The organism is Variovorax sp. TLI9-5A (genome assembly GCF_056867935.1).
On record NZ_CP200310.1, the window covers coordinates 891,399 to 946,198 of the forward strand.

Below are 54,800 nucleotides of genomic sequence, written 5' to 3' on the forward strand. Positions count from 1 at the left end.
GGCTGCTGGCGTCCGGGCTCGAGTCGGGCTGGGGATTGCGCACGCTGTCATCCAAGGCCATCCGCTACAACCCCATGTCGTACCACAACGGCTCAGTCTGGCCGCATGACGTGGCCTTGTGTGCTGCCGGCATGGCGCGCTATGGTGAGCGAGAGAGTACGGCGCGGCTGACGAGCGAAATGTTCGAATGCGCCAGCCAGGTCGGCATGCGCCTGCCCGAGTTGTTCTGTGGTTTCGAAAGGGCGCGCGGCGAAGCGCCCGTATCCTATCCGGTGGCTTGCCTGCCGCAGGCCTGGGCCGCCGGCTCGGTGTTCATGCTGCTGCAAGGTTGTCTGGGCATCGACATCGATGCCTTGCACGGTCGCATCGTGGTGGCTCAACCGGTGTTTCCCAGCGAGATCGATGAGTTCGTGCTGCGTGACTTGTGGCTGCCCCAGGGGACGGCGGACCTGCGCCTGCATCGCAGAGGCGGCACGGTGCAGGCGGTGGCCTCACGGCGATTGGGGGCGGATAGCCTGCAGATCGATCTTCGCCTGTGATGCGCGCCGGCTGCCACCGCGAACGTGCCTTCGCGAGCTCCAGGAGCTCAGCGGTTTTTGAGGTGTGACACGGCGAGCTCCAGGCCCAGATCAAAGGCGTCTTGCAGCCCATGGGCCCGATGGGTGGTCGGGCAATCCGTCAAGCGATCAGCACGCCCCTGGTTGTCGTGAATACGCACATGAAACAGCCACTCGTCCGTATCGATGCTGTAGCCAGCGACAACTTCTATGCGGATCCCTTGGTATGTGCCCTGAATGACATGGCGCGGTCCGGTTTCGACCTGTATGAGATTTTGTATTTGTTCCATCGCCGATCCATTCGCGAAAGCTTGACTTCATGCATGATGGACCTGCGAGGACACCAACGCAACGGCACTGGCACCATGGGTGCTGATGGAAAGAGCCGAACGGATTTCTGCACCTTGTCCAACCTGCAGCGCCCAACCGCAGCAGACCGGATGGCACCGCATCCCACATCAACGCGATCCAATTTCTCTGACGTCATCAAGGTTGGGAGCGCAGAATGATTCGCACGCAAGCACCGAAGATCGAAATCACCCACTTCTGGTCGAGGAAGATCCTTTCAGGGGATGAATCACCGCGCAAGCAGGCCGCACAGCCGGGACGACCGCGTCCTCGGCAACCTCGGAACGGAACCCCACTGTGAATCGAAAAATGGAAGCCGACGCGCATCAGGAAGCGTCGTTGAAAAGCACGCTCGATGCCGATACCTGGGTGCCCACGTGAAGCAGATGATCTGCTCGGAGTGCGGCAATCGCGTGTTCTTCGAAAACCTCCGCTGCGAAGTTTGCAGCTCGTTCCTTGGCTACGCTCCGGATGCGCAGCGCATGCTTGCTTTCGAGATTTCGGATGAGGATTCATGGCACCGCCTGGGCTCGGAAGGTCCCGCATACAGGCCTTGCGCCAATCGCAAGGCGAATGGATGCAACTGGATGGCGCTCTCTCTCACCGACCATGGCCTTTGTTTGTCGTGCCGAACAACCCAGACGATTCCTGCGCTGACCAAGTCGGAAAACCATGGCTACTGGGCGGCACTCGAACAGGCCAAGCGCCGGCTCTTCTACACGCTCATCGAACTCGGGCTGCCGACACCCAACAAGCACGAAGACCCCGTCAATGGCTTGTCGTTCGAGTTTCTCGAGCAGATGAACCCGCAGCAGCAGGTGCTCACCGGACATGACGAAGGCGTCATCACGCTCAACATTGCCGAGGCGGACGATGCCTGCCGCGAGCACATCCGCCTTTCGATGCACGAGCCCAGCCGCACGCTGCTGGGTCACTTTCGCCACGAGATTGGCCACTACTACTGGGATCGGCTGGTGCGCGACACGCCATGGGTCACGGAGTACCGATCGCTCTTCGGAGACGAGCGCGCGGACTATGACTCGGCATTGAACACCCACTATGCATGGCCGGCCCTCGATTGGCCTCAAAACTTCATCAGCGCATACGCGAGTTCGCATCCGTGGGAAGACTGGGCGGAGACCTGGGCCCATTACCTGCACCTGGTGGATGGCCTGGAAACAGCCGCCTCATGGGGCACACACCTTGAATTGCCCTCGCCGTCCGGCCCGGCCTTGAAGGTGCGTCCACTTGACCTGAATGCCGAATCGATCCGCGAGCTCATCGTCCTGCAATGGCTGCCGGTCTCACAATTCATCAACGCGATGGACCGAAGCCTCGGCGCGCACGACAGCTACCCATTCATCATTGTCCCGCCGGTGATCGAGAAGCTTGACTTCATCCATCGCGTGGTGCGCGCCGGAAGCGCGGGCCGTGTACCGACGAATTTCCTGCCGCCAGATTGAGTAGCTGCAGATATCACTTTGCTGATCTCCTGCGATATGCGTGAAGTCAAGGCCGATAGCAGGTGATCGATGAAGGCCCGGACGGCAAGCGGAAGCCGCGAAGCGCACGAAATGGCAGTCTTCAGGATGATCCGCGCGGGGGCCGACCCCATGACTTGGCTGGCGATGGTTTCCGAGTTGCAACGGGATTGGGCTAGGACCCAGTACCTCGCAACCTTGTCGCCCATGCTGGCCGAGCATTCGGGGGAACGGGGCGTCGCGCTGGACTGGGAGTTTCAGCTGCTCTCCGCGCCCTGCGAGGGCGCCGCCTGAGAATCGGCACAGCGTCGCACGACCATGGCAACCACCCCGCGCATGTGCTGACCGACGGCAGAACTGAGAACGGCGCCTGCTTGGGTCTCTCAAAGAGGAGCGCCCAAGGGACTAGCCAGTTCGCCCTGCATGCCGTGCACGCGGCCTCGCGTAGGAAGATGCTGTCTTCGTGGGAGACTTGCCTTCATTGAGTCGCCCAGGGAAGACCTCGACCACCCAATCGATGAAAACCCGCAGTCGATGGGTGACATGCCGGGTCTGCGGATAGACGACGTGGAAGGGATAGGGCGCCGGTCGCCAGGGCTTCAGGATCTCCACCAACGAGCCGTCGCGCATCGACGCGTCGGCTGCATAGGCGAATGTCTGCACGATCCCCAGGCCTGCCACACACGCGGCCAGATGTGCGTTGCTTTCGTTGACCCCCATGCGATGCTCCACCTTGATCTCGATCTTCTCGCCGTCGCGCTCAAATCGAAACGGCATGGCCCGGCCCGTCTGGCTGGACACGTAGCTCACCAGCCGGTGGCCGTTTTTCAGCTCGTCGGGGTAGGCCGGCGTGCCGAACTGCTTGAGATAGGTCCGCGTGGCGCAGGTCATGAGCGACGCGTTGCCCAGGTGCCGGGCTACGAGCGATGAACTGTCCAGCGGACCGCCGCGAATCACGCAGTCGACGTTGTCGCCGATCAGGTCCACCGGACGGTCGGACACGCCCAGGTCGATGCGGATGTCGGGGTAGCGCGCCACGAAATCCGGCAGCAGCGGAATGAGCACGTCGCGCGCGGTGGAGCCGCCGACATCGATGCGCAAATCGCCTCGAAGTTTGCCTCGCGCAAGGTTGAACGAGGCATCGATGTCCTCGAGGTCGCGCAGGATGCGCGTGCACTTGGCGTGGTAGTCCTGGCCTTCCGGCGTCACCGTCACGCGCCGGGTCGTGCGCTGCAGCAGCAACACCCCGAGATGGGCCTCCAGTTCACGCACCAGCTTGCTCACTGTGGCAATGGGCATGTCGAGCGAATCGGCCGCGCGGGTGAATCCGCCGGCTTCCACCACGCGGGCGAAGGCGCGCATCGCCAGCAGTTGGTCCATGGGCATTCCTTGCTGCAAAACAAGCCATCGATTATCCATACACATGGATAGTCATTCCATTGAGTTCGCTTTTTCATTCAATAAGCGAAGCCTACATTTCCTCCATGCCCCCAAACGAGGCGCCGCTGCAGAAGTGCAGCAGACCGTTGCAAGGCATCGATCCATCCTCATCCATTCACGAAACGGAGCACACCATGAACAAGCAACTCGAAGGCAAGATCGCCCTGGTCACCGGCGGCAGCAGCGGCATCGGCCTCGGTGCCGCGAAGGAACTCGCGGCGCAGGGCGCGCGCGTCTTCATCACCGGCCGTCGCCAGCACGAGCTGGATGCGGCGGTCGCACAGATCGGCTCTTCCGCCACGGCGCTGCGCGCCGACGCATCGGTGCTGTCGGACCTCGATGCCGTCTACGCTCAAATCGCGAAGACGGCCGGCCGGCTGGACATCCTGTTCGCCAACGCCGGCGGCGGCGACATGATGCCGCTGGGCGCCATCACCGAAGAGCACTTCGACCGCATCTTCGGCACCAACGTGCGCGGCGTGCTCTTCACGGTGCAGAAGGCGCTGCCCCTGCTGAGCAACGGCGCCTCGGTGATCCTCACCTCTTCCACCACCTCCATCCAGGGCACGGCCAGCTTCAGCGTCTACAGCGCGAGCAAGGCGGCGGTGCGCAACTTCGCGCGCTCCTGGGCCCTGGACCTCAAGGACCGCGGCATCCGCGTGAACGCCGTGAGCCCTGGCCCGATCCGCACGCCCGGCCTGGGCGACCTCGTGCCCGAGGAGGCGCGCCAGGGGCTCTTCGACCACCTGGCATCGCAGGTACCGCTGGGCCGGCTGGGCGAGCCCGGCGAGATCGGCAAGGCCGTGGCCTTCCTCGCGTCCGACGCCGCCAGCTTCGTCAACGGCATCGAGCTCTTCGTCGACGGCGGCATGGCCCAAGTCTGAGCTGCCCACGCACCCAAGGAAATTGCAAATGACCAAACTGACCACCGCAACCGATCTGCTCAACGCCTATCTGAACGGCGTCTCGAATCCCAAGGCAGCCGGTGCACTCTTTGCGGAAGATGGCATCCTGGAACTTCCAACCATCAATGCACGAGCCCAGGGGCCGGCCGCTATTGCCAATTTGCTGACAGGGTTACTGAAGAAAGTTCCAGACTTCGCTTTTCAAGAGCCTGCGTTCTGGATCCAGACGCCCGATCGAGTGTTTGCGGAGTACAGGGTCGAGGCACTGGTTCCGGATACCGGCAAGATCTACCGGCAAGTCTACGCGGGAGTTCTGATCGCAGAGGACGGTCGAATCAAGCTGTTGCGGGAGGCCCTTGATACCGCTGAGGCGGCTCGCGCGTTCAAAAAGGATTGAGTTTTCAAAAGCAAAGAGCGCCCCTGAGAGGGCATCTTCATTCTGAACTCGGAATTCCGTTCCGCTATTGAACGGGAGACGCAAGGCGTCGATGGTCGGCATTGACGGGAATTGGCGGGCGGCCGGGACGGTCCGCTGTTGGCCGTCAGGCGCCGGAGGAGTTTGGAAGGTATACCTTCGAGCCGATGGGAAGACTGGGCTTCGCTACTACAGGGGGCAAGGAAAACGGCGCATGAGCCATAGGCCGCCCTCAGTTAATCATCTCGAAGCCGGCGATGTTCGTCCGAACGCGCTCGCCATGCGGAGTCACGATGAGAAGGTGCTCCCCAGCCTTCACATGCCGGCCGAATACATGCGGGATGCCCGGCACGAGGACGCAGCCTCGTGCCACCAATTTCAAACACGTCTTCGATTTCGAACAAGAACTGCATCTTGATGGTCGCTAGTACAGAACTGGAGGGCGCAGGTGAATTTCCGCTTCTGGCCGTTAAGCGCGAACGCGGAATTCGATTTGAAAAATGACCTCACCCGTTGCCTTTAGAGGCGCCGGCTTCGAGAGCGAATCGTATATAGCCTGAAGGGTAGACTTTCCGCTCTTCCTTGGCTCGAAGTCGGTACCGCACAATCGCAGCGAAGCTGCGTCAGTATTCATCACGCCTTTGAGTTCGTGAGTGGCGCTTCGTGCCATTGGCTTGATCGGGGGCGAAGGCGCATCACTGGTGGCGTGCCTTCGCTATTCAGTATTTGTCGGAAATCCGCAAAGTCCTTCGCGGTTTACTTCGCTGGCTGGGTCTCCGGAGCTGGTGTGATGATCACAGTAGTGCTGTCGCTGCGCTTGCCAGTGTCTTTTTTTCCATCGACGCCTTGAGCACCCGCTACACCGGGGGAGGGCCTGCGGGTCCGGGCGCAGCCACGGGTGCCGCTGGAACGGCGACCACGGCTGCGGGTCTATCGCACGCGGCCAAGCTCAATGCGCCGAGCATCGCCAAAGTCAGGAGTGAACGGTTCATGGAGAATCCTTTGAAGGCGCCCTCAGGCCAGGCGCATTCCTGATATGAGACGGTGCGCCAGCGAACATAGGCGCATTGCGCTTCATCAGCCGTTGTGGATGATCACTGTCGTTTGTCGAGTCCGCTGGGTGACCGACGGATCATTCGCATTTACTTGCAGTAGATCCGGGGGGCATTCGCATTTATCGACGTCGTTTACAGCCGCTTCGACAAGACCGACTTCGCCTACATCGCGAAGTACGACGGTACCCATGCCCAGGCGGGTGAACGAGCGATCTACAGGTTCAGCACGCTGGAGCACACCGCGAACACGAAATCTTCCGTGCAGATGTTTCCCGGCTTCGGCGCGGCTCGTCGTCCGAGCTTGTGTCGGACTGTGCCAACCGATTGACGCCGGCATGCGCCCGTCGCTACATTCTTTCCGCAGAAGCTTGGGAGAGAACCATGTTGTCCGAACACTTGTACTTTTTGCTTGCTTGCATCGCCACTGCGGTGCTCGCTGGCAACCTGATCGCAACGGTGATTGTGTTGCGCAGCGATTTTTATTCATCACTGCAACGAGGGCTCCAGCTGGTTCTGGTGTGGCTGATTCCTGTGGTCGGGGCGGCATGCTGCATGAGCTTCGCGGCCATTCACAAGCGTGCGATTCCCAGGCCCGGAAAGAAATTCCCGCAGCCTGACACCTTCGGCCTGTCCGGCGGTGAAGCCAACGGTCTCTGAGCTCGATTGCATCCGTCGGCACCGCCCACTTCGCACGCCATCCTGCAGCATTGCTCGGGTTCTACACTTTCGGCCAACTCAGCCGTATCCAGTCGTGCCGATGCCTTGGGCGCGAGGCTGTCCAGTAGCGAGGGGGCGAATGCAGATGGCTGGCTTTTCGATCGAGCATGGACTCGTCCTTCTGATCGCAACAGCGATATTCGGAGTACCGATTTGGCGGATCGTCGCGCGAACCGCGCACGGCGGCAACTCACAACGGGGACCATGTCTTCGCCCAGCGGGATGTCGTGGCAAGGCCGAGGAGTCGTGCCCGACATCCTGATGAGTGCCGATCCGCACGAGAGGGGAGAGCTCGGGGAGATCACGACGGACAAGCAACTCATGGCAGCGATTGCCCGGCTGAAGCGCCCCTGAATGCAATCGATGGATTACCTGGCAGTGGTGGTGGCATCGAGACCCTTCATGTCGCTTGGCGGTTCCGGCTTTCTGCCGCGAACGCGCCTTCGAGGCTTTTGACAAGGCACTTCGAGCCGCCGGGTTCCTTGGTGCGTCGGAAGCTCGGCGTCGTTACGCCTCGTCATAAAGCGCATCGTCAGACGCGCCTCCATTCGCGACGACATGGATTACCACTCTGTCAACGGCATCGTTCTTGACCTTGGCGACGCGACGCGACGCCACCGGCAGGTGTATTTCGCGTCGGAAGAAAAGCGCGGGCGCCTGCGCCTGATCATTTCACCGGAAGGCAAGGACGGTTCGCTCGCGGTGCACCGACGGTGCTGAGCGGGCCACGCTCGCGCTCGGTGCCGATCGCTATGCCTATGTGCATGGGGCCCGCGCCAGCGTAGAGCTCAACGGCCAGTGCGTGCACGAATGCGACGGTGCGCGGGTGCGCGACGAGCGCCAGCTCGCACTGGCCCCCGGCGAAGGCGCCGAGGTCCCGAACGAGCTGCCCGCGCTCTGAGCACCGCGACGGCAAATGTCCAAACGACCTCATTAATCAACAAGACACGCGCCCTCGCTGCAACGAGGATGCGGCCCAAGCGTCGACCCCTGCTTTCTTCCCCTCTCTCTCCCATCTGCTTCTTCACGGAGTCATTTCATGTCCATCAAAGCCACCCCCACCGCCGGTTCCAAGCTGCTGACCCCCACCGATCACACGCTGGTGATGATCGACTTCCAGTCGCAGATGGCCTTCGCCACGCATTCGATCGACGCCGTGAACCTGCGCAACAACGCCGCGCTGGTGGCGCAGGCGGCGGCCGGCTTCGGCGTGTCGACCATCCTCACGACTGTGGCCGAGAAGAGTTTTTCGGGCCCGATGTTCAGCGAGATCACCGACGCCTTCCCGGGCCAGAAGATGCTGGACCGCACCTCGATGAACACCTGGGAAGACGCCGCCGTGATCGAGCGCGTGAACCAGATCGGCAAGCCGCGCATCGTGCTGTCGGGCCTGTGGACCAGCGTGTGCATCGTTGGCCCGGCGCTCTCGGCACTCGACCAGGGCTTCGAGGTGTACGTGATCGCCGACGCCTGCGGCGACGTGTCGACCGAGGCGCACAACCGCGCGATGGAGCGCATGGTGCAGGCCGGCGCGCAGCCGATGACCTCGCTGCAATACCTGCTGGAGCTGCAGCGCGACTGGGCCCGTGGCGAGACCTACGAGCTGACGACCGGCATCGCGAAGAAGGTGGGCGGCGCCTACGGCCTGGGCGTGACCTACGCCAAGACCATGTTCGGCGCCCACGAAGGCTGATCGAGGCACGAATAAACCTACTGCGCGCCCCGATCTCGCACCTGCGGTCCTCGCCGTACCTGGGTACGGCTGCGGTCCTCGGCGCGACCTCGGAGCGCTCGCTACGGTTTCTTCGCGCCTCGCGTCGCGCTTTCGATAACTTCGTCAAGGACAAGCTGACCATGAAGACCTACGTTGTTTCCCTCGCGCTCGGCCTGCTGGTCGGCGTGATCTACGCACTCTTCCAGGTGCGCTCGCCGGCGCCGCCGGTCATCGCCCTGGTGGGGCTTCTCGGGATCCTGCTCGGCGAGCAGATCCCGCCGCTCATCAAGAGCGTGATCAAGCCCGATGCGGTGGCCACCTCGTGGCTGCACCACCAGGTCAAGCCGCACGTGTTCGGCGAACTGCCGAAGTGCGCGCAGCCGACGGCGGTGAACACCGCCGAAGCCCGGTCTTCCGGCAGGCGCGACGCATGAAGCCGTCCGCAGACCCCAGCCGCCGGCGCCTCCTTGGCTCTCTCGGAGCGCTCGGCGCCACCCTCGCAGCTCCCGGCCTTGCGGTCGCTTCCTTCTCCGACACCATGTCCACCCACACCGAAACCCCAGACCTGATCCTGCACAACGGCCGCTTCACCACGCTGGACCGCGCCAACCCGGTGGCCGATGCAGTGGCCATCAAGGATGGCCGCTTCACCCGCGTGGGCCGCGCCGAAGACGTGCTGCCGCTGGCCGGCGGCGCCACCCGCGTGATCGACCTGCAGGGCAAGCGCGTGCTGCCGGGGCTGATAGACAACCACCTGCACATCATCCGCGGCGGCCTGAACTACAACATGGAGCTGCGCTGGGACGGCGTGCGCAGCCTGGCCGATGCCATGGGCATGCTCAGGCGCCAGGTGGCGGTCACGCCCGCGCCGCAGTGGGTGCGCGTGGTGGGCGGCTTCACCGAGCACCAGTTCGCCGAGAAGCGCCTGCCGACCATCGAGGAACTGAACGCGGTGGCGCCGGACACGCCGGTCTTCATCCTGCACCTGTACGACCGTGCGCTGCTCAACGGCGCCGCGCTGCGCGCCGTGGGCTACACCAAGGACACGCCCGCGCCGCCCGGCGGCGAGATCGTGCGCGACAGCGCCGGCAACCCCACCGGCCTGCTGCTGGCCAAGCCGAACGCGGCCATCCTCTACGCCACGCTGGCCAAGGGCCCGAAGCTGCCCTTCGACTACCAGCTCAATTCCACGCGCCACTTCATGCGCGAGCTCAACCGCCTGGGCGTGACCGGCGCCATCGACGCGGGCGGCGGCAACCAGAACTACCCCGACGACTACGAAGTCATCCGCAAGCTCGCCGACGACGGCCAGCTCACCATCCGCCTGGCCTACAACCTGTTCACGCAGAAGCCCAAGCAGGAGAAGGAAGACTTCCTGAACTGGACCGCCAACTCCAGGTACAAGCAGGGCGACGACTACTTCCGCCACAACGGCGCGGGCGAGATGCTGGTGTTCTCGGCCGCCGACTTCGAGGACTTCCGCCAGCCGCGCCCCGAGATGGCGCCCGAGATGGAAGGCGAGCTCGAAGGCGTGGTGCGCATCCTGGCGCAGAACCGCTGGCCGTGGCGCATGCACGCCACTTACGACGAGACCATCAGCCGCTCGCTCGACGTGTTCGAGAAGGTCGACAAGGACACGCCGCTGGCCGGCCTGAACTGGTTCTTCGACCATGCCGAGACCATCTCGGAGAAGTCGATGGACCGCATTGCCGCGCTGGGCGGCGGCGTGGCGGTGCAGCACCGCATGGCCTACCAGGGCGAGTATTTCGTGGAGCGCTACGGCGCCGCCGCGGCCGAGGCCACGCCGCCGGTCAAGCGCATGCTGGAGCGCGGCCTGAAGGTTTCGGCCGGCACCGATGCGACCCGCGTGGCCTCGTACAACCCGTGGGTGTCGCTGTCGTGGCTGGTCACTGGCAAGACGGTGGGCGGCCTGCAGATCACGCCGCAGCGCAACCTGCTCGACCGCGAGCAGGCGCTGCGCATGTGGACCGAGAACGTCACCTGGTTCTCGAACGAGGAGGGCAAGAAGGGCCGCATCCAGGCCGGCCAGCTCGCCGACCTGGTGGTGCCCGACCGCGACTTCTTCGCCTGCCCCGAATCGGACATTGCAGACACGACCGCGCTGCTGACCATGGTGGGCGGCAAGGTGGTCTGGGGCGCCGGCGCCTTCGCCGCGCACGACGAGGGCTCGGTGCCCCCGGCCATGCCCGACTGGTCGCCCGCGCGCACCTTCGGCGGCTACGCCGGCTGGGCCGACAAGAAGGAGGGGGCGCCGCTGCAGAAGGTCATGCGCAATGCAGCCATGTCCTGCGCCTGCGCCAACAACTGCAACGTGCACGGCCACAGCCACGCCACGGCCTGGAGCAGCAAGCTGCCCGTTGGCGACCTGAAGAGCTTCTGGGGCGCTCTCGGCTGCGCCTGCTGGGCGGTGTGAGGAGGATGACGATGCGCTGGACAACCGCACCCCTGCTGCGCTGGATCGCCTTGCTGCTGCTGTGCGCCGCCTACCTGCAGGGCGGCCTGAACAAGGCGATGGACTTCGACGCGGCCCTGGCCGAGATGAACCACTTCGGCCTTTCGCCCGCCGGCCCGCTGGCCGTGGCTGTCATCGTGCTGGAGCTGGGCGCCTCGGCGCTCATCCTCACCGGCCGCCTGCGCTGGCTCGGCGCGCTGGCGCTCGGCGGCTTCACGCTGATGGCGACTTTCGTGGCGCTGCGCTTCTGGCAGATGCCAGTGGGGCAGGAGCGCTTCATGGCGGCAAACTCCTTCTTCGAGCATCTGGGCCTGGTCGGCGGCTTCCTGCTCGTCGCCTGGCACGACCTGAAGGAGCGTGCACATGTCTGAAACCTCGCAAGGCACGACCGTGCCGGCGGCGCAGCCCGGCGCCTTCGCGCCGCTGCGCTTCCACATCGGGCTGGGCAAGCCCGAGGTGCATCACTTTCTTTCCCTCTGACAACAGACGGCATTTTGTCAATCCCCGCACTTTCCAAGGAAGATACATGGCCACATCCAAGTCCACCAAGCCTGCAAAGACCGCAAACACCACCAAAGCCGTCAAGGCCCTGGCCGACAGCACCAAGGCGCGCCGCGTGGCGTCGCTGCACACGCCGAGCGACCTGGGCGCCGATGCCACGCGCGACATTTCCTCCGCGCTGAACGTGCTGCTGGCCGACGTGTTCGCGCTTTACTTCAAGACGAAGAACTTCCACTGGCACATGTCGGGACCGTCGTTCCGCGACTACCACCTGCTGCTGGACGAGCAGGCCGACCAGATCTTCGCCACGGTCGATCCCATTGCCGAGCGCGTGCGCAAGGTGGGCGGCACCACGCTGCGCTCCACCGGCCATGCCGCGCGCCTGCAGCGCCTCTCGGACAACGACGCCGACTTCGTGACCCCGATCGGCATGCTGGCCGAGTTGCGCGAGGACAACCAGCGCCTGGCCGGCTTCATGCGCGCCACGCACGCGGTGTGCGACGAGTACGGCGACGTGGCCACGGCCAGCGTGCTGGAGAACTGGATCGACGAGGCCGAGCGCCGTACGTGGTTCCTGTTCGAGTCGGCGCGCCAAGGCTGAGTGCCCTCCGTTTTTTCCCGGCTGTGACCACTCTTGCTTCGCTTGACGGCATTGAGCGTTCCTGCAAGGAACGGGGTTCGGGCGTGAACGCCGGTCCGCCGGCGTTCATCATCGGCCGATGCTTTCCGTGACGCGCGAGGGCGCCTACGGCGACCTGCTGGGCCGGTACTTCGAGTTACCATCCGCGTCCTCGCTCGTCATGCTGCCGGCGCTCAACGCGCCGGCAACTGGCGAGGAGTCCTTCATGGCGCCCTTCGTCGTCACGCGCATCACCTGCCTGCCCGACCAGTTGGGCTTGAAGCGGGAGATCCCGCCCGAGGACGCCTTCCTTGTCACGCTGCACCTTGTCGGCATGCGCCACCACGAAACCTGGGTGCGCGGGCGGCCATCGGTGGTGCGTGGCTATGCGCCGGGTGCGCTGTGCATCGTCGATCTGCGCGACGAGGTCGCGAACTACCTGGGCAACCCGCTGGACGCGTTGCAGTTCTACGTGCCGCACGCACTGGTGCGCGCGGTGGCGCGAGCGGCGGGCATGGTGCGCGTGAGCGGCCTGGCGTGCGCCCCCGGCCTGGTCGACCCGGTGATGTGCAGCCTGGGTGCGGCCGTGCTGGCCCTGTTCGAGCGGCCGCAACGCGCCGGCTCGCTCGTGCAGCAACACCTGGCACTGGCCATCTGCGCCCACCTGGTGCGCCGGTTCGGGAACAATGACGAAGTCACCGCCGCAGCGTCCCGCCCGGCATTGCGCCTGCGGCACCTGCATTGAATCGAACCGCCCCTGTCGAGAACTTTCCATGACCACTGCTCCTTCGTCATCTCCTTCTCTTCTTGCCTCTGTCCAGGTTCAGGACAACCCGGCGAAGCACCGCTTCGAATACGTGTCGCAAGGCCACCACGCGGTGGCCGTCTATTCGCTAGAAGGCAATGTCATCACGTTCATTCACACGCTGGTGCCTGAAGCCCTGCAGGGACAGGGCATCGCGAAGCAGCTGGTGCTCGCCGGCCTGGCCTCGGCACGCGAGCGCGGACTGCGCGTGGTGCCGCAGTGCCCGGTGTTCAATGGCTACATGCGCGCGCACCCCGAAACGCACGACCTGTTGAGCGAAGAGGGCCGTAAGCTGATCGGCCTCTGAAACCTTCGAACAGCGCACAGCACATGACCACCGACGACCGACAACCCGCCTTGCGCACGGCCACGCTGGACGAGATTGCCGGGCGCGCGTCGCCCGGGGCCGAAACCGTCACTGCCGTGATCCAGCAGACCGTTCGACGCGAGCGGGTGGCCGACTATGAGCGATGGCTCAAGAAGGTGGTGCCGATCGCGTCGCGTTTTCCGGGGCACCGCGGCGTCAATGTGATCCATCCGGCGGCAGGGAGCCTGCAGTACACCATCACCATCCGCTTCGACTCGCTCGCGCATGCGCAGGACTGGTTCGACTCGGACGCGCGCCGCCAGTTGATCGAAGAGGCGCAGCCGCTCCTCGAAGTGGCAGAAAAGGTCGAGACACGCAGCGGCCTGGAGTTCTGGTTCCACCCGCCCGCGGGGCAGCCGCCGGCCAAACGCTACAAGCAGTTCCTGCTGACACTGTCGGTGATCTACCCGTTGACCATGTTGGTGCCCGCAGTGCTGCACTGGTTGCTCGCGCCGGTGCCCGTGCTGTCCTTGTATGCCGTGGAGCACCTGCTGGCATCGGCCGCCGTCGTGGGGCTGATGGTGTACCTGATCATGCCGAGGTATGCGCGCCTGATGGCGCGCTGGCTCTACAAGTGACGCGGTAGCGGAGCCTGGGACTGCGGCCCTGCGGCATCGCCTTCGTGCGTGCCTCCCTGCAGCACCACCGCCAGCGCGGCCAGCACGGGCGGCACGGCGAAGCACCACATGTCCCAGCGTGCGTAGATGAGCGCCGCAGCCGCGCAGCCGGCGGCGAACCACGCCACTGCGGCCGACATGCGCCGCACGCGGGCATGCGCGGCGGCCCTCTCTTCAGGTGCCTGGCCGCCGCGCATCAGGTCGGCCAGGTCAACCATGACCTGCGTGGTCGTGCCGGTCATCAGCGTGGTGGGGGGCGCACTGCCCAGGTGGATGCGGTGCACGGCGTTCTGGATGGCCATGGCCGATACCAACACCAGGCCCGCGAGCATCGCCATCGCGCTGTCACCGTCGGCGAAGGGGCCGAAACGGATGGCCAGCACGCCGCCCGCCAGCAGCAGCACGGCCTTGAGCACCAGCATCGTGCGCATCACCGGCAGGCCCAGGCCGGGAAGGCTGTAGCTCAGCAGGCGGGCAAGCATCACCACCGCGCAGAACACGGGCAGCGCCAGCAGCTTGGTGAGCGCGCCCGAGGTGCCGTGCACCAGTGCCGCGCCGATGGTCACGAAATTGCCCGTCACGTGCGCGGTGAACAGGCCGTGCAGCGCCAGGAAGCCTGCGGTGTCGACGAAGCCGCCGTTGAGGCTCATGAGCTGGGGCAGGGTGGGTTTCATGGCAGTTGCCTAGCGTGGATGAGGCGCCATGGTGCACCCGGCGCGTGGCGCCGTCTTGTCGGGTTGGGCGCGGCCTTGCACATTCGGGTGTTGCTGCGTCGCAGCATGGGGGCCTGCAGCCCGCCATCGTTCAAAACGGGCGACTCCTGTTCAAGACACGCGCGCCCCTGCGGCTCACCATGCGGCGAGACTCGATCCGGGACATCGCCATGACGACCAACCCAAGGCCGCCGACCTTGACCACCGCAGGTGGCGCACCCGTGGCGGACAGCCAGCATTCCATCACCGCCGGGCCGCGCGGACCGATCCTCCTGCAGGACTATCAGATGGCCGAAAAGCTTGCCTACCTGGCGCGCGAGCGCATTCCGGAGCGGGTGCTGCACGCCAAGGGCGCGGCCGCGTTGGGCAAGCTGCGCATCACGGGCGACATTGCGCGCCACACCTGCGCACGCTTTCTGCAGCCGGGCCGGGTCACGCCCGTGCTGGTGCGCTTCTCGGGCCTCACGGGCGAACGCGGCTGCGCGGATGCCGAGCGCGACATGCGCGGCTTCGCCCTGAAGGCCTACACGGAAGAAGGCAACTGGGACCTGGTCGGCAGCCACCTGCCGGTGGCCTGCATCCGCGATCCGCAGAAGTTTCCCGACCTGGTGCGCGCGCTCAAGCGCCACCCGGTGAGCCATCTGCGCTCGCCCACCGCCATCTGGGACTTCTGGTCGCTCTCGCCGGAGAGCATCCACCAGATCGTGATGCTGTTCTCGGACCGCGGCCTGCCCAGCAGCTACCGCCACATGCACGGCTACAGCGTACATGCGTTCGGGCTCATCAACGACGCCAACGAGCGCTGCTGGGTCAAGTTCCATTTAAGGACACGGCAGGGCATTCGCTGCCTCACCGATGCGCAGGCCCGCGCCACCATCGCCGCGGACCGCGAGAGCGCGCAGCGCGACCTGTTCGAGGCCATCGAGCGCGGCGAGCACCCGCGCTGGTCGCTGCATGTGCAGTTGATGAGCCAGCAGCAGGCCGAGGCGCTGCCATTCAATGCCTTCGACCCCACCAAGGTCTGGCCGCAAGCCGAATGTCCGCTCGTCGAACTGGGCGAACTCACGCTGGACGCCAACCCCGACAACTATTTCGCGCAGGTGGAGCAGGCGACATTCAACCCGGCGCACATGGTGCCAGGCCTGTGCATCTCGCCCGACAGGCTGCTGCAAGGACGCCTGCTGGCGTATGCCGACGCACAGCGCTATCGCGTCGGCACGCACCACGCGGCGCTGCCGGTGAACCGCCCGCGCGCGCCGGTGCACACCTACCACGCCGATGGTGCGATGCGACTGGACGTGCCGCCCCGCACCGACGCCTACTACGAGCCCAACTCGTTCGGCGGACCGCGTCCTGATCGACAGCACGCGGAGCCGGCGTTACCGCTGAGCGGCGACGCGGCGCGCTTTCACGATCGCCAGGGTCTCGGCGACTACGTGCAGGCGACGGCGCTGTACCGCCGCATGGGAAGCGCAGAGCGGGAGCGTCTGGCCGCCAATATCGCAGCGGCGATGGCAGGCGTGCCCGAGGTCATCCAGCGACGGCAGATCGAGCACTTCCGGCTGGTTGACGCTGTGTTGGGGCAGGGGATCGCAGCGCAGCTCGGCATCTAGCCGCAGGCAGCGGAGCGCGGTCAGGGGTGCGGGCGGTTCTCGCAACGCACGCTCGATGGCGTCCCGCAGTTGCAGCAGACCGAAGGACACATCCGTGAAGACACAGTTCACATAGAACGTGGGCGTAGCGCGTACCTTCAGCCGTCGCCCGGCTTCGACCTGCTCCTGCACGCGCTGGCGGTAAACACCGTCCTTCAGCACGTTCTCAAAGCGTGGTATGTCTGGGTCGAGTTGCCTGGCATCGGCATCCAGGTGCCGGTTGTCCAGGTGGCTCTGGTGGTTGAAGAGCAGGCGGTCAGGGGGCCGACGCCGGTCCGAGGATGTGATCGGCGGCTGGGTCAGGCGAGAGAAGTGCGAGCAGGGCGAGATCGGGATTCGCGTGCGATGGCGTGCTCATGGGGCCGGTGCGAGGTAGTGAGTACGAAGGATCGCGGAACTCGGCGTTTCGTATCGGTATCCGCGTTCGGACATCTTTATTTCTCAAGCTGCATCTTTTTGCGCCAACCGCCCGGCGGCATGCCGGTGTGCTGGGAAAAGACGCGCGTGAAGTGACTCTGGTCCGCAAAGCCGCAAGCTGCGGCAACGTCCGCCAGAGGTCGTTCGACGTCCTTCAGCAACGCGCGCGCGCGTTCCAGCCGCTGTGCGGTCAGCCATTGGTGCGGCGTCTGGCCGGTGGTCTCGCGAAAGGCGCGGATGAAATAGCTGCGCGACAGGTTGCAGGCGCCGGCAATCTCTGCGATCGAAATGTTGCCGTCCATCTTGCTGCGCAGCATCTCCTTCACGCGCGCCTCGTGCGATCGCGAAAGCAGCCGGTTCGCCGGGGGCTCGGTCGCAGTTGCAGCGCGGCCGTAGTTGTCGACCAGGTAGCTCGTCATCGCGACGCTTAGTTGATCGACGAACAGCAGGCTAACCTCGGCAGGACGTTCGAGCGCAGGGGTCAGCGCGCTTGCGAGATGGGCGAGTACCTCGTCCCTGACGCCTGCAACCTCGACAAGACCACCAACGCGCGGCCCCCGCTTTTCGTCGATGGCGCGCTCCAGGGCTGGATGGGAGATTTCGAGCAGCACGAAGTCGAAGCCGCTTTGCATGTCCGCGCGATAGCGGTCGCAGAAATCGCGGACGTAGATCGAGCCCTTGCTGAAGTCATGGCAAGACGCATGGTGCTCATGAAGGATCCGTCGGCGATGACCGTCTCGCAACGAGATGCCGAGCAGTACGCCGCGCCCGCTGGCGGCTGTCTCCACATAGTGCCGCTCATGGGCGTTCACGGTCTTGCGATAGATCCGAACGCCGTTGGCCGAAAGTTCCTGATCTCTCTGCAGATGACCGACCGTGCACCCGAGCAGGTCTTGTGGCGTGAGCCCTTGCCCTGCTGGGAGCGGTTGCCCTTTCGCCTCGTTGAGACTGCTTTCGGCGCGCATGAACAGGGGGGCGGGAATTGGGGTGACGGGGTATCCGACTGGCGGTGTCGCGACGAATTATGGATAGAAATTTTGCGCGCTTCCTTGAAGATATTTCTCGCGCAGTCGATCGTGCCTATGGGGTTGCACCCCTTGTCGGCTCGACCTAGTTCTTCTTGTTGCACATCGCGTGCCAGCCGTCAATGTAGATGTGGAGTGCCGCGACGGCCGAGCCGCAGGAAGTCTCGAGCGAGGCGAAGCGGTGCTTGATCGGTGCCGAGTATGCGTTCGGCGCAGTTGCTGGAAAACCCCTTCACCAGCAAAAAACTTTTTCCTGAAAGTCAACAGTTGAGCGGGAGTTCGAAGGGGTCGCGGTCGCGAGGCCGTCGCGCAAGCCGATGCGGCGCCGCGGCCGGCGAAGGAAAAACAAGCGTTCAATTTGGGCGCCGAATGTGCAATACGTGCATCGCACTGGACCTCATAGTCAGGTCCCATGGTTCGTCGCCGTCCTGAAAACGGGCGGCTTGCGCAATCCAAGCTCGTTGACTTCTTTCAAGGAACCCATGAATAGTCCTGCCGATCCCATGATCACAGTCTTGCTGGTTCACGGCGCCTGGGCCGATGCGTCCAGTTGGCGAAAGGTCATCCCCCTGCTTCATCGTGCGGGCATACCTGTGGTGGCGGTACAAAACCCGACAAGCTCTTTGGCCGACGACGTAGCCGCGACGCGCGCCGCTCTCGAAAATGTCCAGGGGCCGGTCGTACTGGCAGGTCATAGCTGGGGTGGGACAGTGATCACGGAGGCAGGGAATGATCCGAAGGTGAAGGCGCTCGGCTTCGTTGCGGCATTCACCCCTGACATCAATGAGTCCACGGGTGATCAGGTGGCAGCCCACCCCGCACCACCCGGACTCGCCACCGTCGCACCCGACCGCTCTGGCAATCTGGTGATGAGCGTCGAAGGATTTCTTCGGAATGTCGCCCAGGCGGTGGCCGATGTCATTCTCGAGGCCGTCCGGCCAGTCGCTTCCCTTGAAGCGCAAGCCTGAAACTGCCGAGGTCACACATGAAACAGCTCGATCTTCACACCGTTTTCGACAGCGACAGGCGCAAGCTTCTTCTCGCCAGCGCGGGGACCCTGGCGATCGCCGGTCTCCCGATGGTGGGGAATGCAACCCACTCACCCAAGCACCGCGCAACAGCGCATTCTCAGAAAGGGCATCACCTCATGAACACGATCACCACCAAGGACGGCGTAGAGATCTTCTACAAGGACTGGGGACCCAAGGACGGCCAGCCCATCATGTTTCATCATGGGTGGCCGCTTTCGAGCGATGACTGGGATGCCCAGATGCTCTTCTTTGTGCAGCGGGGCTACAGGGTGATTGCGCACGACCGGCGCGGCCATGGGCGATCGGCGCAGGTCAGCGAGGGCCACGACATGGACCACTACGCTGCCGATGCCTTCGCTGTCGTCGAGGCGCTGAACTTGACCAAGGTCTTCCACGTCGGGCACTCGACCGGCGGCGGTGAGGTTGCGCGCTACGTCGCGAAATTCGGCCAGCCCAGCGGCCGCGCTGCGAAGGCTGTACTCGTGAGTGCGGTTCCCCCCTTGATGCTCAAGACAGCGAGCAATCCGGAAGGATTGCCGATGGAAGTGTTCGATGGCTTTCGCAAGGGTGTCGCGGACAACCGGGCACAACTTTTCCTCGACGTCGCGACAGGCCCGTTCTACGGTTTCAACCGGGACGGCGCGAAGGTCTACCCGGGGGTGATCCAGAACTGGTGGCGGCAGGGAATGATGGGCAGCGCCAAGGCCCACTATGACGGCATCAAGGCCTTTTCAGAGACTGACCAGACAGCGGACCTCCAGGCGATCACCGTGCCGACCCTGGTCATGCATGGCGACGACGATCAGATCGTTCCGATTGCCGACGCTGCGCTGAAGTCAGTCAAGCTGCTGAAGAACGGCACGCTCAAGGTGTACAAGGGCTATTCCCACGGAATGCTCACCGTCAACGCAGACGTCATCAATCCGGATCTGCTGGCATTCTTCAAGAGCTGAGGCGTCAGGCGAACGAGCGCACTCCGTTGTCACTGGGGCGGCGCCGGCCTGTCCGGCGTTGCCCTGTCTCAGATGGGTTCAGGCCAGGGAGCTTGCTCCGAACGGACCGACTCGTAGAACGCCGCCATCTGCAGCACACCCAGGTCGTCGAACCGGCGACCTGCAATCTGCAGGCCGATGGGCAGACCGCTCCTGGAATAGCCGCAATTGATCGATGCCGCAGGCTGCTCCGACTGGTTGAACACCGAGGTGAAGTGCGAGTCCTTCAGCGGGTTCTCCGCTCCGCTGTTGATGGCTTCTGCCGCGAACGGCAGCACCGGCGACACGGGCGACAGCACGTAGTCGTACGGCTGCGTGACGGCCACGGTTGCTGCGCGCAATGCCTGCATGCGCGTGAAGGCACGGAAGGTTTCCTCGGGCGAGAGCGAGCCCGCGAACTCGCCTGCGGCATGGATGTAGTCGGCCGCCAGCCTGGCGCGCTCGATCGGCATGGCGGCCAGGTCGACGCGGCAGCGCATGGTGAAGAAATGCGCCATGCCCATGCGCATTTCCAGCGTGGTCCAGTCGGAGAGCGGCTCCACGATGGCGCCGGCCTGTTCGAAGACGCGTGCCGCGGCCAGAACGGCGTCTTTCACTTCGGGGTCGATCGGCCAGCCGCCCGTGGTGTCGGTCCACAGGCCGATGCGCAGGCCCCGTACCTCGCGGCTCAGGTTTTCCCATGCAATGTCTTGTGCCGGCAGGCTCATGTAGTCGCGCGGGTCGGGGCGCGAAACCACCTTCATCAGCAGCGCGGCATCGGCGACCGTGCGTGTCATCGGGCCGATCACGCGGGCGGCTGCCGGCGGGTCGACCGGAATGCGCCCGTGGCTGGGCTTGAGCCCGAACACGCCGCAGAAGTTGGCGGGGATGCGCACCGAGCCACCGATGTCGGTGCCCAGGTGCAGCGGGCCGTAGCCCGCGGCAGCGGCAGCGCCCGCACCGGAGCTGGAGCCACCCGTGTTCTTGCTCAGGTCCCAGGGGTTGCGCGTGAGTGCATGAAAGCTCGACGGGGCCGCACCCAGGAAGCCGAAGTCCGGCATTGTGGTCTTGGTGACGATCACCGCGCCCGCTTCACGCAGGCGAGCGGCCGCCGGTGCATCCGCCGTGGCGGGCGACAGCACCGTGGCGGCGCTGCCGATCGGCGACGGCGTGCCGCGCGTGGCGATGTTTTCCTTGAGCGTGACCGGCACACCGTCCAGCTCGCCTTGCGGCGCGCCTTGGTTCCATCGCGCTTCGGAGGCCTTGGCCGAGGCCAGGGCGGCGTCGGCGTCGAGCCCGTATGTGGCGTGGATGCTCGGCTCCCAGCGTTCGATGCGCGCCAGCACCGACTTCGTCACATCGACGGGGGAGAGGGTGCGGTCGCGATAGCGCGCCAGCAGTTGGACGGCGCTCAGGGCGTACAAGGGTGTTTCCATGGTTGTCTCTTTGGGGGTCGAAGATGTTGATCGGAGCGGTGGCTGATGCGCGCGCATCAGCCCTGCCCGAATGCGTAGCCCTGACCAGGGGCCGCGGCCAACAGGGAACGGGTGTAGGCCTCGCGCGGCGACAGCAGCACGTCGTGCGCCGTGCCTTGCTCGACGATGCGGCCTTTGTGCATGACGATCAGCCGGTCGCAGATCTGGCTGGCCACGCGCAGGTCGTGCGTGATGAAGAGGATGCCGATCGACAGGCGCTGCTGGATCTCCGCGAGCAGCTTGAGGATCTGGTCCTGCACGGAAACGTCGAGTGCCGAAACGGCCTCGTCGGCAATCAGCACTTGCGGCTCGCAGGCCAGCGCGCGTGCAATGCACAGGCGCTGCCGCTGGCCACCGGAGAACTCGCTCGGGTAGCGATGCAGCACCTCGGGCTTCAGCCGCACGAGGTCCATCAGTTCTTCGGCGCGCTGCCAGGCCTTCTCGGGCGACAGGCCGAAGTTGACCGGCCCTTCGATGATCGACTGGCCGACCGTGCGGCGCGGATTCAGCGAACGGTTCGGGTCCTGGAACACCACCTGCACCATGCGCCGGAAGGCCGAGAGCCGCGCGCGCGGCGCGTGCTGCGCCTCGATGTGAGGCACCCAGACCTCGCCGTCGGTCGGCTCGATCAGCCGCGCGATGCAGCGCGCCACGGTGGACTTGCCCGAGCCCGACTCGCCCACGATGCCCACGGTTTCGCCGGCATGCAGCTTGAGCGACACGTCGGTGGCCGCATGCACCGTGCGGCGCTTGCCCGGCCACGAGCCGGAACGGTAGGTCTTGGTCACGCCGCGCGCATCGAGCAGCGGCGGTGTGTCCGCGGCGAGCGGCCGCAAGATGGGCTCCAGGCGCGGCACGGCGTCGAGCAGCATGCGCGTGTAGGGTGCCTTCGGGCGCCGCAGCACGTCATCTTTGGGGCCGCTTTCGACCTGGCGGCCCAACTGCAGCACCACCACGTGGTCTGCAATGTCCGCGACCACGCCGAAGTCGTGGGTGATGAACAGCACCGCCGTTGCGTTCTCCTGCTGCATCTCGCGGATGAGCGAAAGAATCTCGGCCTGCGTGGTCACGTCCAGCGCGGTGGTCGGCTCGTCGCAGATCAGCAGCGCGGGCCGCAGGATCAGCGCGATGGCAATCACGATGCGTTGCCGCTGTCCGCCCGAGAGCTGGTGCGGGTAGGCGTCGTAGATGCGCTCGGGTTCCGGCAGCTTGACGCGCGCGAAGATGGCCAGCACCTTCTGCCGGCGTTCGGCGGCACCGAGCGCGGTGTGCTCGGCCAGTATTTCGTCGACCTGCGCGCCGCAGCGCATCACCGGGTTCAGTGCCGTCATGGGTTCCTGGAACACCATCGCCATGCGGGCGCCGCGCCATGCGCGCAGGTGCGCGGCATCGGCGGCAAGGATGTTCTCGCCCAGGACCTCGATGCGTCCGCCCGAGGGCACCAGCGAATCGGGCAGCAGCCCCATCACCGCCTGGGCGATCACCGACTTGCCGGAACCCGACTCGCCCAGCAGGCACACGACCTGGCCCGGCATCACGTCGAAAGACACCGCATGAACGGCATGCGGCCGGTCCGCGCCTTTCGGCAGGTCGATGCACAGGTCGCGCACGACGAGGCAGGGCGATACAGCGGGGTGCGTGTTGGAAAGCGTGGCTGCCATGCTCAGCTCCCGCGCTTGTTGAACTTCGGGTCGAGCGCGTCGCGCAGGCCGTCGCCGAGCATGTTCACCGCCAGCACCGTGAGCGCGAGGAAGGCGCCCGGCAGCAGCACGGTCGAAGGATGCGACGTGAAATACGCGCGGCCCTCGGACATGATGTTCCCCCAGGTCGGCACGTCCGATGGCAGGCCGATGCCAAGGAAGGACATGACCGCTTCCGTCAGCATCGCGGCCGCGCAGACGAAGGTGCCCTGAACGATCAACGGAGCCACCGTGTTGGGAAGAATGTGGCGCAGCATCAGCTTCCACGTGGGCGTGTCGAGCGCAATGGCCGCCTCGACATACGGCTCTTCGCGAACCGACAGGACGACAGAGCGCACCAGCCGCGCCACGCGCGGCGTTTCGGGAACGACGATGGCAAGGATCACCGTCAGCAGGCTGGGCCGCCAGACAGCGACCAGCACGATGGCGAACAGGATGCCCGGGATGGCCATCATCCCGTCCATCACACGCATGATCACGCCGTCGAGGCGGCGAAAGTAACCCGCCGTCATGCCGACCAGCATGCCGAGTGCGATCGAACCCAGCGCAACGGCCACGCCGACCGACAGCGAGATGCGTGCACCGTAGGCCGTGCGGCTCCAGATGTCGCGGCCCATGCTGTCCGTGCCCATCGGGAAGAAGCGCTCGAAGCTGTCGCCGGCCAGCGTCATGAACTCGGCGTGCGCGCCCGGCGACAGGTGCGAACTGGCCGGGTCCATGGCGTTGGGGTCGATGGTGTAGAGCCACGGGGCCGCGACGGCCAGCACCACCATGAGGCATAGGATCGCGCTGCCCGTGCGCACGGCGCCGTTCGAGAAGGCGCGGCGCAACAGGGATGGCTTGCGATGGCGGGGCGCTGCCGTCGCCGTCGTTTCCGCCGGGATGGAAATCGAAGTCATGGAAAGGGTCTCCGAAAAATGAGGGCCGCGCGTGTCAGTAGCGGATGCGCGGATCGAGCAGCAGGTAGCTCAGGTCCACCAGCAAGTTGACGACGACGTAGACGAGCGAAAAGAACAGGGTGATGCCCTGGATGAGCGGGTAGTCGCGCGAGAGCACCGCATCCACCGTCAGTTGGCCCAGGCCCGGTATGGCGTAGATGGTTTCCGTGACCACCACGCCGCCGATGAGGCCGGCCACGCTCAGGCCGATGATGGTGGCGATCGGCACGGCCGCGTTGGCGAGCGCATGGCGAATCAGCATGCGCCGCTCCGAGATGCCCTTGGCGCGCGCGGTGCGCACGTAGTCTTCGGTCAGCGCTTCGGAAACCGCCGCACGCGTGACCCGTGCAATCAGCGCCGCATACATCACGGCCAGTGTGACGCAGGGCAGCACCAGATTGCGCAGCCATGGGCCGACGCCCGCGGCGATGCGGTTGTAGCCCTGCGAAGGCAGCCAGCCCAGCTGCATCGAGAACAGCCAGATCATCAGGTAGCCCGCGACGAACACAGGCACGGAGAAGCCGAGAACCGACGCGCCCATGATGAAGCGGTCGAGCCGTCCGCCGCGCCGCGAGGCCGCCAGCACGCCCAGCGGCACGGCGATCAGTACGGTGAGCACCACGGTCACGGCGGCCACCGACAGCGTGGGCTCCAGCCGTTGGCCGATCAGCTCGGTCACGCTCATCTTGTAGAAGTAGGAATAGCCCAGGTCGCCGCGCAGCACGTGGCCCAGCCATCCGAAGAACTGGCTGACGATCGGCGCGTTCAGGCCGAGCTGTGCGCGAATGCGTTCGACGTCCTGCACGCTGGCCGCGTCGCCCGCGATGGCGGCCGCCGGATCGCCGGGCGTCATGCGCAGCAGCAGAAAGACGATGACGGCCACGATCAGGAGCACGGGCGCCGTGGCCAGGCCGCGCCGCAACAGAAAGTTGAGCATGTGAGAAGGTCTCGTTCAAGCGGTTGAACAGCCGGCGCGGGCAAAGGGAGCCCCAGACCGGTTGCCACGGGTGCAACCGGCCAAGCGCCTCGGTGAAAGAGGTGAGGGGGCTTGCCTACTTCTTGCGCACGTTCCAGTACAGAACGGCGGGCGACGGCAGCAGTCCGCTGACCACGCCACGGCGCACCGCCGTGGGCGCCTTGCCTTCGCCCAGCGGGGCGATCACGCCGCCTTCGAGCACGCGCAACTGGATCTGCGTCGCGATGTCCTTGCGCTGTGCGATGTCGGTGGTTTCGATGAAGCGCGTCTTCAGCGCTTCCAGCTCCGGATCGGTCGGCCAGCCGAAGAAACCCTTGTCGCCGTTGCCGGTCAGCGGGCCATAGCTGATCGGGCTGCTGGCATCCACGCCCCCCCAGAACGTGATGAAGACGTTCCAGCCACCGTTTTCCGGCAGGTCCTTCTTGGTGCGACGCGTCACGAGCGTGGCCCAGTCGGTGGTCTGCACGTCCACGTTGAAGCCCACCTGCTTGAGCAGTTGTCCGTAGATGGCGGGCATCTTGTTCAGCGCCGGCGCATCACCGGGCAGCAGGATGACGACAGGCTTGCCGTCGTAGCCTGATTCCTTCAGCAGCTTGCGGGCTTCCTCGAACTGCGGCTTTCCGGTGAAGAAGCCGGTCTTGTCGCTCGCATACACCGAGCCGCACAGGTAGATGGACGCGCAAGGCTTGTAGAAATCGCGGTAGGTGGCCTGGGCCCGCAGCATGGCTTCCTGGTTGATGGCGAGCATGGCGGCCTTCAACGCCTTCGGGTTGTTGAACGGAGGGACCTTGTGGTTGTAGATCGCCGTGAAAGGGCCCGCGGGCATCACGTCCACCAGCTCGATCTTCGGGTTGGTGCGCATGTCGACAAAGCCGGAAGAGGGCACGGTCTCGACCATGTCGACCTCGCCGTTCAGCAGCGCGTTGACCTGCGTCTGCGGGTCGCGCAGCAGCACCCATTCCACGCTGTCCACGTTCACCACCTTGCCGCCCGCCAAACCCGAGGGGGCCTCCTTGCGCGGCACGTAGGCGGTGTTCTTGCGGTAGATCACGCGGTCGCCGGGGCGAAAGTCTTCCTTGGCGAGCGTGAAGGGGCCGGAGCCGATCATCTCGTCGATCTGCTTGTCGGCGGGCGTGTCGGCCACGCGCTTGGGCATGATGAACGGCACCAGCGGATTGGGCTTGCCCAGCGCGTCGAGCACCACGCCGAAAGGTTGCTTGAAGTTCATGCGGAAGGTGTTCGGGCCCTCCGCCGTGATGCTGTCCATGGCCTCGTACATCTTCTGGCCGAGCGTGTCGCGCTTGCCCCAGCGGGCCAGCGAGGCGATCACGTCCTGCGAGGTGACGGGCGCGCCATCGTGGAACTTCAGGCCGGGGCGCAGCGTGAAGGTCCAGACCTTGTTGTCGGGGCTCACGGTGTACTTGTCCACCATCTGCGGCTTGATCGCGCCCTTTTCGTCCATGCCGAAAAGGGTGTCGTAGATCATGAAGCCGTGGTTGCGCGTGATGTTGGCGGTGGTCCAGATCGGGTCGAGGATCTTCAGGTCCGACGAGGGCACAGTGCGCAGCACGGTGTCTGCGCAGGCCGCGGCCGATAACGTCAGGGCCAATGCCGACAGGGTGACCGCGGACGCGCGGCGCAGCGAGAGTGGAGTTGCCATGAAGCCTTACTTCTTTCGAGGAGTGCCAGAGGAAGGAGGGGGAGGTGGTGAGGAGGAATCCGCAGACTTGCTTTCCCGCAACTGGGTCAGCAGAAACTCGAAGATGTCGCGCGAGGCCTCTTCGGCGGCCATGATCTTGTGCAGGATGCGGCGCAGCGTTTCGACCTCGCTTGTGCTGAGGCAGTCGAGAAAGCGTGCTTCCATCTCTTGCCCGATGGGCTCGGCCTGCAGCACGAGGTCGATGCCGGACGGCGTCAGGCACAGATGGATCTGCCGGGCGTCTTCGTTGCCGATCTGGCGCTGGACCAGTTCGCGCTGCACCAGCGAGCCCACGAGTTTGGAGACCAGCGTCTTTTCGATGCCGCAGGTCTGCACCAGCTGGCCCATGGTGATGCCGGGTGCGCCGCCGATCATCCGAAGCAGGCGCACGTCGCGGATCGACAGGCCGAGTTCGATCTCGTACACACGCGAACCACGATCTCTGGTGCGCGCGGAAGCCACGTCGAGCAGGACGTTGATGTAGTCGGTCTTCAGTTGAAGTGGTGCGTGCATGGCCAGATGGAAGAAGTCTTCAATAGTTGAAATATTCAACCATATCCAAGGCCCATGCAAGCTCTGGGCCAGCCATCGAGGGAAATCCCCTACGAAAGGCGCTGCCCTGGGGAAACTCCTCTGTAGCGAGATGAAAAGTAGCCGAGTCTGGGCGGCAAGGCAGTCGCCGAACCGGTGCGGCGCGCGCACCAGGATGAAGCTTGTGCGTGGATTTTCTCGCCTATTGGCTCCGCGGGACGCGGACATAAGCTTGGTGGGCGTACACGAATGACGGCTACGCGGTGATTGCCGACGCCGGGCTCGGAGCCATCAATGTCCACATTGAAGCCGACACTCGACAGTCAGATGTCGTGCGATAAGTCATCCTCTGGACATGAGGCAGAACCGGAATGCTGCCGAGCCGGTGACGGCGTTCCGGAGCGCATCCCAATTCTCCATCTCGAGGTCAGGAAATTGGAGAGCGGTCATCAGACGCTTGTGAAGCTCGCGAGAACTGCGAACGCCGCTTCGCTACATGGTCATCGTTCAGGCACATCAACAGCTTCTTTTCCACCTCGTAACTCTGGCTTGTGAGGCCGTGTTCCATGAGTTTCGGCAAGGAGCCCTTTCCTCTCTCAGGTCTGCACGATTCCCAGCCCAGACGTCGACAACAGCAATTCCACAACCGCGCCGAGTGCATTGCGCAGTTCCTGCTGATCCCTTGCGGCACCCGTTGCAATGCGCACGGCATTCTTCGGCTCGCCTGCGTCGAGCACGAACACGTCGCTCGAAAGGATCGCCACGCCACGGCGGGCTGGGCCACCGCGGCCGGCACCCTGCTTCCTGGTGCACAGGTCCATGCGATCGAGCCCGAGGGCTTCGATGACACCGGGCGTTCGCTCGTCCAGCGAGCGCGCATGAGGAACCGCGCGCTGAGCGGCACGATCTGCGACGCACTTCTGGTGCCGACGCCGGGCGCCCTGGCGTTCGAGGTCATGCGGTCCTGCCGTGTGAGAGGCGCGACGGTGTCCGACGGCGAGGTTCGCGCTGCCATTCGCTTTGGTTTCGAGCACCTGAAGCTCGTTCTGGAACCTGGCGGTGCGGCCGCTCTGGCGGCCGCCATGTTTCGTCGCTTTCTAACGGGTGCTTCGGGCGTGCCGGCGATTCTCTCGGGCGGCAATGTGGATGCGGAAGTCTTCGAACAGAGCATCGGCCATGTGCATTGTTGAACGAGTGCCCAATCAAGGCTCACTTTTACTTCGGCGCGGACAGTGCTGGGCAAAGCCTTGGACGCATCGAGCGGCGCCGGTGCGCGCGGTGGGACTTCCGCCTCACATACCCATCGACGCCCCCGACCGCGGCGCGGCATGCTTAAAGGTGCGAGCCAGTTTCCTGCCTTGGACCAAGAGCATTCAAGGTCCCCGAACCGGAACGCTTGCTCGTCGGCTTGTTCGCGCGAAAGCCGACATAGCGACATGGTTCCAGCGGCCTAAACAGATTGATTGCCGCTCTGACTCCGAGACCCCCAGCACCACAGTTCTGCCAGTCGGAACGAGCGGCCACGCATGCCATTTCCTGGTTGGCCATGGAGGAGGGCCTATCCCATTCAAGCGGCCAATTGAATTGGGATCACTTGTCCGCGGCGACGGCTATCCAGGTAGTTGGCCCACCAGCCCATTAGCTGAGTTCGCTCCTGCAACCGCGTGCCCCGGTCGTAAGCGGCTCGTACCTGATTGCGCTCTGCGTGAGCAAGCTGGCGCTCGATTGAATCCGCGCTCCAGCCAGCTTCATTCGCGACCGTGGAAAACAGGGCCCGGAAGCCGTGTGCGGTCGCCAGGTACTTGTAGCCCATGCGCGCCATCGCGCTATTGAAGGTGTTCTCGCTCAGGGGCTTGGATGGGTAAAAGGGGCTTGGAAAAACGAGTTCTCGGTTTCCGCTCAAGGGCTTCATAGCTTCGACGATGGCAACCGCCTGCACCGAGAGCGGAATCACGTGCTCCGTCCGCATCTTCATCCGCTCGGCCGGAATGCGCCACAGCCTGGCATCCAGCTCAAATTCTTCCCAGCGAGCATTGCGGACCTCGCCTGGTCGCGCGGCAGTCAACATCAGAAGCCGTAGGGCGTGGATCGTATGGGGATCTCCCTCGTAGACATCCAGTTTCGCCAGAAACTCAGGCAGATCGGCCGGGCCCAGCGCCGCGCGATGTTGGACGCGTCTGGGCTTGAGAATCTCAGAAGGTATGAGGTCCAGCATGGGGTTGCGATCAATGTGCTGGTGTGTTGCCGCGTAGCGGTAGATGGCCTTGATGCGCTGCAGGACCCGTGTGGCGATCTCCGATGCCCCCCGTTTCTCGATGCCCTTGACTACCTCCATGACTTGCTTTGGGGTGATGACCGACATTGACAGAGCGCCGAGAGTCGGAAAGACATCTGCTTCCAGGGATGCGCGCGTGCGAGCCAGCGTGTTTGCTTCCCAACATCCTGCCTGGTGCGACAGCCACTCCTCCGCAACGGCTTTCAAGGTGCTGGTCACCTCCTTGATGGCCTCTTCCTTGGCAGCTTTCTTGAGTGCCCCAGGATCCTCTCCGCGACTCAGCGCTTGCTTGGCCAAGAAGCGCTTCTCGCGAGCATCTTTGATTCCCACTGTCGGATACACACCGAGGGCGAGCAGTTTCTCTTTGCCACCAAAACGATATTTCAGTCGCCAATATCGGCCGCCGCTGGGCGAGACTTGAAGGTACAGGCCCTCGCCGTCGGTATAGCGACCGGGAGTGGTGAGATTGCGGACTTTGACATCGGATAGCGGCATGATGCTGAGCTTTCAGGGGGGGTATTTTTGGGGGTATGCGCCAAAATCGAACTTAAGAATAGCAAGCATTTATGCGGCCTTGGACAGAGGTTTGGTTCCTGGCGGCCCCACAGGTGCCCGGCTTTTTTGTTTTTCGATGATGGTGCAGGCCCCGCCGCGCTGCTCGAACGGCGCGCTGACATGTGCGACCCGATCGCAGGTGATCGTCTGCAGACAACTCTGGGGACAGTTTCGGCACAAGTACTTCGTTATCCACAGCCGGAACAGCTTCCCGGATGTTGTCCCATTTCCGGGCGCAGCCCCGAAGCAGGGGCGCACACAGCGGCACGGAAACCGTAACTCCTTGTCCCACAAAGAAAAAATGCTGCTGTCCACAGCGCGGGTTTACCCTTATCTACTACTACTATCTTTAAATAAAGAAAGTAAGTAATTAAGAAGCCGAGGCAAGTCCGCGCTCCCGTTGGCGATTCCGGTCGCCGGCAAGCCGGAGACTCAGCCGCCCGACTGCTTCATGCGCCGGGCGGTCTCGACCACCACGTCGCGCAATGAACGCACCGTCGGGTGCGCTTCGAGTTCCTTCAGCGTGAAGAAGCTCACCGGCGGCAGGTTCCAGTTCAGCCGATAGGGCAGCGCCGCCCAGTGGCCCGCGCTCTCCATGCCGGCCACCACGTCGCGCGCGAAGATGGTGATCGCGTTGGGCTCCTGGCGCAGCAAGGTCTCGATGCTGCGGATCGAGGTGGTTTCCAGAATGGGCAGCGGCGGCTGGACGCCCGCGCCCACGAAGATCGCGTTGTACGTCCTGCGCATGGGCGTGTTGGGCGGCGGCAGTATCCAGTCGAGCTGCGCCAGCTTGGCCCAGTCCAATGGCCCGCGCGAGAGGCGCTTGAGGTTCTTCGCGCCGACCACGAGGCAGGGCTCCTGCTCGTGGACCGCCTCCTGCACCAGCCCGCGCGCGTCGCCGTCGTAGGAGCGGCCGATGGCGCAGTCGAGTTCGCGTGCGATGAGGCTTGCGACCAGCTCATCGGTCGTGCCCTCGCGCGCCATCACCGAAATGCGTGGCGAGCGGTCGAGCAGGTGCGTGAGCGCGGCCGACATCAGTTGCTGCGGCACCTGCTGTGTGAAGCCCAGCCGTAGCCGCCCGGCGCGGCCCGCTTCGAGCGATGTGAGCACGCGCGTGGTCGCCTCGAGTTCGGCGAGCCAGCGCCGCGCGTAGTGCAGTACCGCGTCGCCCGCCGCTGTCGGCACCAGACCCCTGCTGGTCCGGTCGAAGAGCGTGTTGCCGAAGATGTCTTCCACCTCGTGCAGCGCCTTGGTGATCGCCGGCTGGCTCAGCTGCATCTCGGCAGCGACGCGGCCCAGCGTGCGATGCCGGTCGATGGCCTGCAACAGCGAGAGCTGGCGCAGCTTGAGGCGGGAGAGCAGCGCACGCTGCAGTTCGGCGGCGGGGTCGCGGGCAGTGGGCAAGGCCATAACTCCACGGTTATCGGGCTATCAGAAATTATTTCATTTTGGTGAATTGCGAGTCCTAGACTTTTCCCCATGGACCCGAGCACCGCACCGACGACCACCGCCATCACGGCGGGATTCCTGGACTCGCTGGCCGAAGCGCAAGACGCTGGCGAGGCGATGCGCCTGATCGACCAGCGCCGCCTGCAGGTGGCGCCGGGCAGCATCTTCAGCATCCAGCAGAACGTGACGACCGGTGGCGATGCGGCCGGCCAGGTCCTGCTGCGCCGCTTCTACTCGTCGGAGGCGGCGACCTTCCCGGTCAACGGCGCGAAGCGCAAGACGCTCACGCCCTGGAGCGATTGCCTGTTCGTGCAGGGCCGCGTGTTCGTCGGCGAGGGCGAGCACGTGCTCGCGCGGAACTTCGAGGACTTCGAGCAGATGCGCGACTACCGGCTGTGCAGCGTGGTCAACGTGCCGCTGATGCAGGGAAGGATCTGCTTCGCCACCTTCAACGTCTTCGGCACCCGCGAGCGCTGGCTGCCGGAAGAAATCCTGGGCATCCGCCTGCTGGCGCTTGCTGCCGCGCGCTGGGTGCCCGTCGCGACCGGGCTCGCCTACAGCTTCGAGGGAACGCCATGCCTGTGACCGCCTTGCATCACTTCACGATCCGCTGCGCGCCGGACGAACTGCCGCCGCTGCTGGATTTCTACACGCGCGTGATGCGCCTCACGGTCGGCGCGCGGCCGGAGATTCCTGCGCCCGGCGCATGGCTGTATGCGGAAGGCCAGCCGATCGTGCACCTCTACGCACACCTGTCGGCGCCGGATGAACCTGTCGAGCCCGTCACCGGCCACGTCGACCACATCTCGTTCCGCTCCCATGGGCTCGCCGAGATGCGGGGGCACCTTCGCGCGCTGGGCGTTCCGTTCGCAGAGGCGCCGATTCCGGGCTGGGCGATCCACCAGCTCTTTCTGCACGATCCGTGCGGACTCAAGATCGAAATGACTTTCTGGATGGACCAGGAAGAACAACCGGTGGAAGGCGGCGCGCCATGACCAGCTTCGTCCAGGCCGGCGAAGTGCGCATCGCATGCGAGCGCGAGGGCGAGGGCCCGCCACTGCTGCTCATGCATGGCGCCGAAGCCTCGCGCCAGATGTTCGCGGCGCTGGTGCCGCATCTGTCGAAGCACTTCACCGTGATCGCCTACGACCAGCGCGACTGCGGCGAGACCGAAGGACCGGAACGCGCATCGACGCTGGCCGATCTTGCGGACGATGCGCAGCAGCTCATCAAGGCGCTGGGGTTCCGGCGCGCGCACGTGTTCGGCTCCTCCTTCGGCGGGCGGGTCGCCCAGGCGTTGGCGCTGCTGCATCCGCGCTCGGTCGATCACCTCGTGCTCGGCAGCACCTGGCCGCTGCCGCGCCCCTACGAAGAGCTGTGCCCGGACGCGAGGCGCCTGGCCGAGCTGCGGCGCGATCTGCCGGCCACGGCGGAGGAGCTTGCGACCTGGTTCTTCCCCGAAGCCTTCCTGCAGCAGCGGCCGGAACTGCGGCGCGTGTTCGCGAACGCGCAGCCCGGCTCGGCGCGTTCCGCCCGGCGGATGGCGACCGTGCAGACCGCGCTCGAAAGAGGCGTGGCCGACATCGTCGCGCCCACGCTGGTGCTGGCGGGCGAACTCGACCGCGTGGTGCCGGCGAGCGTGACGCTCTCGATGGCCGGCCGCATCCGCGGCGCCGACGCGGTGCTGCTGCCCGGCATCGGCCATGTCACCGCGATGCAGGCGCCGCAGATGCTGGCGCAGCACATCGTCCGCTTCCTGACGCCTGAAGGAGCCAAGTCATGAGCACGAACCACGAACACGCGCGCGGGCGCCCCGACTACATCCGCATCGAAGGGCTCTCCAAGCATTTCGGCGACGGCGGCGAAGGCGTGCTCGCGCTGAAGGACATCGACTGCAGCATCGAGCAGGGCAGCTTCGTGACCATCGTGGGGCCCAGCGGCTGCGGCAAGAGCACGCTGCTGCGCATCCTCGCCGGCCTGCTCGACTACGACATCGGCCGCGTGGTGCTCGACGGCCAGCCCATACGCGGCACGCGGCGCGACGTGGGCGTGGTGTTCCAGAGCTCGATCCTGCTGCCCTGGCGCACCATCCTCGAGAACGTGATGCTGCCGGCCGAGGTGCTCGGCATCCCGGCGAAGCAGGCCCGCGAGCGTGCGATGCAGCTGCTGCACATGGTCCGGCTCGACGGCTTCGAGCACAAGCTGCCGCGCCAGTTGAGCGGCGGCATGCAGCAGCGCGCCTCGATCGCGCGGGCGCTGCTGCACGACCCCAAGATCCTGCTGATGGACGAGCCCTTCGGCGCGCTCGACGCGATGACGCGCGAGCGCATGAACCTGGAGCTGCAGCGTATCTGGATGGAAAGCGGCAAGACGGTGGTGCTGATCACGCACTCCATTCCCGAGGCGGTGTTCCTCGGCGACAGGGTGTTCGTGATGTCGCCGCGCCCCGGCACGCTGGAGCGCGTGCTGCCCGTCGACCTGCCGCGTCCGCGCTCGATGGAGGTGATGTCTCATCCCGCCTTCGCGGCGGCTTCCGCGTCGATCCGCGAGCGCTTCTCGCATGCGGCTTCGTTCGACTGATTCCATTCGATTGAAAGAGGCCCAGATGACCACCGCCATGCTCGCCAAGTCAGACTCTTCCGCGCTATCCGGCGACCACGCGCCGCCCCCTGCGAAGCCGAAGCCGCGACGCCGCGCCAATCCGCTCGCCTCGACGCGGGTGCAGTCGATCCTGCTGCTCGCCACGCTGCTGGGTTCATGGGAAGCGGCCGTGCGGGTCTTCAAGGTGTCGGGGCACCTGGTGCCGCCGGTGAGCGACATCATGGTCGCGCTGTGGCGCGGCCTCGCGACGGGACCGTTCGCCAAGGACGGCTTCTGGTATCACGGCGGCGTGACGGTCACCGAGATACTGCTGGGCTTTCTCATCGGCAGCGGCGTCGGCCTCGCGATAGGCATCGTGGTGTCGCAGATGCCGAGGGTCGAGGCGCTGCTGGAGCCCTACGTCGCCGCGCTGCAGAGCGTGCCCAAGGTGGCGGTCGCGCCGATCATCGTGGTGTGGCTGGGCTTCGGCATCGGCTCGAAGGTGATGATCATCTGCCTGCTCACCTTCTTCCCGGTGCTGGTGACCAGCATCGCGGGCTTCAAGGCGGTGGACCCCGACCGCATCGACCTGCTGCGCTCGCTCTCGGCGACGCAATGGCAGATCTTCCGCAAGGCCAAGTTCCCCAGCGCGCTGCCGTACATCTTCGCGGGGCTGAACATGGCTGCCGCCTTCAGCGTGGTCGGCGCGGTGGTCGGCGAGTTCGTCGGCGCGCAGGCCGGGCTGGGCGTGCTCATCCTGCAGATGGAGGCGCAGGCCGACACCGGCGGCAGCTTCGCGGTGTGCGTGGTGCTCTCGGTGATCGGCATCGTGCTGACCGACCTGCTGCGCCGCATCCAGCGCCGCGTGCTGCACTGGATGCCGGCCGACGCATCGCAGCGGACGGTGAACGTCTGAGCATCCGCATCCCTGCATTCCCGCATTCCCGTTTTTCCGTATGAAGGAGCGAGCCATGTTGACGCGACGTGATTTCGGCCTGGGCCTCGGCGCCCTGGGCCTGGCCGGCAGCCTCCCGGCGCTGGCGCAGAGTGTGCGGATGATGAAGGTGGCGAACACCGCGGCGGTGAACGACCCCCAGCAGTGCTTCTGCACCGCGGGCCAGCACCCCAAGCTCAACTTCTACAAGCCCGGCGGCGTGGACGTGGAGTACGTCAACATGTCGAGCATGACGCAGGCGCTGCAGAGCCTGCGCGCCGGCCATGTCGACTTCGGGCCGGCGGTGCCGGGCATCCTGCTGCCCGCGATGGCGAAGGACCCATCTCTCGACCTGGTGAGCGTCTACAAGTGGCTGCCGCGCAATGCGAACGTGATCGTGGTGAAGCCCGGCAGCCCGATCAAGTCGGCCGCCGACCTCGCGGGCAAACGCATCGGCGTGCGCAGCCAGGGCGACACCGGCATCGTCATCACCCGGACCATGCTGGCCGAACTGGGCCTGAAGGACGAGGGCTGCGAGTACATCGCCATCGGCGACGGCGCGCCGGCCGGCGCCGCCATCGACAACGACCGCGTGGATGCGATGGTGGCCTTCGACACCGCCGCCGCCCGCATCGAGCTGGTGGGAACGAAGCTGCGCTACGTGCCGCTTACGCCCAGGTTCGCGCAGGTGGGCTCGGGCTGGCTGTGCGTGCCGCGCAAGCTGCTGAAGGACGAGCGCAAGGCGCTCGTGGCGCTGTTTCGCGGCATCGCGAAGTCGACCCTGTTCTCCAACGCGAACCTCGACGCGGCCATCGACCTGCACTGGGCGACCTACCCCGAGAGCCGGCCCAAGGGCCGTAGCGAGGACGACGCGCGCAAGGAGCTGGCCTTCATCCTCAAGGACCGCAAGAACAGCTGGATGCGCCGGCCCGACGACCCCGATCAGCGCATGGGCGCGTCGTCGCCGGCCGAATGGAAGGCCAACATCGACATGGCCGCCGAGAGCACCAGGAACCCGAAGCTGGCCAGCGAACTGGGTGACCCGAACCGGCTTTTCACCAACGAGCTGATCGACGAGATCAACGCCTTCGACAAGCAGGCGGTGATCCAGATGGCGAAAGAGTTCAAGCTGTAGCCGGCGAAGGAGCTACCCCATGGACGTACTCGTTTCCGGCGCCAGCATGGCCGGTCTTTCGGCGGCCTGCTGGTTCGCCCGCCTTGGTCATCGGGTCACCGTGGTCGAGCGCTCCGACGGGCTGCGCCCGGGCGGCGCGCCCATCGACGTTCGCGGACGCGCGCTCGGCACGGCACAGCGCATGGGCACCCTGCAGGCGATCGCCGACGAGAAGGTCGCCATCTCCGATCCGGCGCCTGTGCTCGACGGCAGCGGAACTCAGGTCGCCACGCTCGATCTGCGCTGGTTCGCCAACGAGACGGACGAGGACATCGAGATCACGCGGGACCGGCTCAATCGGATCCTGCTGGGCGCAATCCCCGAGGGCGTCGAGTTCCGGTTCAGGACTTCCATCGTGTCGATTGCCGATCGTGTGGGCGGCGTGGACGTCGTCTTCACGGATGGACGGCAAGGCCGCTACGACCTCGTCGTCGGCGCCGACGGCCTGCACTCCAACGTGCGCAGGCTGGCCTTCGGACCGGAGAAGGACTACGTGCGGCACTTCGGACACTACGTGGCGCTCGTCGATCTTCCGGCAGGCAGGGAGTGGCGCCGCGCGATGCTCAACGTGCCCGGTCTCACCATCGCCGTGCGCGATGCGGGCGACGGACCGCAGGGGATGATGATCGTCGCCAGTCCCGAGATCGACTACGACTACCGCGACCTCGATGCGCAGCGCAGGTTGATCGACCAGTTCCTCTCCCGCGTCGATGCATGGCAGGTGCCCGCGATGCGCGCGGCCTTCATCGATCCCGATGCCAGGGGTTTCTACTTCGATTCGGTGAGCCAGACGCGCATGCCGGGCTGGATCAACGGCAACGTCGCGGTCATCGGCGACGCGGGCCATTGCGCCGCGCTGCTGTCGGGCATGGGAACGACGCTGGCGATGGTGTCGGCCGAACTGCTGGCGAACACTTGGACCGAGCACGGCGGCGACATGAAGGCCGCGTCGCCGGTCTATCACGAGAGGCTGCGGCCGTATGTCGAACAGTGCCAGGCCTTCGCGAGCGAAGGCGCGCCGATCATGGTGCCCGCGACGCAGGAGGCGCTCGACGAACGCAACGCGATGTTCCGCGCGTATGCGGAAAGGTTCGCGAACGCGTGATCCGCATCGGCCGCGGCCCATGCGGCTTGTGAACATTCGACACCTGCGATCCGGCGTGCACAGAGGCGCCGCCGCCGCTGCGCGCATTCGTTCACGAATCCGCTGAAGCATTCGCCGGCGTCGAATGAAAGACGCCGCGCACTTGGATACTCCGACGAAACATGCCGCCGACCAGAGCGGCAACAAATGATTTCAGGGAGGATCCATGTCCATCTTCGATGGCACGCGCCGGCATGTTCGCCCGGCGCCGTGCGTCTTTGCGTCTTCGGCGGTGCGATGACGCGCCGGGTTTCCATTCAGACTCCCTTGGGGGAAGCGCTGCAGTTCCACCGGCTGACCGGCCGCGAGGCGCTGAGCCGGCTCCATGACTTCGATGTGGAGCTGCTGGGCAGCGGCAACAGCGTCGATCCGAAAGCGCTGCTCGGCAAGACCGCCACCGTGGCGATGCAGACAGAGAGCGGCGGCACGCGCTATTTGGGCGGTGTGATCGCATCCTTCGGCCTGACCGGAGAGGATGCCCGCCACAGCTTCTACCGAATGAAGCTGCGCCCATGGCTGTGGCTCGCGACGCGGCGCAGCGACTTCCGCATCTTCCAGGGCCGGACCGCTCCGGACATCGTCGCCGACGTGCTCGAAGCCTACGGCTACCCCATGGAGAAGCGGCTGGCCCGCGATTACCGCGTGTGGGAGTACTGCGTGCAGTACGGCGAGAGCGACTTCTCTTTCGTCTCGCGGCTGTGCGAGCTGGAAGGCATCTACTATTACTTCCGGCATGAGGCTCAGCGGCAGGTGCTCGTGCTTGCGGATGACGTGTTGAGCTCGCACGATCCGATGCCTGGCGGGGAGACGTTGCGGTTTCATCCGTTGGAGAAGGCGGGGATGACGGGCGGTGGCGATGGCTCGAACGAACGCATCCATGAATGGCGCACGAGCGAAGAAGTCCGCTCCGGCCTGCACTTCACCAACGACTACGACCCGCTCAAACCAAAGGCGGACCTCACCAGCCGACGGGAGCTGCGCACCGGCCACGCGCACGACGACCTCGAGCTGTACGAATGGCCCGGCGGCTACAAACACTACGACGACGGCGAGGCCTATGCTCGCACACGCATCGAAGAGCAACTGAGCGGCGGCAGCGTTGCAAGCGGCCGCTCCAACAGGCGAGAACTCGCGCCGGGCTGCATCTTCGAGCTGGCAGGCCATCCGAGGGAGGATCAGAACCGCAAGCACCTTCTGATTGCCGTCGACTATGAGTTGCGGGAGAACCTCCGGGCCACCGAAGGCGCCGATGCCGGCGAAGGCTCCGTCCAGCGCTTCGGCTTCGAGGCGCAGCCCGTGAGCCACGCGTGGCGCCCGCCGGGCATCACGCCGAAGCCCCGCACCCGCGGACCCCAGACTGCCATCGTTGTCGGGCCGAAGAACGAACAGATCTGGGTCGACCAGTACGGCCGCGTGAAGGTGCAGTTCCACTGGGACCGTATCGGGCAACGCAACGAGAACTCCAGCTGCTGGATCCGCGTGTCCATGGCGTGGGCCGGAGAGACTTTTGGCGCGGCTGCGCTGCCGCGCGTCGGCCAGGAGGTGGTCGTCGATTTCCTCGGCGGCGACCCGGACTGTCCCATCATCACCGGCCGTGTCTTCAATGCCGAGAACATGCCCGTGTGGCGGCTGCCCGACCAGCAGAACCTATCGGGCCTCCGTAGCCGTGAATTGAACGCGGATGCAGCAAGCGGATCACGCGGCAACCACCTGGTGCTGGACGATCAACCCGGAAAGATCCAGGCACAGCTCAAGAGCGACCATCTCAGCAGCAGCCTGAGCCTGGGGCACATCGGGCGCATCGACGACACGGCAGGCCGGAAGGACGATCGTGGCGAGGGCGCCGAGTTGCGTACCGATGGCCATGCCGCGGTGCGCGGCGCAAGGGGCCTGCTGCTCAGCACCGAGCCGAGGCCAGGAGCCGAGGCGCACATCACCGATCTCGGGGAAACAGTCGCACGCCTGACGGCCGCGCGCGACCTGCATGAACGCCAGAGCCGGACTGCGCAGGAAGCCAACGCGCACGAAGCAGGCGACCAGGACGCGGTCGCGCAGGCCCTCAAGGAACAGAACGATGCGATCAAGGGCCGCCCTTCGCGGCAGGGAGATTTCCCTGAACTCTGCGAACCGCACCTCGTGCTCGCCAGTGCGGCCGGCATCCAGAGCACGGCGGCGGGGGCTACCCACATCGCCAGCATCACGCACAACGCGCTGAGCAGCGGCGGGCACACCAGCATCAGCGCCGGCAGGAGCTTTCTGGTGAGCGTGAAAGAGGCCGTGCGCCTTTTCGCCTACAAGGCCATCCGCCTGACCGCCGCCACGGCCGGCATCGACATCGTCGCCCTTCAGAACAGCATCAACCTGCTGGCCAGGCTCGACATCAAGATGGAGTCCGACAGGATCAGCATCACCGCCAAGGAGGAAATCGTCGTCAACGGCGGGGGCAGTTTTTCCAGATGGAGCGCCTCGGGCATCGTCCATGGCACCCAGGGCCTTTGGCGGGAGCATGCGGCCACCCACAGCTATGCAGGGCCGATGGACATGGCCAAGCGCCGGCGCATGGAAGGCGTGAGCCACGACGACAAGTACAGCGTGCGCTTCGCGCCGCTTGGGAGCGACAAGATATTCAAGCATGTGGGCATGTCGGGGCTGCCCTACAGGATCCTCGGCGAGAAGCGCCAGACGCTGGCCGAGGGCGTCATTCCCGACAGCGGGCGGTTGCCCCGCGTCGCGTTCGAAACGCCGGACGAGGCAGTGCTGGTCGTGGGAGAGGAAGCGTGGGACTGGATGCCCGTTCCGACGATTCGCACCGAGCCAGGTGGCGCGCAGGACGATGACCAAGCCGGTGACGACGGCGAGACCGAATCGCCGGGAGCGGAAGACTCCATGTATGCCTCGGCTGCGGGCGCTTTCGACCTCGGCCACTTTCTTTCCGAGTCCGCCATCGAAGCCCACCTGAACGCCTTCGCTTGAGCAAGGGAAACACCCGCATGCCCAGACTGATATCCGCAACCTACCACCCCAACATCGAAGTCGCCGAATTCATTTGCGAAGACGGCCGTCACCTGCTGCGCTCGGGCGGAACCCTGCCATGGCGCATCAACAATCCCGGCGACCTGACTACCCGGATGGTTGATGGCGTGCCCGCGCCGAGAAAGGCACAGGGCTACATCGGATTTGCCACGACCAGATCGGGCAGGACCTTTCTGATCTTTCCGGATGAAGACGCGGGGCGAGCAGAGTTGAAAGCGAACCTCAAGCGAAAGCATGGCGGCAAGACGATTCCCGAGGCCGTTCCCGGCTACGCCCCCAAGAAGGAAAACAACACGGAGAAATACACGAGCGACTTGCTCAAGACCAGCGGCATTCCGGCGACCAGAAAGATCGGCGAGTGCACCGATGCCGAACTCGAAAAGATCATGAACGGCATCGCGGAGATCGAGGGCTATCACGCCGACGCCGACACGCGAAAGGAAACCTGGGTTGCCGTGAGCAGGATCAACGCGACCGATGGCAGCCAGCCGTTGCCTGGCACGGAGATCATTCTGCAAAGAGGCGACAGGGAGGAAGCCGTCAAGTCCGATGCTGCAGGGCGATTCCCGCCCGTGATTCACCCCGCCGACAACTCGGCCGTGCACGTCAAGGTGACGGATCCGAAGAGCAGGAAGGCCGTGACGGTCGGAACCATCCAGGGCGAAGTCGGAACGGATTTCAACCTCCTCGCGAAATTCAAGAGGTGGAAGGGCGTCGCCGGCTCGGAAAAGATCAACAGTTCGACCCATGGGCAGAGGAGGCCCATGAGCTATGTCGTCCAGCCGGGCGACAGCCTCTGGAAGATTGCGAAGCTGTATCGCACCAGCGTGGAAGCCATCAAGGAGGCCAATGGGCTTGGCCGCGACCGGATCTATCCCGGTGAGGTGCTGTTGATTGCGGGGAGCGGCAAGACCAAGCCGGACTCCAAGCTTTCGACTGCTCCTTCCACCACGGTTACTGCCACAGCCAAGTCACCGGCTGAAAGTGCGGCGGTAAGCCCGGCAGCCCCGTCGAGGCCAAAAGTGGTCTCTCCTCCACCACCACCTATTCCGTCCGGGATCAGGTCATCGGACTCGGAGCGGTCTAAGGAAGGCGAAGGGAAGGTTCTGGCGCTGATCAATCCGGTGCCGGGGCGGGCTCCGTGGATGCCCGTCGCGATTGCGGAAGCGAAGCTCAGGCGGGGCGAACTCGAAATCACGCTCCAAGACAAGATCAATTACCACGTCGAGGTGGACGACGGACTCAAGGCCATGGACGGCCCCAGCAATGCGTGGTGCGCCGCGTTTGTGAACTGGTGCCTGGTGCAGGCGAAATATCCCATCGAAAACCCGGGCTACCCGAATCGCAAGGTGGCGAAGGCACGTGCGCATGGGTTCTACGAGGTCGATGGACCAAAGGAGAAATCAGAAAAAACGACACCAAAAATCAGAAACCCATTATTTGTCGAGCTGGAGAGGCCGATATATGGTGCCATTGCAATGGTTACATCCAAGGCAGGACATGGCAATCATGTCGGATTTGTCTATGCCGAGAATGATGAGGAAAAATTAATTTTGCTTGGAGGAAATCAACGTAGTCAGATTAGGTTCTCTCCTTTTTCGAAAAGGCTGCGAGCTCCTGTGAAGGTTAGAGGAAAAGATGGAAGGGTGGAGATTGAGAATGCCGGAAGTTCAAGTTATTTGAAATATTTTGTTCCTGTTGCTTATTATGAGCAAGCGAAAAAGGATCTGGGAACTCCAGGTATTGAGAAAATGAACATTGTGTCCTTGAACTTGATGTTGGGAATATCCCCTGATAAGCCGGCTAAACGGGGGGTGCAGCCAAAAGAAGATACTTTATGAATGGAGTGGTCAATGTTTTTTAAGAATTTCTTTATTTATATCTTCGTGTTGATTGCCTTTTCTTCTCTTTCTTTCACGTCACTTGCTGGGTATAGAGATGACCGGTTGGTAGTGTGGGTCAATCTCGATGAAGGGGCAGGCGGGTTGGATGTGAGTCTCACAATTCGAGAATTTATACGCTCTGGCAGAGTTGACAAGGAGTGCGGTGTTGACTGGGCAGCTTGGGGTTCCGCGTTGTACATGAAAAAACGCCCTGCTGGGATAACGAATGATCTGATTAAAGAGGTTTTTCTTGAGAAGAATAAAGCCTCACTCGAGAAGTTAGATCGACTTCTGAGGAAGTTTCGAGACTCTGAGAACGGAGTGGATGAAGGGCTGGACGGAGTCGTGGTGTATGCTGGAAAAAAATACCCTCGAATGATGAATTTTGTAGTTGGCAGAAAGAAAATAAAAACCTACAAAATGACATCGGATAAGTCCGATCCAACGATTCGAGAAATTGAAGAAGCGTTTTGTGTTCTTTTGCCGCCCGTTACGCGGGCTCCTTAGATGCACGCCCAGTTATTTGTCTTTCAATAAATTGCGTTCGCGCGCTTTCTTGCTAGCGTCCGCTCCGCGCCGTTGCGGTGAGCGCCGAACTCATGCCACCATCCCCCCATGCCCTACCAACTCCATTACTGGCCCACTATCCAGGGCCGAGGTGAATTCGTCCGGCTCGCGCTCGAAGCTGCCGGCGCGGACTATGTCGACGTGGCGCGCTTGCCCGAGGGCGAGGGCGGTGGCGAATCCGCTCTGGGTGAGCGGCTGGATGACCCGGAAGCCGCGCGTCCTGCCTTCGCGCCGCCGTTCCTCGTCGACGGCGACATCGTGGTCGGGCAGACGGCCGCGATCCTGCTGTATCTCGGGCCGCGGCTGGGCCTTTCGGGTGTGGGCGAGTCCGACGGGCTGTGGACGCACCAGATCCAGCTCACGATTGCCGACTCGGTGGCGGAGGCGCATGACACGCACCATCCGATCTCGGTGGGTGCCTATTACGACGAGCAGCGCGATGCGGCGATGCTGCGCGCACGGGCCTTTCGCGAAGAGCGCATTCCCAAGTTCCTCGGCTGGTTCGAGCGGGTGCTGCAGCGCAATCCCGCGGGTACGCAGCATCTGGTGGGCGACACGCTAACCTATGCGGACCTGTCGCTGTTCCAGCTCGTGGACGGCCTGCGATATGCCTTTCCGAAGGCGACGGCCCGTGCGCTGGCTGCCACGCCAGCGGTCGAGAAGCTGCATGCCAATGTGCGGCGCCGCCAGCGCGTGCATGACTACCTTCAGAGCCCGCGTCGTATCGCGTTCAACGAGGACGGCATCTTCAGGCGCTACGCCGAGCTGGACGGCTAGCGACGCAGGCATTCGGCGCGCCCGCTGGCCGCCCGGTCAGCCGATGAGCGCGGCGGCGTCCTTCCACTCCGGCAGCAGCACGAGCCCTTCCACCGTCACTGGCTTGCGCTGCGGACCGAACAGATACCGGTTCGGCACGACGCCTTCGAGGTGGCGCAGCACGTCGCTGCGGTCGTCGATGAAGTGGGTGATGCGCAGTTCGCGGCAGTGGTCGGCCTTCTGTGGGCGCTGGAGGCAGAAGCGCAGGTTCGCCGGCGGCACGCCCGTGCGTTCGAAAAAGCGGTGATGCTGCAGCCAGGCACGGCTCTTGGCCTGCACGCTGGGTCCGCACTTCGACACCAGCCAGACGCGGCCTTCGAACCTGTCGACCAGCGGCGCGACCGCCTCGAACATGCCTTCGTAGGGCGGTGTGTCCAGCGCGTCCTGCAGCGAGCCGCCGATGAACGATGTGTCCGCACCGCCGGCGCCTTCGGCCGCGATGAGCACGCGGCCGATGTCGATGCCGAGGCGGGGGAGTAGTTCCGATTCGGATGTCTTCTTCATTTCGTGTTCCTTCCTTGCTTCTTTTTTCCGCCGTCGAGTCTTCGTCGAGGCAGGCGGATCGTAGGAACGAAGGTCATCATCAGGAACTACTGATATTGGATGTACTATCCATAAAATGGATAGCGAAAAACCGCCAGATGGACATTCCCCGCACCAACCTCGACGCGCTGCAGTCGTTCGCCGTGTTCGCCGACACGCTGAATTTCAGCGAGTCGGCGCGCCTTCTCCACATCAGCCAGCCGGCACTGCACGCCAAGGTGCGCAAGCTGTCGGAACAGCTCGACGCGAAGCTCTATGTGCGGGCCGGCGGCGCTCTCGAACTCACTGCCACCGGCGAGCAGGTGGCGCGGCATGCGCGGGAGCTGCTCGCATTGAACCGGCGCTTCGTGAAAGGCCTGGCGCAGGGGGATGACGCGGCAGTGGTCACCCTGGCGGCCGGCGAGGGCGCCTACCTCTACCTGCTCGGCAAGGCGCTCTCGCGTTTCTCCGGCGCGGGTGCCTCGCCGCATCTGCAACTGCTCACGCGCGATCGCGACGAATCCATCCAGGCGGTGCGATCGGGGCAGGCGCTCCTGGGCATCGCGCCGCTCGGCACCGTGCCCGCCGGCCTGAGCGCCGTGCGGCTGACGACCGTGGGGCAGGTGCTGGTGGTGCCGCGCGCGCATTTGCTGGCCGTGCGCAAGTCGGTGCGCCTGCGCGACCTGAAGGGCGCGTCGCTGATCGTGCCGCCGGCAGGAAGACCGCATCGCGAGTTGCTCGGCCGGCTGCTGCAGGCCGAGTCGATTCAGTGGCAGCCCTCGCTCGAAGCCAATGGCTGGGAACTGATGCTGCGCTTCGCCCAACTGGGCTTCGGCCTGACGGTGGTGAATGCCTGTTGCCACATTCCCCATGGCCTGGTGGCGATTCCGCTGCAGGGCTATCCGTCGATCGACTACCACGTGTTCCACGCAGCCGACAGGCAGCCGGCCGCGCATGTGCAGCGGGTGATGGACGCGCTGCTGGCGCACGCGGATCACTGGCAGACCCGATGACGACGCCCGAAGACAACAGCAAGTTCATCGCCTACGTGTTGAGGCATGCGCCGGAGTCCATCGGCCTGAAGCTCGACGCGCAGGGCTGGGCCGGCGTCGATGCGCTGGTGGCAGGGGCCGTGGCCGCCGGGCGGGCACTGACGGCAGCGGATGTCGCGCAGGCGGTCGATTCGGGCACGAAGAAGCGCTACGAGCTGTCGGCCGACGGGCTGCGCATCCGCGCGCTGCAGGGCCATTCCACGCCGCAGGTGAGCCGCAGCTTCGAGCCGGTCGAGCCGCCGCCGATGCTTTTCCATGGCACGGCCACGCGGTTCCTTGCGTCCATCCGTGTACAAGGACTGCTGCCCGGCTTGCGGCAGCACGTGCACCTGTCCGCCGAAGAAGCCACTGCCGTGCAGGTGGGGCAGCGCCATGGCAAGGCGCATGTGCTGAAGGTCGAGGCGGGACGCATGCATGCGCTGGGCCACGTCTTCCATCGCGCCGAGAACGGCGTGTGGCTCACGGCGGCGGTGCCGCCGGAATTCCTGCTCCTGCTGCCGCCGGACTAATCTTCTTCGCTCTCACTGCGGATGCGCAGGGCGGTGTCGTACAGCGTGTTGCGCGGGGCGCCGCTGATCTCGGCGGCGAGCTTGACGGCCGTCTTCACCGGTAGTTCCGCCAGCAGCAAGCGCAATACGCGCTCGCCCTCCGCGCCGCCGTCGCCGCTCACGGCCACGGGGTGCAGCACCAGCGCGAACTCGCCGCGCGTGCGATCGCGGTCGGCAGCGAACCAGTCGGGCAGGGCACTTGCGGCGACGGTGGCGATTTCCTCGAACTGCTTGGTGAGCTCTCGGCCCACGGTGACGCGGCGCTCGCCCAGCGTGGCCAGCGCGCGCGCGAGGTTTTCGATGCGGTGCGGCGCCTCCAGCAGCACGACCGCGCGCGGTTCCTGCGACAGCGCCTGCACGGCCGCGTCGCGCTCGCCGGCCTTGCTCGGCAGGAAGCCCGCGAAGACAAAGGCGCTGCTGCTGGCATTGCCGTCGCCGCCACCATCGGCCACCAGCCCCGCCGCGCCGATCAGCGTGGTCACGCTGCTGGCGCCCGGCAGCGGCAGCACGCGCTGCCCGGCCGCGCGCACGGCGGCGGCAAGCCGTGCGCCGGGGTCGCTCACGCCGGGTGTGCCTGCGTCGCTGACATAGGCGATGCGCTCGCCCTGCGCGAGCCGCGCGACAACCACCTGCGCGGCCTCGGCCTCGTTGTGCTGGTGCACCGCCAGCAGCTGCGAGCCGGGGCGGTCGATGCCGTAGGCGCGCAGCAGGCTCTGCGTGTGGCGCGTGTCCTCGCAGGCGATGGCGTCCACCAGTTGCAGCACGTGCAGCGCGCGCAGCGTGATGTCGGCCAGGTTGCCGATCGGCGTGGCGACGACGTAGAGCGTGCCCTGCGGATAATGCTGCGCACCCGCGGCATCGCGCGCGGCCGCGAGGGCGGCGCCAAAGGAAGCAGGGGCGAGTGAAGCCAAGAGGTTTCTCCGTCGGAAGAGCGGGCAGGCAGAAAGAAAAAAGATTCGATTCTTGCAGTCGGGCAGGGAGGGCCATGAAGACCAAAACCACAACGAAGCATCGGGGCGATGCGGCGGAGGACGCCGCGCTCGCCCACCTGCGGGATGCCGGCCTCGTGCTGCTCGCCCGCAATTATCGGACGCCCGGACGCGGCGGCGGCGAGATCGACCTCGTCATGCGCGATCCGCGCCCCTCGCCCACGGGAACGCTGGTGTTCGTGGAGGTGCGCCATCGCAGCACCGGCACGCATGGCGGCGCGGGCGGCAGCATCACGGGGCTGAAGCAGCGGCGCATCGTGTTCGCCGCGCAGCACTACCTGGGCCGGCTGCGCACGGTGCCGCCGTGCCGCTTCGACGTGGTGCTGGTCGAGGAGAAAATCACCTGGCTGCAGGCGGCCTTCGACGCCGGCTGACGCGCCGTCCAAGGGAACTGAAGCCTTGCCAAAGGCTCCACAACTCGAACGTCTTGTTTCACAGCCCCCAGTTATCATCCCGCCCCATGCTCGAGCAACGGATTCAGCAGCACTTCATCGACAGTGCCGACCTCAAGTACCAGACCGGGCCGGTACTCAGCAAACCCATCTCCCAAGCGATGCAGGCCATCCTCGCCTGCGTGACCAGCGGCGGCAAGGTGCTCGCCTGTGGCGCCGGTGTTTCCGGGCTGCTGGCGGCCCAGTTCGCCGCGCAGTTCGTGGGCCGTTTCGAACGCGAGCGGCCCGAGCTCGGCGCCATCGCGCTGCCCGGCGATGCCACCGACCCCGCCGCCGACAGCGCCGAAGCCGCGGATGCCGACCGCTTCGCCCGCCAGGTGCGCGCGCTCGGCCAGGCCGGCGACGTGCTGCTCGCGTTGAGCATCAGCGGCCAGTCGGCTGCGGTGCTGGCGGCGGTGACCGCGGCGCACGAGCGCGACATGACCGTGGTCGCGCTGCTCGGCAACGCTCCATCGGGCACGGGCGGCGCCATCGGCCGTGCGCTGCGCGAGACCGACGTCCAGATCAGCGTGCCGCACGAGCGTGCGGCACGCATCCACGAGATCCACCAGATCGCGCTGCATTGCCTGTGCGACGGCGTGGACGCCCAGTTACTCGGAGAACAGGAAGCTTCCTCATGACCATGACGACCATGACGATGACGACATCGACCCAGCGTTTCGCTCTCGCCCTCACATTGGGTGCCGCAATGGTCGCAGGCCTTTCCGCCTGCGTGCCGCTCGTCGTGGGCGGCGCGGCTGTGGTGGGCGTGGGCATGGTGGCCACCGACCGCCGCAGCTCGGGCGCCCAGCTCGACGACCAAGGCATCGAACTGCGCGCCGCTGCCCGCGTGCGCGACATTGCCAACGACCAGATGTACGTGAGCGTCACCAGCTTCAACCGCCAGGTGCTGCTGACCGGCGCCGTGGGCAATGATGCCGACCGCCGCCGCGTCGAGGACGAGGTGAGCCGCATCGTGAATGTGCGCTCGGTGGTGAACGAGCTGACCGTCGGCCCTTCGAACACCTTCCAGGACCGCTCCAACGACCTCTACATCACCGGCAAGGTGAAGGCCTCGCTGCTCGACGCCAAGGACATCTTCGCCAATTCTTTCAAGGTGGTGACCGAGCGCGGCACGGTCTACCTGATGGGTATCGCCACGCGGCGCGAAACCGATCGCGCCACCGAAATCACGCGCGGCATCTCGGGCGTGGTGAAGGTGGTGCGCGTGGTCGAGATCGTGAGCGAGGCAGACCTGGCGGCCAGCCAGGCGGCGAACCAGGCCGCCGCACAGCGTGGCGGCACGGGGCCGGCGCCTGTGACTTCGGCTACGCCGTCGACACCCTCGTCGTCGTCTTCTTCTTCCTCCTCGCGCGTGCCGCTGCCGCCCATGGAGCCGCTGCCCGCATCGGGCTCTTCCACGTCCACGCCGTCTTCGGGCGGGGTGACGACTTCGCCGGTGCGCTGAAGAGAAGAGTCGCCCAGCCAATGAAAAAGCCCGCGTCAGCGGGCTTTTTCATTTCTTCACTTTCTCACTTGAGCCGCGTGATGAGGCTCGACGTGTCCCAGCGCCGTCCGCCGGCCAACTGCACGTCGGCATAGAACTGGTCGACCAGCGCGGTCACGGGCACGCGCGCGCCATTGCGCTTGGCCTCGTCGAGCACCAGGCCCAGGTCCTTGCGCATCCAGTCGACGGCGAAGCCGTAGTCGAACTTGCCTTCGATCATGGTCTTGCCGCGGTTTTCCATCTGCCAGCTCTGGGCCGCGCCCTTGCTGATGACGCCAAGCACCGCCTCCATGTCGAGCCCGGCGCGCTGGCCGAAGGCGATCGCTTCGGACAGGCCCTGCACCAGGCCCGCGATGGCGATCTGGTTCACCATCTTCGCGAGCTGGCCGGCGCCGCTCTCGCCGAGCAGCGTGACCGCGCGCGAGAACGCCATGGCCACCGGCTTGATGCGCTCGAAGACCGCTGCGTCGCCGCCACACATCACCGTGAGCGCGCCGTTCTGCGCGCCGGCCTGGCCGCCCGAGACGGGCGCGTCGATGAAGTGCAGGCCCAGCGCCTGCGCTGCCTTCGAGAGTTCGCGCGCCACGTCGGCCGAGGCGGTGGTGTGGTCGACCAGCACCGCGCCCTTCTTCATGCCGGCGAAGGCGCCGTCGTCGCCTAGCACCACCGAGCGCAGGTCGTCGTCGTTGCCGACGCAGCAGAACACGATGTCGGCACCGGCGGCCGCTTCGCGCGGGGTGGCGGCATGGCGGCCGGGCGGGCCGAATTCGGCGGCCCAGGCCTGCGCCTTGACAGGGGTGCGGTTGTAGACCGTGACGCTGTGGCCGGCCTTGGCCAGGTGGCCGGCCATCGGGCCGCCCATGACGCCGAGGCCGAGGAAAGCCACCGTCTGCGCGGGGATGGATTCGTAGGTGCGGGGGTTGATGCTGCTCATGGGGTCACAGCTTAAAGCCATTCCACCGCAGCGCGATGTGGGGCAATCCGGCCTTTCGCGCCCTCAGACGATCGCGAAGTGCTCCGTGCCCGCCGCCAGGTCGGTGCTGCGCGCGCGCTGGCTGTTGAGCTTGATCTGCAGGCGCAGGTCATTGGCCGAGTCGGCGTTGCGGATGGCGTCCTCGAAGCTGATCGAGTGGCTCTCGAACAGGTCGAACAGCGCCTGGTCGAAGGTCTGCATGCCCAGGTTGCGGCTCTTCTTCATGATCTCCTTGATCTCGCCCACCTCGCCCTTGAAGATCAGGTCGGAAATCAGCGGCGTGTTCAGCAGCACTTCCACCGCGGCCACGCGGCCCAGGCCGTCTTCCGTCGGCACCAGCCGCTGCGAGACCAGCGAGCGCAGGTTCAGCGACAGGTCCATCAGCAGCTGGGCGCGGCGCTCTTCGGGGAAGAAGTTGATGATCCGGTCCAGCGCCTGGTTGGCGCTGTTGGCGTGCAGCGTGGCCATGCACAGGTGGCCGGTCTCGGCGAAGGCAACGGCGTGCTCCATGGTCTCGCGGTCGCGGATTTCGCCCATCAGGATCACGTCGGGCGCCTGGCGCAGCGTGTTCTTCAGCGCGGCTTCCCAGCTGTCGGTGTCGATGCCCACTTCGCGCTGCGTCACCACGCAGTTCTTGTGCGGATGCACGAACTCGACCGGGTCTTCCACCGTCACGATGTGGCCGAAGGAGTTCTCGTTGCGCCAGTCGATCATCGCCGCCAGCGTGGTCGACTTGCCCGAGCCCGTGGCGCCCACCAGGATGCACAGGCCGCGCTTGGTCATCGACACTTCCTTCAGCACCTGCGGCATGCCCAGGCCGTCGATGGTCGGCAGCTTCGCGGGAATGGTCCGCAGCACCATGCCGACCTTGCCCTGCTGCACGAAGGCGTTCACGCGGAAGCGGCCGATGCCGGTCGGCGAGATCGCGAAGTTGCATTCCTTGGTACGCTCGAACTCCGCCGTCTGGCGGTCGTTCATGATCGAGCGGGTCAGCGCCAGCGTGTGCGGCGCGCCCAGTGCCTGCTGCGAGACCTTGGTGACCTTACCGTCGACCTTGATGGCCGGCGGGAAGTCGGCCGTGATGAACAGGTCGCTGCCGTTGCGGCTCACCATGAGCTTGAGCAGGTCGTTGATGAACTGGCTGGCTTGATCGCGTTCCATGATGTCGGTGCTCCGAAGGGCTGTGGATCAGCCGGGGAAGTTCTCTGGGATCTTGGCCTTGCTGCGGGCCTCTGCAGCCGAGATGGTATTGCGGCGCACCAGTTCCGTCAGGTTCTGGTCCAGCGTCTGCATGCCCGAGCCCTGGCCGGTCTGGATGGTGGAGTACATCTGCGCCACCTTGGCCTCGCGGATCAGGTTGCGGATGGCCGGCGTGCCCAGCATGATTTCGTGCGCCGCCACACGGCTCTGGCCGTCCTTGGTCTTGCACAGCGTCTGCGAGATCACGGCCTGCAGCGACTCCGAGAGCATGGCGCGGATCATTTCCTTTTCCTCGCCCGGGAACACGTCGATGATCCGGTCGATGGTCTTGGCGGCCGAGGAGGTGTGCAGCGTGCCGAACACCAGGTGGCCCGTTTCGGCGGCGGTCATGGCCAGGCGGATGGTCTCCAGGTCGCGCAGCTCGCCCACCAGGATGGCGTCGGGGTCTTCGCGCAGGGCGGAGCGCAGGGCGTTCGAGAACGACAGCGTCATCGGGCCCACCTCGCGCTGGTTGATCAGGCACTTCTTCGACTCGTGCACGAATTCGATCGGGTCTTCCACCGTGAGAATGTGGCCGTACTCGTTCTCGTTGAGGTAGTTGATCATCGCCGCCAGCGTGGTCGACTTGCCAGAGCCCGTGGGGCCCGTCACCAGCACCAGCCCGCGCGGCTTGAGCGCCAGTTCGCCGAAAATCTTCGGCGCGTTGAGCTGCTCGAGCGTGAGGATCTTCGAAGGAATGGTCCGGAACACCGCGGCCGCGCCGCGCGCCTGGTTGAAGGCATTCACGCGGAAGCGCGCGAGGCCGTCGATCTCGAAGGAGAAGTCGACCTCCAGGAACTCTTCGTAGTGCTTGCGGTGCGTGTCGCTCATGATGTCGTACACCATGGCGTGCACGCCCTTGTGATCGAGCGCGTCGACGTTGATGCGGCGCACGTCGCCGTTGACGCGGATCATGGGCGGCAGGCCCGCGGAAAGATGCAGGTCGGAGGCTTTGTTCTTGACGCTGAACGCCAGCAGTTGGGTGATGTCCACGGGGCTCCTCGGCTCGGGTTTCGTGACGTTTTGATACGATTTTGGACGATTATGACGATGATTGGCGACGACCTCCAGCAAGTAAACAGCCGGATCGCAAAGGCATGTGTAACGGCCGGCCGCGACCCGAGTGAGGTGCGGCTGCTGGCGGTGTCCAAGACCTTCGGCCCCGATGCGGTGCGCGAGGCGCACGCGGCGGGCCAGTCGGCCTTCGGCGAGAACTACGTGCAGGAAGGGCTGGACAAGATCGAGGCGCTGGCCGACCTGCGTTCCTCCCTCGAATGGCACTGCATCGGGCCCCTGCAGAGCAACAAGACGCGGCCGGTCGCGGAGCACTTCGACTGGGTCCACAGCATCGACAGGCTGAAGATCGCCAAGCGTCTTTCGGCCCAGCGGCCGGCGCATCTGCCGCCGCTGAATGTATGCCTTCAGGTTAATGTGGACGGCGGAGCGAACAAGTCCGGCGTGCCTCCCGAAGAGGCTCTGGCGCTGGCGCGTGCTGTGGCGGCTTTGCCACAACTTCGGCTGCGCGGGCTGATGGCGATTCCCGAGCCGACCACCGGCTTCGAGGCGCAGCGCGAACTGTGTCTGCGCGCGCATGCGGTGTACCAGTCGATCCGCGACGCGGGTATCGCGCTGGACACGCTCTCGCTGGGCATGAGCGGCGATCTCGAAGCCGCCATCAGCGCAGGCAGCACGATGGTTCGCGTGGGCACCGCGATCTTCGGCGGCCGCAACTACGCCAGGCCGGCCTGACGGGCGCGCCTCAAAACCCCAGCGGCAGCCGCGCGCTGCTCTTCACCTCTTCCATCACCGCGTAGGTCCGCGTCTCGCGCACGCCCGGCAGCTGCCACAGCACGGTGCCGGCGAACTCGCGGTACGCGGCCATGTCGGCCATGCGGGTCTTGAGCAGGTAGTCGAAGCCGCCGGCGACCATGTGGCATTCCATGATTTCGTCGCGCACCTGCACGGCCGCCTTGAACTGGTCGAACACGTTGGGCGTGGTGCGGTCCAGCAGCACCTCGACGAACACGGTGAAGCCGCGGCCCAGCTTGTGCGGATCGAGCCGCGCCTCGTAGCCCTGGATGAAGCCGTCGCGCGTGAGCCGCTGCACCCGCGCCAGCACGGCCGTGGGCGAAAGCGCCACCGCCTCGGCCAGTTTGAGGTTGGTGATGCGGCCGTCTTCCTGAAGGATCTTCAGCAGACGCAGATCGATGCGGTCCAGGTCGAGCATCGGAGGATTATCCGGCTCGGGAACCGATTCGTGGCAAAAGATGCGGGCTATGAAGGCAGGCTATAGGAGATAGAACCAAGGAACTGCCGGCGGCCTACCCTCACCTACCCAGCGGCGCGAGGAGGCGGCCGGCACGTTCCGTTCCCGTTCGTCAGCGAAGCTGGGTCTGCGGCTGCGCAGCTGCCTGCTGGTTATTGAGCTGGTCGACCAGCGCGCCGTAGGCGGGGCTCGCGCGCAGCCTTGCGTACTCGGCGGCAGCCTCTCGGTAGCCGGGCCTCATCGTGTCGGCGCCGGCCTCGCCGCTCTGCCTGGCCGCCAGGCCCGAGCGGATCCACAGCTGCGTGTCGGCAGCCACCGCGGCGCGGGAGTTGGCCGACACCGCCACCGCCTGCTGCTCGTAGCCGCTGGTGTAGCCCTGAGTGGGCGCGGTCTTCAGCCACTGCACCGCGTCGGCGGTCACGGCGGCGCGCGTGGTCGACGAGACCAGTGGCGCGGGACGCGGATCGCCCTCGGCGTAGTTGCCGGCGAAGCTCGGCGCGGCGATCGTGCCCAGCAGGGCAGCGAGGGCGGCGGTGCCGATCAATCGGGTGGCGGAAGCTTGCTTGCTCATTCGTTACTCCTTGATGTGTGACGTTGGTTGGTTGATCGCTTGGTTGGTGAAGCCAACTCTACGAAGCGGATCTGCTGGGTCGATAACCCGTCGATGACGTTTCTGTCATCTACGGATGTGACGCATGCCTATCGCTCGCCCGACGGAATCGTTCCCGCCTGCATCGCCTTGATGGCCTCGGCCTCCACCGCCTCGCGCGTGGCGGGCTGGCCGGTTCGCGCGGCGGGCCAGGGCGCGCCGCGGCTCACGTTGTTCCAGGCGGGCTGCTTCTGCGCCGTTTCCAGCTCGGCGACGACCCTGTCGCGCGACGGGTCTTGCTTTGCGTGATCGGGGAAGCGCGTCACGCCGGCCTCGGTGGGTGCGAAGTGGTATTCGCCGGCGGCGGACGCTGCCGGCGGAATCAGCGCGGCGGCGAGAAGGGAAGAAGAAACAAGAAGCTTGCGATGCGGCATGGTCGGTATCTCCTGGTTGTTCGCCGTCGCCGGGATGGCGCGACCATGCCAATCTAGGAAGCGAGCCGATCAGCCTGCGCACGCCGCGATTACATCGGCGCAATGTTGGCTCCGCAGGGCTGCCAACCTCTCTTGCATAACCGCCTCCGCGCCGCGCATAAGCCATGGCGCAACGCGCGGCGGAGGTCTATCGTTGCGGCCACCCTAACAAACCAAGCAAGGGAACTCATATGAGCGAACAACTCTCCTTCGTCAGTCCTACAGCCAACAGCCCGTGGGGCACCTATCTCTCGCAGGTCGATCGCGTCGTGCCGTACCTCGGCCCGCTGGCCCGCTGGGTCGAAACCCTCAAGCGCCCCAAGCGCGCGCTCATCGTCGACGTGCCCATCGAAATGGACGACGGCACCATCGCCCACTTCGAGGGCTATCGTGTGCAGCACAACATGAGCCGCGGCCCGGGCAAGGGCGGCGTGCGCTTCCACCCCGACGTCACGCTCGAAGAAGTGATGGCCCTGTCGGCCTGGATGACCATCAAGACGGCCGCCGTCAACCTGCCGTACGGCGGCGCCAAGGGCGGCATCCGCGTCGACCCGAAGAAGCTTTCGCTGCAGGAGCTCGAGAAAGTCACCCGCCGCTACACCAGCGAGATCGGCATCATCATCGGCCCGCACACCGACATCCCCGCGCCCGACGTCAAC

At 65.2% G+C, this 54,800-nt stretch carries 57 protein-coding genes and 1 pseudogene (2 of these 58 cut by a window edge); 38 read left to right on the forward strand and 20 right to left on the reverse strand.

All coding sequences use genetic code 11. The features are described 5' to 3' along the window. The 3 genes from AC1VNX_RS04370 to AC1VNX_RS04380 all read left to right on the forward strand — a co-directional run. Positions 1-539 carry the 3' portion of an amylo-alpha-1,6-glucosidase gene (locus tag AC1VNX_RS04370; protein ID WP_483155619.1) on the forward strand. It extends 1,624 nt beyond the left edge of the window, so the window shows 539 of its 2,163 coding nt (coding positions 1,625-2,163); its start codon lies off the left edge, out of view; the stop codon is at positions 537-539. 179 nt (positions 540-718) lie between these two features. Then, positions 719-1,066, forward strand: a complete 348-nt coding sequence (locus tag AC1VNX_RS04375) for a hypothetical protein (protein ID WP_395321698.1) — start codon at positions 719-721, stop codon at positions 1,064-1,066. Between the two features lie 225 nt (positions 1,067-1,291). Next, positions 1,292-2,368: a zinc-binding metallopeptidase family protein gene (locus AC1VNX_RS04380; protein ID WP_483161874.1), complete on the forward strand. Its 1,077-nt coding sequence runs from the start codon at positions 1,292-1,294 to the stop codon at positions 2,366-2,368. 423 nt (positions 2,369-2,791) lie between these two features. Here AC1VNX_RS04380 and AC1VNX_RS04385 read toward each other — a convergent pair whose 3' ends face one another. After that, positions 2,792-3,766, reverse strand: coding sequence for a LysR family transcriptional regulator (locus AC1VNX_RS04385; protein WP_483155620.1), 975 nt, complete (start codon positions 3,764-3,766; stop codon positions 2,792-2,794). Between the two features lie 194 nt (positions 3,767-3,960). Here AC1VNX_RS04385 and AC1VNX_RS04390 point away from each other — a divergent pair, with 194 nt between their 5' ends. The 13 genes from AC1VNX_RS04390 to AC1VNX_RS04450 all read left to right on the forward strand — a co-directional run bounded on the left by AC1VNX_RS04390 (position 3,961) and on the right by AC1VNX_RS04450 (position 13,975). Continuing rightward, a complete protein-coding gene (locus tag AC1VNX_RS04390) occupies positions 3,961-4,710 on the forward strand; it encodes a glucose 1-dehydrogenase (protein WP_483155621.1) in 750 nt (249 codons plus the stop codon). Positions 4,711-4,738: 28 nt separating this feature from the next. Further along, entirely contained in the window at positions 4,739-5,128 is a 390-nt protein-coding gene (locus AC1VNX_RS04395) for a nuclear transport factor 2 family protein (RefSeq protein ID WP_483155622.1), read from the forward strand. A gap of 1,454 nt (positions 5,129-6,582) precedes the next feature. Continuing rightward, positions 6,583-6,858: a hypothetical protein gene (locus AC1VNX_RS04400; RefSeq protein WP_483155623.1), complete on the forward strand. Its 276-nt coding sequence runs from the start codon at positions 6,583-6,585 to the stop codon at positions 6,856-6,858. 618 nt (positions 6,859-7,476) lie between these two features. Then, the gene (locus AC1VNX_RS04405; RefSeq protein WP_483155624.1) at positions 7,477-7,638 is read left to right on the forward strand and encodes a hypothetical protein; all 162 of its coding nucleotides are present in this window, start codon (positions 7,477-7,479) and stop codon (positions 7,636-7,638) included. Between the two features lie 40 nt (positions 7,639-7,678). Then, positions 7,679-7,819: a cupin domain-containing protein gene (locus tag AC1VNX_RS04410; RefSeq protein ID WP_483155625.1), complete on the forward strand. Its 141-nt coding sequence runs from the start codon at positions 7,679-7,681 to the stop codon at positions 7,817-7,819. 138 nt (positions 7,820-7,957) lie between these two features. Further along, entirely contained in the window at positions 7,958-8,611 is a 654-nt protein-coding gene (locus AC1VNX_RS04415; protein ID WP_483155626.1) for a hydrolase, read from the forward strand. 161 nt (positions 8,612-8,772) lie between these two features. After that, on the forward strand, positions 8,773-9,066 hold the full coding sequence (locus tag AC1VNX_RS04420; protein WP_483155627.1) for a DUF1427 family protein: 294 nt from the start codon (positions 8,773-8,775) through the stop codon (positions 9,064-9,066). A 104-nt stretch (positions 9,067-9,170) separates the two neighbouring features. Next, complete coding sequence (locus AC1VNX_RS04425) at positions 9,171-11,066, forward strand: amidohydrolase (RefSeq protein ID WP_483155628.1); 1,896 nt, start codon at positions 9,171-9,173, stop codon at positions 11,064-11,066. Between the two features lie 11 nt (positions 11,067-11,077). Beyond that, a complete protein-coding gene (locus tag AC1VNX_RS04430) occupies positions 11,078-11,476 on the forward strand; it encodes a DoxX family protein (RefSeq protein ID WP_483155629.1) in 399 nt (132 codons plus the stop codon). Positions 11,477-11,631: 155 nt separating this feature from the next. Further along, the gene (locus tag AC1VNX_RS04435; RefSeq protein WP_483155630.1) at positions 11,632-12,207 is read left to right on the forward strand and encodes a Dps family protein; all 576 of its coding nucleotides are present in this window, start codon (positions 11,632-11,634) and stop codon (positions 12,205-12,207) included. A 118-nt stretch (positions 12,208-12,325) separates the two neighbouring features. Next, on the forward strand, positions 12,326-12,970 hold the full coding sequence (locus AC1VNX_RS04440) for an AraC family transcriptional regulator (protein ID WP_483155631.1): 645 nt from the start codon (positions 12,326-12,328) through the stop codon (positions 12,968-12,970). A 28-nt stretch (positions 12,971-12,998) separates the two neighbouring features. After that, on the forward strand, positions 12,999-13,337 hold the full coding sequence (locus AC1VNX_RS04445; protein WP_483155632.1) for a GNAT family N-acetyltransferase: 339 nt from the start codon (positions 12,999-13,001) through the stop codon (positions 13,335-13,337). Between the two features lie 23 nt (positions 13,338-13,360). After that, positions 13,361-13,975 (forward strand): antibiotic biosynthesis monooxygenase, encoded by a 615-nt coding sequence (locus tag AC1VNX_RS04450; protein ID WP_483155633.1) that lies wholly within the window; start codon positions 13,361-13,363, stop codon positions 13,973-13,975. Here AC1VNX_RS04450 and AC1VNX_RS04455 read toward each other — a convergent pair. Then, entirely contained in the window at positions 13,966-14,688 is a 723-nt protein-coding gene (locus AC1VNX_RS04455) for a DUF1275 family protein (RefSeq protein WP_483155634.1), read from the reverse strand. The genes AC1VNX_RS04450 and AC1VNX_RS04455 overlap by 10 nt on opposite strands. A 209-nt stretch (positions 14,689-14,897) precedes the next feature. Between AC1VNX_RS04455 and AC1VNX_RS04460 the strand changes: the two genes are divergently transcribed. Beyond that, entirely contained in the window at positions 14,898-16,340 is a 1,443-nt protein-coding gene (locus AC1VNX_RS04460) for a catalase (RefSeq protein ID WP_483155635.1), read from the forward strand. A 473-nt stretch (positions 16,341-16,813) separates the two neighbouring features. On the opposite strand, the gene AC1VNX_RS04465 is transcribed toward AC1VNX_RS04460, so the two are convergent. Continuing rightward, positions 16,814-17,761 (reverse strand): helix-turn-helix transcriptional regulator, encoded by a 948-nt coding sequence (locus AC1VNX_RS04465; protein ID WP_483155636.1) that lies wholly within the window; start codon positions 17,759-17,761, stop codon positions 16,814-16,816. A gap of 542 nt (positions 17,762-18,303) precedes the next feature. On the opposite strand from AC1VNX_RS04465, the gene AC1VNX_RS04470 reads away from it, so the two are divergent. Both AC1VNX_RS04470 and AC1VNX_RS04475 read left to right on the forward strand, forming a co-directional pair. Further along, positions 18,304-18,789, forward strand: coding sequence for an alpha/beta fold hydrolase (locus AC1VNX_RS04470; protein WP_483155637.1), 486 nt, complete (start codon positions 18,304-18,306; stop codon positions 18,787-18,789). Positions 18,790-18,968: 179 nt separating this feature from the next. Further along, positions 18,969-19,805, forward strand: a complete 837-nt coding sequence (locus AC1VNX_RS04475; protein WP_483161875.1) for an alpha/beta fold hydrolase — start codon at positions 18,969-18,971, stop codon at positions 19,803-19,805. A 68-nt stretch (positions 19,806-19,873) separates the two neighbouring features. On the opposite strand, the gene AC1VNX_RS04480 is transcribed toward AC1VNX_RS04475, so the two are convergent. The 7 genes and pseudogenes from AC1VNX_RS04480 to AC1VNX_RS04510 all read right to left on the reverse strand — a co-directional run. Then, positions 19,874-21,259, reverse strand: a complete 1,386-nt coding sequence (locus AC1VNX_RS04480) for an amidase (RefSeq protein WP_483155638.1) — start codon at positions 21,257-21,259, stop codon at positions 19,874-19,876. Between the two features lie 56 nt (positions 21,260-21,315). Further along, on the reverse strand, positions 21,316-22,959 hold the full coding sequence (locus AC1VNX_RS04485) for a dipeptide ABC transporter ATP-binding protein (RefSeq protein WP_483155639.1): 1,644 nt from the start codon (positions 22,957-22,959) through the stop codon (positions 21,316-21,318). Positions 22,960-22,961: 2 nt separating this feature from the next. After that, entirely contained in the window at positions 22,962-23,897 is a 936-nt protein-coding gene (locus AC1VNX_RS04490; RefSeq protein ID WP_483155640.1) for an ABC transporter permease, read from the reverse strand. A gap of 34 nt (positions 23,898-23,931) precedes the next feature. Then, complete coding sequence (locus AC1VNX_RS04495) at positions 23,932-24,873, reverse strand: ABC transporter permease (protein WP_483155641.1); 942 nt, start codon at positions 24,871-24,873, stop codon at positions 23,932-23,934. Between the two features lie 115 nt (positions 24,874-24,988). Further along, positions 24,989-26,572: an ABC transporter substrate-binding protein gene (locus AC1VNX_RS04500; RefSeq protein WP_483155642.1), complete on the reverse strand. Its 1,584-nt coding sequence runs from the start codon at positions 26,570-26,572 to the stop codon at positions 24,989-24,991. A 6-nt stretch (positions 26,573-26,578) separates the two neighbouring features. Then, entirely contained in the window at positions 26,579-27,124 is a 546-nt protein-coding gene (locus AC1VNX_RS04505) for a MarR family winged helix-turn-helix transcriptional regulator (RefSeq protein ID WP_483155643.1), read from the reverse strand. A 360-nt stretch (positions 27,125-27,484) separates the two neighbouring features. Beyond that, a pseudogene (locus tag AC1VNX_RS04510) lies at positions 27,485-27,619 on the reverse strand (barstar family protein); the annotation flags it as partial. Between the two features lie 89 nt (positions 27,620-27,708). Here AC1VNX_RS04510 and AC1VNX_RS04515 point away from each other — a divergent pair. Next, complete coding sequence (locus tag AC1VNX_RS04515) at positions 27,709-28,332, forward strand: pyridoxal-phosphate dependent enzyme (RefSeq protein ID WP_483155644.1); 624 nt, start codon at positions 27,709-27,711, stop codon at positions 28,330-28,332. A gap of 377 nt (positions 28,333-28,709) precedes the next feature. Here AC1VNX_RS04515 and AC1VNX_RS04520 read toward each other — a convergent pair whose 3' ends face one another. Together AC1VNX_RS04520 and AC1VNX_RS04525 are read right to left on the reverse strand one after the other, a co-directional pair. Next, positions 28,710-29,912, reverse strand: a complete 1,203-nt coding sequence (locus AC1VNX_RS04520; RefSeq protein WP_483155645.1) for a tyrosine-type recombinase/integrase — start codon at positions 29,910-29,912, stop codon at positions 28,710-28,712. A gap of 492 nt (positions 29,913-30,404) precedes the next feature. Beyond that, complete coding sequence (locus AC1VNX_RS04525; protein WP_483155646.1) at positions 30,405-31,376, reverse strand: LysR family transcriptional regulator; 972 nt, start codon at positions 31,374-31,376, stop codon at positions 30,405-30,407. A 75-nt stretch (positions 31,377-31,451) separates the two neighbouring features. Here AC1VNX_RS04525 and AC1VNX_RS04530 point away from each other — a divergent pair, with 75 nt between their 5' ends. From AC1VNX_RS04530 to AC1VNX_RS04580, 11 genes are all read left to right on the forward strand, one after another. Then, on the forward strand, positions 31,452-32,006 hold the full coding sequence (locus AC1VNX_RS04530) for a GAF domain-containing protein (protein WP_483155647.1): 555 nt from the start codon (positions 31,452-31,454) through the stop codon (positions 32,004-32,006). Then, positions 31,997-32,416 (forward strand): VOC family protein, encoded by a 420-nt coding sequence (locus tag AC1VNX_RS04535; RefSeq protein ID WP_483155648.1) that lies wholly within the window; start codon positions 31,997-31,999, stop codon positions 32,414-32,416. The genes AC1VNX_RS04530 and AC1VNX_RS04535 overlap by 10 nt, the downstream gene beginning before the upstream one ends. Further along, complete coding sequence (locus AC1VNX_RS04540; RefSeq protein WP_483155649.1) at positions 32,413-33,204, forward strand: alpha/beta fold hydrolase; 792 nt, start codon at positions 32,413-32,415, stop codon at positions 33,202-33,204. The genes AC1VNX_RS04535 and AC1VNX_RS04540 overlap by 4 nt, the downstream gene beginning before the upstream one ends. Next, positions 33,201-34,001 (forward strand): ABC transporter ATP-binding protein, encoded by an 801-nt coding sequence (locus tag AC1VNX_RS04545; RefSeq protein ID WP_483155650.1) that lies wholly within the window; start codon positions 33,201-33,203, stop codon positions 33,999-34,001. The genes AC1VNX_RS04540 and AC1VNX_RS04545 overlap by 4 nt, the downstream gene beginning before the upstream one ends. Positions 34,002-34,026: 25 nt before the next feature. Continuing rightward, positions 34,027-34,917, forward strand: coding sequence for an ABC transporter permease (locus AC1VNX_RS04550; protein ID WP_483155651.1), 891 nt, complete (start codon positions 34,027-34,029; stop codon positions 34,915-34,917). Positions 34,918-34,972: 55 nt separating this feature from the next. Then, positions 34,973-36,070, forward strand: a complete 1,098-nt coding sequence (locus tag AC1VNX_RS04555) for an ABC transporter substrate-binding protein (protein WP_483155652.1) — start codon at positions 34,973-34,975, stop codon at positions 36,068-36,070. A 19-nt stretch (positions 36,071-36,089) separates the two neighbouring features. Further along, the gene (locus tag AC1VNX_RS04560) at positions 36,090-37,214 is read left to right on the forward strand and encodes an FAD-dependent monooxygenase (protein ID WP_483155653.1); all 1,125 of its coding nucleotides are present in this window, start codon (positions 36,090-36,092) and stop codon (positions 37,212-37,214) included. A 276-nt stretch (positions 37,215-37,490) separates the two neighbouring features. Next, positions 37,491-40,226: a type VI secretion system Vgr family protein gene (locus tag AC1VNX_RS04565; protein ID WP_483155654.1), complete on the forward strand. Its 2,736-nt coding sequence runs from the start codon at positions 37,491-37,493 to the stop codon at positions 40,224-40,226. Positions 40,227-40,243: 17 nt separating this feature from the next. Further along, positions 40,244-42,127: a LysM peptidoglycan-binding domain-containing protein gene (locus tag AC1VNX_RS04570; protein ID WP_483155655.1), complete on the forward strand. Its 1,884-nt coding sequence runs from the start codon at positions 40,244-40,246 to the stop codon at positions 42,125-42,127. Then, on the forward strand, positions 42,128-42,676 hold the full coding sequence (locus AC1VNX_RS04575; RefSeq protein WP_483155656.1) for a hypothetical protein: 549 nt from the start codon (positions 42,128-42,130) through the stop codon (positions 42,674-42,676). A 108-nt stretch (positions 42,677-42,784) separates the two neighbouring features. Continuing rightward, positions 42,785-43,513 carry a glutathione S-transferase gene (locus AC1VNX_RS04580; RefSeq protein ID WP_483155657.1) on the forward strand — a complete coding sequence of 243 codons (729 nt, stop codon included), beginning with the start codon at positions 42,785-42,787 and terminating at the stop codon, positions 43,511-43,513. A gap of 36 nt (positions 43,514-43,549) precedes the next feature. Here the strand turns inward: AC1VNX_RS04580 and AC1VNX_RS04585 are convergent, their stop codons facing one another. Continuing rightward, entirely contained in the window at positions 43,550-44,056 is a 507-nt protein-coding gene (locus AC1VNX_RS04585; protein ID WP_483155658.1) for a hypothetical protein, read from the reverse strand. 137 nt (positions 44,057-44,193) lie between these two features. Between AC1VNX_RS04585 and AC1VNX_RS04590 the strand changes: the two genes are divergently transcribed. After that, complete coding sequence (locus tag AC1VNX_RS04590; protein ID WP_483155659.1) at positions 44,194-45,087, forward strand: LysR family transcriptional regulator; 894 nt, start codon at positions 44,194-44,196, stop codon at positions 45,085-45,087. Then, positions 45,084-45,635, forward strand: coding sequence for an RNA 2'-phosphotransferase (locus AC1VNX_RS04595; protein ID WP_483155660.1), 552 nt, complete (start codon positions 45,084-45,086; stop codon positions 45,633-45,635). The genes AC1VNX_RS04590 and AC1VNX_RS04595 overlap by 4 nt, the downstream gene beginning before the upstream one ends. Here AC1VNX_RS04595 and rsmI read toward each other — a convergent pair. Beyond that, positions 45,632-46,585, reverse strand: coding sequence for a 16S rRNA (cytidine(1402)-2'-O)-methyltransferase (gene rsmI / locus AC1VNX_RS04600; protein WP_483155661.1), 954 nt, complete (start codon positions 46,583-46,585; stop codon positions 45,632-45,634). The genes AC1VNX_RS04595 and rsmI overlap by 4 nt on opposite strands. Before the next feature lie 74 nt (positions 46,586-46,659). Between rsmI and AC1VNX_RS04605 the strand changes: the two genes are divergently transcribed. From AC1VNX_RS04605 to AC1VNX_RS04615, 3 genes are all read left to right on the forward strand, one after another. Continuing rightward, complete coding sequence (locus AC1VNX_RS04605) at positions 46,660-47,037, forward strand: YraN family protein (protein ID WP_483155662.1); 378 nt, start codon at positions 46,660-46,662, stop codon at positions 47,035-47,037. 86 nt (positions 47,038-47,123) lie between these two features. Next, positions 47,124-47,735 carry an SIS domain-containing protein gene (locus AC1VNX_RS04610; protein ID WP_483155663.1) on the forward strand — a complete coding sequence of 204 codons (612 nt, stop codon included), beginning with the start codon at positions 47,124-47,126 and terminating at the stop codon, positions 47,733-47,735. Further along, on the forward strand, positions 47,732-48,562 hold the full coding sequence (locus tag AC1VNX_RS04615; protein WP_483155664.1) for a BON domain-containing protein: 831 nt from the start codon (positions 47,732-47,734) through the stop codon (positions 48,560-48,562). Before AC1VNX_RS04610 ends, AC1VNX_RS04615 begins: the two co-directional genes overlap by 4 nt. A 64-nt stretch (positions 48,563-48,626) precedes the next feature. Here AC1VNX_RS04615 and AC1VNX_RS04620 read toward each other — a convergent pair whose 3' ends face one another. The 3 genes from AC1VNX_RS04620 to AC1VNX_RS04630 all read right to left on the reverse strand — a co-directional run bounded on the left by AC1VNX_RS04620 (position 48,627) and on the right by AC1VNX_RS04630 (position 51,806). Then, positions 48,627-49,535 (reverse strand): NAD(P)-dependent oxidoreductase, encoded by a 909-nt coding sequence (locus AC1VNX_RS04620; RefSeq protein WP_483155665.1) that lies wholly within the window; start codon positions 49,533-49,535, stop codon positions 48,627-48,629. Between the two features lie 63 nt (positions 49,536-49,598). Then, the gene (locus AC1VNX_RS04625; protein WP_176668403.1) at positions 49,599-50,735 is read right to left on the reverse strand and encodes a PilT/PilU family type 4a pilus ATPase; all 1,137 of its coding nucleotides are present in this window, start codon (positions 50,733-50,735) and stop codon (positions 49,599-49,601) included. 27 nt (positions 50,736-50,762) lie between these two features. Continuing rightward, entirely contained in the window at positions 50,763-51,806 is a 1,044-nt protein-coding gene (locus AC1VNX_RS04630; protein WP_019657566.1) for a type IV pilus twitching motility protein PilT, read from the reverse strand. A 51-nt stretch (positions 51,807-51,857) separates the two neighbouring features. On the opposite strand from AC1VNX_RS04630, the gene AC1VNX_RS04635 reads away from it, so the two are divergent. Beyond that, a complete protein-coding gene (locus tag AC1VNX_RS04635; RefSeq protein ID WP_483155666.1) occupies positions 51,858-52,562 on the forward strand; it encodes a YggS family pyridoxal phosphate-dependent enzyme in 705 nt (234 codons plus the stop codon). 10 nt (positions 52,563-52,572) lie between these two features. Here AC1VNX_RS04635 and AC1VNX_RS04640 read toward each other — a convergent pair whose 3' ends face one another. The 3 genes from AC1VNX_RS04640 to AC1VNX_RS04650 all read right to left on the reverse strand — a co-directional run bounded on the left by AC1VNX_RS04640 (position 52,573) and on the right by AC1VNX_RS04650 (position 54,102). Beyond that, positions 52,573-53,040, reverse strand: coding sequence for an Lrp/AsnC ligand binding domain-containing protein (locus AC1VNX_RS04640; protein ID WP_483155667.1), 468 nt, complete (start codon positions 53,038-53,040; stop codon positions 52,573-52,575). Positions 53,041-53,191: 151 nt separating this feature from the next. Next, positions 53,192-53,650: a hypothetical protein gene (locus tag AC1VNX_RS04645; RefSeq protein WP_483155668.1), complete on the reverse strand. Its 459-nt coding sequence runs from the start codon at positions 53,648-53,650 to the stop codon at positions 53,192-53,194. Between the two features lie 128 nt (positions 53,651-53,778). Then, positions 53,779-54,102 carry a DUF4148 domain-containing protein gene (locus tag AC1VNX_RS04650; RefSeq protein WP_483155669.1) on the reverse strand — a complete coding sequence of 108 codons (324 nt, stop codon included), beginning with the start codon at positions 54,100-54,102 and terminating at the stop codon, positions 53,779-53,781. Positions 54,103-54,332: 230 nt separating this feature from the next. On the opposite strand from AC1VNX_RS04650, the gene AC1VNX_RS04655 reads away from it, so the two are divergent. Further along, on the forward strand, positions 54,333-54,800 hold the 5' portion of the coding sequence (locus tag AC1VNX_RS04655; RefSeq protein ID WP_483155670.1) for a Glu/Leu/Phe/Val family dehydrogenase. It continues 807 nt past the right edge of the window; the window shows 468 of its 1,275 coding nt (coding positions 1-468); it begins with the start codon at positions 54,333-54,335; its stop codon lies beyond the right edge, outside the window.

What these genes read in the sequence shown, in the direction of transcription:
- AC1VNX_RS04460 (WP_483155635.1), top strand. Translation starts at nt 14,898, where the DNA reads ATGACGACCAACCCAAGGCCGCCGACCTTGACCACCGCAGGTGGCGCA.
- AC1VNX_RS04425 (WP_483155628.1), top strand. Translation starts at nt 9,171, where the DNA reads ATGTCCACCCACACCGAAACCCCAGACCTGATCCTGCACAACGGCCGC.
- AC1VNX_RS04375 (WP_395321698.1), top strand. Translation starts at nt 719, where the DNA reads ATGAAACAGCCACTCGTCCGTATCGATGCTGTAGCCAGCGACAACTTC.
- AC1VNX_RS04470 (WP_483155637.1), top strand. Translation starts at nt 18,304, where the DNA reads ATGAATAGTCCTGCCGATCCCATGATCACAGTCTTGCTGGTTCACGGC.
- AC1VNX_RS04640 (WP_483155667.1), bottom strand. Translation starts at nt 53,040, where the DNA reads ATGCTCGACCTGGACCGCATCGATCTGCGTCTGCTGAAGATCCTTCAG.
- AC1VNX_RS04475 (WP_483161875.1), top strand. Translation starts at nt 18,969, where the DNA reads ATGAACACGATCACCACCAAGGACGGCGTAGAGATCTTCTACAAGGAC.
- AC1VNX_RS04560 (WP_483155653.1), top strand. Translation starts at nt 36,090, where the DNA reads ATGGACGTACTCGTTTCCGGCGCCAGCATGGCCGGTCTTTCGGCGGCC.
- AC1VNX_RS04535 (WP_483155648.1), top strand. Translation starts at nt 31,997, where the DNA reads ATGCCTGTGACCGCCTTGCATCACTTCACGATCCGCTGCGCGCCGGAC.
- AC1VNX_RS04645 (WP_483155668.1), bottom strand. Translation starts at nt 53,650, where the DNA reads ATGAGCAAGCAAGCTTCCGCCACCCGATTGATCGGCACCGCCGCCCTC.
- AC1VNX_RS04465 (WP_483155636.1), bottom strand. Translation starts at nt 17,761, where the DNA reads ATGCGCGCCGAAAGCAGTCTCAACGAGGCGAAAGGGCAACCGCTCCCA.
- AC1VNX_RS04435 (WP_483155630.1), top strand. Translation starts at nt 11,632, where the DNA reads ATGGCCACATCCAAGTCCACCAAGCCTGCAAAGACCGCAAACACCACC.
- AC1VNX_RS04625 (WP_176668403.1), bottom strand. Translation starts at nt 50,735, where the DNA reads ATGGAACGCGATCAAGCCAGCCAGTTCATCAACGACCTGCTCAAGCTC.
- AC1VNX_RS04420 (WP_483155627.1), top strand. Translation starts at nt 8,773, where the DNA reads ATGAAGACCTACGTTGTTTCCCTCGCGCTCGGCCTGCTGGTCGGCGTG.
- AC1VNX_RS04550 (WP_483155651.1), top strand. Translation starts at nt 34,027, where the DNA reads ATGACCACCGCCATGCTCGCCAAGTCAGACTCTTCCGCGCTATCCGGC.
- AC1VNX_RS04595 (WP_483155660.1), top strand. Translation starts at nt 45,084, where the DNA reads ATGACGACGCCCGAAGACAACAGCAAGTTCATCGCCTACGTGTTGAGG.
- AC1VNX_RS04450 (WP_483155633.1), top strand. Translation starts at nt 13,361, where the DNA reads ATGACCACCGACGACCGACAACCCGCCTTGCGCACGGCCACGCTGGAC.
- AC1VNX_RS04395 (WP_483155622.1), top strand. Translation starts at nt 4,739, where the DNA reads ATGACCAAACTGACCACCGCAACCGATCTGCTCAACGCCTATCTGAAC.
- AC1VNX_RS04590 (WP_483155659.1), top strand. Translation starts at nt 44,194, where the DNA reads ATGGACATTCCCCGCACCAACCTCGACGCGCTGCAGTCGTTCGCCGTG.
- AC1VNX_RS04615 (WP_483155664.1), top strand. Translation starts at nt 47,732, where the DNA reads ATGACCATGACGACCATGACGATGACGACATCGACCCAGCGTTTCGCT.
- AC1VNX_RS04575 (WP_483155656.1), top strand. Translation starts at nt 42,128, where the DNA reads ATGGAGTGGTCAATGTTTTTTAAGAATTTCTTTATTTATATCTTCGTG.
- AC1VNX_RS04440 (WP_483155631.1), top strand. Translation starts at nt 12,326, where the DNA reads ATGCTTTCCGTGACGCGCGAGGGCGCCTACGGCGACCTGCTGGGCCGG.
- AC1VNX_RS04520 (WP_483155645.1), bottom strand. Translation starts at nt 29,912, where the DNA reads ATGCCGCTATCCGATGTCAAAGTCCGCAATCTCACCACTCCCGGTCGC.
- AC1VNX_RS04415 (WP_483155626.1), top strand. Translation starts at nt 7,958, where the DNA reads ATGTCCATCAAAGCCACCCCCACCGCCGGTTCCAAGCTGCTGACCCCC.
- AC1VNX_RS04480 (WP_483155638.1), bottom strand. Translation starts at nt 21,259, where the DNA reads ATGGAAACACCCTTGTACGCCCTGAGCGCCGTCCAACTGCTGGCGCGC.
- AC1VNX_RS04485 (WP_483155639.1), bottom strand. Translation starts at nt 22,959, where the DNA reads ATGGCAGCCACGCTTTCCAACACGCACCCCGCTGTATCGCCCTGCCTC.
- AC1VNX_RS04650 (WP_483155669.1), bottom strand. Translation starts at nt 54,102, where the DNA reads ATGCCGCATCGCAAGCTTCTTGTTTCTTCTTCCCTTCTCGCCGCCGCG.
- AC1VNX_RS04505 (WP_483155643.1), bottom strand. Translation starts at nt 27,124, where the DNA reads ATGCACGCACCACTTCAACTGAAGACCGACTACATCAACGTCCTGCTC.
- AC1VNX_RS04605 (WP_483155662.1), top strand. Translation starts at nt 46,660, where the DNA reads ATGAAGACCAAAACCACAACGAAGCATCGGGGCGATGCGGCGGAGGAC.
- AC1VNX_RS04490 (WP_483155640.1), bottom strand. Translation starts at nt 23,897, where the DNA reads ATGACTTCGATTTCCATCCCGGCGGAAACGACGGCGACGGCAGCGCCC.
- AC1VNX_RS04620 (WP_483155665.1), bottom strand. Translation starts at nt 49,535, where the DNA reads ATGAGCAGCATCAACCCCCGCACCTACGAATCCATCCCCGCGCAGACG.
- AC1VNX_RS04570 (WP_483155655.1), top strand. Translation starts at nt 40,244, where the DNA reads ATGCCCAGACTGATATCCGCAACCTACCACCCCAACATCGAAGTCGCC.
- AC1VNX_RS04455 (WP_483155634.1), bottom strand. Translation starts at nt 14,688, where the DNA reads ATGAAACCCACCCTGCCCCAGCTCATGAGCCTCAACGGCGGCTTCGTC.
- AC1VNX_RS04500 (WP_483155642.1), bottom strand. Translation starts at nt 26,572, where the DNA reads ATGGCAACTCCACTCTCGCTGCGCCGCGCGTCCGCGGTCACCCTGTCG.
- AC1VNX_RS04430 (WP_483155629.1), top strand. Translation starts at nt 11,078, where the DNA reads ATGCGCTGGACAACCGCACCCCTGCTGCGCTGGATCGCCTTGCTGCTG.
- AC1VNX_RS04610 (WP_483155663.1), top strand. Translation starts at nt 47,124, where the DNA reads ATGCTCGAGCAACGGATTCAGCAGCACTTCATCGACAGTGCCGACCTC.
- AC1VNX_RS04400 (WP_483155623.1), top strand. Translation starts at nt 6,583, where the DNA reads ATGTTGTCCGAACACTTGTACTTTTTGCTTGCTTGCATCGCCACTGCG.
- AC1VNX_RS04385 (WP_483155620.1), bottom strand. Translation starts at nt 3,766, where the DNA reads ATGGACCAACTGCTGGCGATGCGCGCCTTCGCCCGCGTGGTGGAAGCC.
- AC1VNX_RS04545 (WP_483155650.1), top strand. Translation starts at nt 33,201, where the DNA reads ATGAGCACGAACCACGAACACGCGCGCGGGCGCCCCGACTACATCCGC.
- AC1VNX_RS04495 (WP_483155641.1), bottom strand. Translation starts at nt 24,873, where the DNA reads ATGCTCAACTTTCTGTTGCGGCGCGGCCTGGCCACGGCGCCCGTGCTC.
- AC1VNX_RS04540 (WP_483155649.1), top strand. Translation starts at nt 32,413, where the DNA reads ATGACCAGCTTCGTCCAGGCCGGCGAAGTGCGCATCGCATGCGAGCGC.
- AC1VNX_RS04555 (WP_483155652.1), top strand. Translation starts at nt 34,973, where the DNA reads ATGTTGACGCGACGTGATTTCGGCCTGGGCCTCGGCGCCCTGGGCCTG.
- AC1VNX_RS04580 (WP_483155657.1), top strand. Translation starts at nt 42,785, where the DNA reads ATGCCCTACCAACTCCATTACTGGCCCACTATCCAGGGCCGAGGTGAA.
- AC1VNX_RS04405 (WP_483155624.1), top strand. Translation starts at nt 7,477, where the DNA reads ATGGATTACCACTCTGTCAACGGCATCGTTCTTGACCTTGGCGACGCG.
- AC1VNX_RS04635 (WP_483155666.1), top strand. Translation starts at nt 51,858, where the DNA reads ATGACGATGATTGGCGACGACCTCCAGCAAGTAAACAGCCGGATCGCA.
- AC1VNX_RS04380 (WP_483161874.1), top strand. Translation starts at nt 1,292, where the DNA reads ATGATCTGCTCGGAGTGCGGCAATCGCGTGTTCTTCGAAAACCTCCGC.
- AC1VNX_RS04565 (WP_483155654.1), top strand. Translation starts at nt 37,491, where the DNA reads ATGACGCGCCGGGTTTCCATTCAGACTCCCTTGGGGGAAGCGCTGCAG.
- AC1VNX_RS04530 (WP_483155647.1), top strand. Translation starts at nt 31,452, where the DNA reads ATGGACCCGAGCACCGCACCGACGACCACCGCCATCACGGCGGGATTC.
- AC1VNX_RS04390 (WP_483155621.1), top strand. Translation starts at nt 3,961, where the DNA reads ATGAACAAGCAACTCGAAGGCAAGATCGCCCTGGTCACCGGCGGCAGC.
- AC1VNX_RS04445 (WP_483155632.1), top strand. Translation starts at nt 12,999, where the DNA reads ATGACCACTGCTCCTTCGTCATCTCCTTCTCTTCTTGCCTCTGTCCAG.
- AC1VNX_RS04585 (WP_483155658.1), bottom strand. Translation starts at nt 44,056, where the DNA reads ATGAAGAAGACATCCGAATCGGAACTACTCCCCCGCCTCGGCATCGAC.
- AC1VNX_RS04515 (WP_483155644.1), top strand. Translation starts at nt 27,709, where the DNA reads ATGAGTTTCGGCAAGGAGCCCTTTCCTCTCTCAGGTCTGCACGATTCC.